Raw genomic sequence first — 57671 nt, 5'->3', positions numbered from 1 at the left:
TTCCACCAGAACGAAGTGGAGCAGTCCACTTACAACTTCGAACACGCCAACGTCGACAAACTGTTCGAACTGTTCGACTTCTATGAAAGCGAAGCCAAGCGCCTGATCGAACTCGACCAGCCGCTGCCGTTGCCGAGCTACGAAATGGTGCTGAAGGCGTCGCACACCTTCAACCTGCTGGATGCGCGCCGGGCGATCTCGGTGACCGCGCGTCAGCAATACATTCTGCGCGTACGCACCCTGGCGCGTTCCGTTGCGCAAGCCTACCTGCTGGCGCGCGCCAAGCTGGGCTTCCCGATGGCGACCCCGGACCTGCGTGACGAAGTACTGGCCAAGCTGGAGGCTGCACAATGAGTGCGCAAGATTTTCTGGTTGAACTGGGCACCGAAGAACTGCCACCGAAAGCCCTGAACACCCTGGCTGAAGCGTTCCTCGCCGGTATCGACAAAGGCCTGCAAGCCGCTGGCCTGAGCTACGAGACTAAAACCGTCTACGCCGCACCGCGTCGTTTGGCCGTGCTGATCACTGCACTGGCCACTCAACAGCCGGATCGCAGCATCAACCTCGACGGCCCACCACGTCAGGCGGCGTTCGACGCTGACGGCAATCCAACGCAAGCAGCACTGGGCTTCGCCAAGAAGTGCGGCGTCGATCTGAGCGAAATCGACCAGAGCGGCCCGAAACTGCGTTACAGCCAGAGCATCGCCGGCAAGCCGACCGCGAGCCTGCTGCCGACCATCGTCGAAGATTCGCTGAACGATTTGCCAATCCCGAAACGCATGCGTTGGGGTGCGCGCAAGGAAGAGTTCGTGCGTCCGACCCAATGGCTGGTGATGCTGCTCGGTGACCAGGTCATCGACTGCACCATCCTCGCGCAGAAGGCTGGCCGTGATTCCCGTGGTCACCGCTTCCATCACCCGCAAAGCGTGCGCATCGGTTCGCCGTCGAGCTACCTCGCCGACCTGCGTGCCGCTTATGTATTGGCCGATGCCAATGAGCGTCGCGAGATCATCAGCAAGCGCACCGAAGAGCTGGCCACCCGTCAGGAAGGAACGGCAATCGTTCCGCCGGCGCTGCTCGACGAAGTGACCGCGCTGGTTGAATGGCCGGTGCCGCTGGTGTGCTCGTTCGAGGAACGTTTCCTCGACGTGCCGCAAGAAGCGCTGATCACCACCATGCAGGACAACCAGAAGTACTTCTGCCTGCTGGATGCCGACGGCAAGTTGCTGCCACGTTTCATTACTGTGGCCAACATCGAAAGCAAAGACCCGCAACAGATCATCGCCGGTAACGAGAAAGTGGTTCGTCCACGCCTGACCGACGCCGAGTTCTTCTTCAAGCAAGACAAGAAGCAGAAACTCGAAGCCTTCAATGATCGCCTGAAGAACGTGGTGTTCCAGGAAAAACTCGGCAGCGTCTACGACAAGGCCGAGCGCGTTTCCAAACTGGCTGCGTACATCGCCGCACGCATCGGTGGCAACGCCTCGTGGGCTGCCCGTGCAGGCCTGCTGTCGAAGTGCGACCTGGCGACTGAAATGGTCGGCGAGTTCCCGGAGATGCAAGGTGTCGCCGGTTACTACTACGCACTGAATGACGGCGAGCCGGAAGACGTCGCGCTGGCGCTCAACGAGCAGTACATGCCACGCGGTGCCGGTGCGGAACTGCCAGCCACCCTGACCGGTGCAGCCGTCGCGATCGCTGACAAGCTCGACACCCTGGTCGGTATCTTCGGTATTGGCATGCTGCCAACCGGCAGCAAAGACCCGTATGCCCTGCGCCGTGCGGCCCTCGGTGTGCTGCGCATCCTGATCGAGAAAAAACTCGATCTGGACCTGAACGACGCCGTGGCTTTCGCCGTGACTGCGTTCGGCGCCAAGGTCAAGGCTGCCGGCCTCAACGAAGCCGTGCTGGAGTTCATCTTCGATCGTCTGCGTGCACGTTACGAAGACGAAGGCGTCGATGTTGCCACTTACCTGTCGGTGCGTGCCCTGAAGCCGGGTTCGGCGCTGGACTTCGACCAGCGTGTGCAAGCAGTGCAAGCCTTCCGCAAACTGCCGGAAGCAGCAGCGCTGGCGGCGGTGAACAAGCGTGTGTCGAACCTGTTGAGCAAACTCGAAGGCGCGGTACCGACCGAGGTGCAAGCCAAGTACTTCGACAACGCCAACGAGTTCTCGCTGTACTCGGCGATCCAGCAAGCGGATCAAGCGGTGCAGCCAATGGCGGCAGCGCGTCAGTACAACGAATCGCTGGCACGCTTGGCGGCATTGCGTGAGCCCGTCGATGCGTTCTTCGACGCGGTGATGGTCAATGCCGACGACGCCAATGTGCGGGCCAACCGTTACGCGCTGCTGGCGCGTCTGCGTGGTCTGTTCCTCGGTGTTGCCGACATTTCGCTGCTGGGTTGAGGGATTGCTGTTGAAACTGCTGATTCTCGATCGGGACGGAGTGATCAATTACGACTCCGACGCTTACATCAAGTCGGTAGAGGAGTGGATTCCGCTGCCCGGCTCGATCGAAGCGATTGCGCAGTTGAGCAAGGCCGGCTGGACGGTGGCGGTCGCCACCAACCAGTCGGGCATTGCTCGCGGCTACTACGACCTCGCCACCCTCGATGCCATGCACGCGCGACTGCGTACGCTCGTGGCGGAGCAGGGCGGTGAAGTCGGGCTGATCGTGTATTGCCCGCATGGGCCGGACGAAGGCTGCGATTGCCGCAAGCCGAAACCGGGGATGTTGAAAACCATCGCCGCGCATTACGACGTCGAACTGAACAATGTCTGGTTCGTCGGCGACAGCCTTGGTGACCTGGAGGCCGCCAAAGCCGTCGATTCACAGCCAGTTTTGGTAAAGACCGGAAAAGGCGCAAAGACTCAGGGCAAAACCCTGCCGGTTGGCACTCTGATTTTTGACGATCTGGCGGCGATTGCCGCAGAACTTATCCACAACTAGAGTACTTCTGAAGTTCCTGACCAGGGATTGATCGGGAGTGCGCTTGAACATTCGGGCATTGCCCCGTAACGGTAAACGTCACTATGTCGATACTGCGGGCCATCAGGATTTTTCTCTTTTACCTGCTGCTGGGCACCACCTCCCTGCTGTGGTGCAGCTTGAGTTTCTTTATCGCGCCATTTTTGCCGTTCAAGGCGCGCTATCGTTTTATCAACGTGTACTGGTGCCGCTGTGCCTTGTGGTTGACCAAGGTGTTCCTCGGTATCCGTTACGAAATCAAAGGCGCGGAAAACGTACCTGATCGGCCCTGCGTGATTCAGTCGAACCACCAGAGCACTTGGGAGACGTTCTTTCTCTCCGCTTATTTTTCGCCGTTGAGCCAGGTGCTCAAGCGCGAACTGCTTTATGTACCGTTCTTTGGCTGGGCCATGGCCATGCTGCGGCCGATCGCGATTGACCGCGACAACCCGAAAGCCGCGCTGAAACAAGTCGCAGCGAAGGGTGATGAACTGCTCAAGGACAACGTTTGGGTGCTGATCTTCCCTGAAGGTACACGCGTTCCTTACGGCACTGTCGGCAAGTTCTCCCGCAGTGGCAGCGCTTTGGCGGTGAATGCGGCGCTTCCGGTACTGCCGATTGCACACAATGCCGGCAAGTTCTGGCCGAAAATCGGCTGGGGCAAGAAGTCTGGGGTGATCACCGTGGTCATCGGTGAGCCGATGTATGCCGAAGGCACAGGGCCTCGCGCCATTGCTCATCTGAACGACCGCGTACAAGCGTGGAACGAGAAGACTCAACGGGAAATGGGCTCACTGCCACCTGCTCCGCAGGCACCGGCTGCAAATGATCAGATCGCTGTCTGAGATTTTGTGGATAACCTGTGTACGGTTTTGTTGAAAAAGCCTGAATATTGAAATTAAGTTATTGATTTACTTATATATTTCTCAAGCTCATAAAACACCGTAAAAGGTGCATAAGTTTTTTTCGGAAGTAAAAAAACCGGCTGATATAGCCGGTTTTTTTTGTGCCTGATCATTCGGGGATCAGCGGTAACTCAAGCAGGAAGGTGGTGCCTTGATCAACCACGCTGCGGCATTCAATTTTGCCGCCGTGATGATCGACTACCGCTTTGACCATCGATAAGCCGAGGCCCACGCCGTCGATGCCCTGTGCGGAAGAAAAACGTCGGTATTGACTGAACAGGTCGGGCAATTCATCAGCGGCGATGCCCTTGCCTTGATCGATCAATTCACAGTGCAACCATTCCTCACGGCAACTGACGCGCAGGGTGATAGTGGTATCTGCCGGGCTGTACTTGATCGCGTTCTCCAGGAGGTTGAACAGCGCGCGGGTCAGCAAGCCCTGATCAGCATTGATCAGACGTTCCTGCGACTCTTCATCCATGTCATGCAGCAGCTCGATACGTTTCTGCTGGGCGATGGGCAACGCTTGATCCAGCACGTCCAGCACCAGCATCGCGAACAGCGTCGGTTGAAACTGATAAGCCTCGGATTCGGCCCTCGCCAACAGAACAAATCCATCGGTCAGGTCCAGAGCGCGACGTACCTGGCGTTCGATTTGCTCGAACAACGGTGAATCCGCCCCGGCCTGATGGCGGTGAACGTCCAGCAGCGCAAGAATCGCCGAATGGGGTGCGCGCAGGTCGTGGGACAGAAACCGCAGTAACACGCTGCGTTGCTCCTCGGCGGCACGTTCGGCGCTAAGGTCCGTGAGGCTGAGCAGCCAACCGATCGGCGTGTCTCCATCCACCGGCAGTAAAGCCGCACGCTCCAGCCGCAAGCTGCGTTCCTTGTAATCGCGAAACTCCAGCAGCGGCATGGCCGACAGTGGCGGCCGTTGCTCTGTGGACAACTCCGGATAACCGAGTCGAGCCAGTTGATCGAGAACGTCGTCACCTACCAGATTGTTATCGAAGAGCTGACGAGCTTTGCGATTACCCAGCAGGATCTGCCCTTTGGGATCGCTGATCAGCGTGGCGACGGGCAGGTATTCCAGGCCATCGGCGATGAACCGCCGCGTATCGCGGGTACGGCTCATGGCCTGTTCAAGCGCCATGATCTGGCCCTGCAAGCGATCGGCGCCAGTAAATTGCGAACGACGGCGCTCGGGGAACACCTTCGGTTCACTGTCCAGCCGCGCCAGTTCCCAACCGAAATAGGTCAGCACCACACTCAGGCGCCGCCAGTTCCAGATCAGATAACCGAACAACATGCCCAGCACTGCCGGCGTCGGCGACCACCAATGGCGCATTTCTGCCAGACCCGTACTGGCCAGCAGTGCGCACGCCATGCCGATCAACGTGACCCAAAGCGCCCAGCGCGGGCGCCATAACAGCAGCCCTAGACTGCCTGCCACCCAAACGACCGACAATAATGCGCCCATCGCCGGATGCGCATCGTGCAGGTTGATCTGCGCGCGATAAGACAGCAGCGCAGTCAGCGGCAACAGCACTAGACTTATCCACGACCATTCACGCACCAACTGTCGAAACAGTCGCTGCACCTGACTTGGCTCACGGCTTTCGCGCCGGCGCTGATTATTCATGGGGAAAAAGGGCAGGGCAGGATGAATGCTTTCATAGGTCACAGGTCTGAGACGTAGACTCGAAGAATCATAGCGGACGTCGACCAACGGCGGGCCGCTTACTTTCAAGGTGATGACCAAGCGACTATGGTTGACGCCCAACTGCCCAAGCAACAAGGAACCACCGCGTATGCGCGTTGCGATATTGGACGACGAACCCGCCGAACTGCGCCGGGTCGAGCAAACCCTGCAGCAAATGGCCGATGCCGGCGAACAGCCGTGGTCACTGCACAGCTTCGAGCGTGGCGAAGACCTGTTGCGACAGCTACGCCGGGAAACCTTCGACCTGCTGATCCTCGACTGGCAACTGCCCGACCTCACCGGCCTGGCCCTGCTGCGCTGGACCCGCGAACACATGGAAGCGCCACCGGCGGCGATCATGCTGACCAGCCGCGATGGCGAAAGCGATATCGTCCAGGCGTTGAATGCCGGGGCTGATGATTACGTGAGCAAGCCATTCCGGCCGAATGAACTGAAAGCGCGTGTGGCTGCGGTGTTGCGTCGGCATAGCCAGCAACGTGCGGCGGCGACGGAAGTGCTGAGCTTCAACGACCTGACCTTCGATGACGCCGAACTGACTGTTACCCGGGAGGGAAAGCCGATCGTCATGACCGAGCGTGAATATCGGCTGGCGCGGTGTCTGTTCAGCAATCTGGGCCGGCCGTTGTCGCGGGATTATCTCTATGAGCGGTTTTGGCCGCATGAGGAGATGGCATCATCGCGACCGTTGGATACTCATATCTACCGGTTGCGGAACAAGCTCGGGCTGACGGCGGATCGAGGGTGGCAGTTGCTGACGATTTATGGGTATGGGTATCGGTTGGAGAGTGTGTCTGCAGCATCCGAGTAAAAAGAGCAAAAGATCGCAGCCTACGGCAGCTCCTACACCTATCTCTGTAGGAGCTGCCGCAGGCTGCGATCTTTTGATCTGCCAATAAAAAGGCCAACGCAATGCGTTGGCCTTTTGTTTGACGCAAACCGGGATCAGAAATCCAGGTTCGAAACCGCCAGCGCATTGCTCTCGATGAAGTCACGGCGAGGTTCGACCGCATCACCCATCAGGGTGTTGAAGATCTGGTCTGCACCAATGGCGTCTTCGATGGTGACTTTCAGCATGCGGCGCACGCTTGGGTCCATGGTGGTTTCCCACAGCTGATCCGGGTTCATTTCGCCCAGACCTTTGTATCGCTGAATGGTGTGGCGCTTGGTGCTTTCCGCCATCAGCCAGTCCAGGGCTTCCTTGAACTCGGTGACTGCCTTCTTGCGCTCGCCACGCTGGATGTACGCGCCGTCGTCGAGCAGGGTGCTCAGTTGAGCGCCAAGGGTGACGACGGTTTTGTAGTCGTTGCTGCCGAAAAAGTCGCGGTTGAAGGTGACGTAGTTCGACAGGCCGTGGGAGATCAGTTCGACCTCCGGCAGCCACACACCACGTTCACGGTCTTCACGCAGGCTGGCCTTATAGACCAGACCGGACTTCTCGACGGTGCGCAGACGGACTTCGTACTGGGCCAGCCAGTCCTGCATCTTGGCGTGGTCGCCAAGCATTTCCAGGCTCACGGCCGGCAGGTAAATGAAGTGCTCGGTCAGTTCCTGCGGGTACAGGCGCGACAGACGCTTGAGGGTCTTCATCACCATGCGGAAGTCGTTTACCAGACGCTCGAGTGCTTCACCGGAAATGCCCGGGGCTTCTTCGTTCAGGTGCAGGCTCGCATCTTCCAGAGCCGACTGCGTCATGTACTCTTCCATGGCGTCGTCGTCTTTGATGTATTGCTCTTGCTTGCCTTTCTTGACCTTGTACAGCGGCGGCTGGGCGATGTAGATGTAGCCGCGCTCGATCAGCTCCGGCAACTGACGGAAGAAGAAGGTCAGCAGCAGGGTACGGATGTGCGAACCGTCGACGTCAGCATCGGTCATGATGATGATGTTGTGATAACGCAGCTTGTCGATGTTGTATTCGTCGCGACCGATGCCGCAGCCCAGTGCGGTGATCAAGGTGCCCACTTCCTGGGAAGAGATCATCTTGTCGAAACGCGCTTTCTCGACGTTGAGGATCTTGCCCTTCAACGGCAGGATCGCCTGGGTCTTGCGGTTACGTCCCTGCTTGGCAGAGCCGCCCGCGGAGTCACCTTCCACGAGATACAGTTCGGACAGCGCCGGGTCTTTTTCCTGGCAATCAGCGAGCTTGCCCGGCAAGCCGGCGATGTCCAGCGCGCCTTTGCGGCGGGTCATCTCACGGGCCTTGCGCGCCGCTTCGCGGGCACGGGCGGCGTCGATCATCTTGCCGACGACCAGCTTGGCTTCGTTCGGGTTTTCCAGGAGGAAGTCGGAGAAGTACTTGCCCATCTCCTGCTCGACCGCAGTCTTCACTTCGGAAGACACCAGTTTGTCTTTGGTCTGCGAGCTGAACTTCGGATCCGGCACTTTTACCGAGATGATCGCGGTCAGGCCTTCACGGGCATCGTCGCCGGTGGTGGCGACTTTGTGCTTCTTCGCCAGACCTTCCTGCTCGATGTAGTTGTTCAGGTTACGCGTCAGAGCGGAACGGAAGCCCACCAGGTGGGTACCGCCGTCGCGCTGCGGAATGTTGTTGGTGAAGCACAACAGGTTCTCATTGAAGCTGTCGTTCCACTGCAGGGCGATTTCCACGCCGATACCGTCTTCACGCTGGATGTTGAAGTGGAACACCTGGTTGACCGCAGTCTTGTTGGTGTTCAGGTATTCAACGAACGCACGCAGGCCGCCTTCGTACTTGAACAGCTCTTCCTTGCCGCTGCGCTCATCCTTGAGGACGATGCCGACACCGGAGTTGAGGAAGGACAGTTCACGAATGCGCTTGGCCAGGATGTCCCAGCTGAAGTGAATGTTCTTGAAGGTTTCGCTGGAAGCCTTGAAGTGGATCTGGGTACCGGTGGTTTCGCTGTCGCCAACGATGGCCATCGGAGCCTGAGGTACGCCGTGGACGTAGGTCTGTTCCCAGATCTTGCCGCTGCGGCGAACAGTCAGTACCAGCTCCTCGGACAGTGCGTTCACTACCGACACACCTACACCGTGCAGACCGCCGGATACTTTGTAGGAGTTGTCGTCGAACTTACCGCCAGCGTGGAGGACGGTCATGATGACCTCGGCGGCGGAAACACCTTCCTCTTTGTGCACGTCTACCGGGATGCCACGGCCGTTGTCTTTAACGGTGATGGACTCATCCGGGTGGATAATGATGCTGATGTCATCGCAGTGGCCGGCGAGGGCTTCGTCGATCGAGTTGTCGACCACCTCGAACACCATGTGGTGCAGACCGCTGCCATCGTCGGTGTCACCAATGTACATACCGGGACGTTTGCGTACGGCATCCAGGCCTTTCAGCACTTTAATGCTCGTTGAGTCGTACGTATTTTCTTCGCTCAATGCCTTCACTCCCGATGGTCGTGGGTCTGGGTGATACGGCCCTGTTCCACGTGGAACAGAGCGACTGGCGTTTCCGTCTGCCAGCCTTCCCTCAATAATTCGTGATCTACACAGGTGATAAATACCTGGCAGCGTAAGTCTTCCAGCAAGCGGCACAGCGCGCGACGGTGGCCCTCGTCCAGCTCGGACGGCAAGTCATCCACCAGATAAATACACTGACCACGACGGGCCTGGCTGACCAAATGCCCTTGGGCAATCCGTAGTGCACAGACCACTAACTTCTGCTGACCCCGGGACAAGATGTCCGCGGCGTTGTGAGCGCCCAATCTAAGACGCAAATCAGCCCGTTGCGGTCCGGCCTGGGTATGACCCATTTGCTGATCCCGTTGCACGGATCCAGCCAGTACGGCGCTCAATTCCCGGTCTTTGTCCCAGCCTCGGTAATAGCTGAGCGTCAAACCTTCAAGCTCAACCAGTTCGCTCAAGGTTTGTTCAAAGACTGGTTTCAAGGCTTTGATGTAGGCGCGGCGGTATTCATCGATTTCAGCGCTGGCCTGGCACAGTTCCCTGTCCCAAACCGCTTGCGAAACGGCGTCAAGTGTACCATGTCGCAGCCAAGAGTTTCTCTGGCGCAGGGCCTTCTGCAACCGCTGCCAGGTGGCCATAAAGCGCGGCTCGACGTGGAACACGCCCCAGTCGAGAAACTGTCGACGAATCTTCGGCGCACCTTCAAGCAAGCGGAAGCTGTCGGGGTTGATCAACTGCAGCGGCAGGATCTCCGCCAGTTGCGCAGCACTGCGGGCGTTCTGGCCGTCGATGCGGATCTGGAACTCGCCCTGACGATCGCGCGAGATCCCCAACGCACTGTGCCCACCCTCAGCCAATTCGACCTGACCGAACACGGTGCAGGCGAGTTGCTCGTACTGAATGACCGGTAACAGCCGCGTGCTACGAAACGAACGGGCAAGCCCCAGCAGATGAATGGCTTCCAGAACACTGGTTTTGCCGCTGCCGTTGGCGCCGTAAAGAATGTTGATGCGGGGGGAGGGGGAGAAGGTCACCGGGTGCAGATTGCGCACCGCGGTGACCGAAACACGACTTAAGGACATCCAGGGTCAGCTGATTACAGACGCATCGGCATGACAACGTAAGCCGAATCGTCGTTGTCGGACTCTTGCACCAGTGCACTGCTGTTGGAGTCGGACAGGATCAGACGAACCTGCTCGGTGGTCATCACGCCCAGCACGTCGAGCAAATAGCTCACGTTGAAGCCGATTTCCAGGGAGCCGCCGTTGTATTCAACGCCCACTTCTTCTTCCGCTTCTTCCTGCTCCGGGTTGTTGGCCTGGATCTTCAACTGACCGCTGGCCAGTTGCAGACGGATACCACGGTACTTCTCGTTGGACAGAATCGCGGTACGGCTGAACGCTTCACGCAAGGCCTGGCGATCGCCCAACACCAGCTTGTCGCCGCCCTTTGGCAGAACGCGCTCATAGTCCGGGAACTTGCCGTCAACCAGTTTCGAGGTGAAGGTGAATTCGCCGGTGGTGGCGCGGATGTGATGTTGACCCAGCACGATGCTGACATTGCCGTCCGGCTCGGTGAGCAGACGCGCCAGTTCCAGAATACCTTTGCGCGGCACGATCACCTGATGGCGATCCGGCTGGCCGATATCGGCCTTCATCGAGCACATGGCCAGACGGTGACCGTCGGTGGCCACAGCGCGGATGATGCCTTCGGACACTTCCAGCAGCATGCCGTTGAGGTAATAACGCACGTCCTGCTGGGCCATGGCGAAGCTGGTGCGTTCGATCAGGCGACGCAGTTTGCTTTGTTCAAGACTGCAAGTCAGCGAGCCCGGACCTTCTTCAACGGTCGGGAAATCGTTGGCCGGCAGAGTCGACAGGGTGAAGCGGCTGCGGCCTGCCTTCACCACCAGCTTCTGCTCGTCGACCTTGATGTCGATCAGCGCGTCGTTGGGCAGGCTTTTGCAGATATCCATCAGCTTGCGCGCAGGCACGGTGATGGAACCTGTCTCAGCCGGCTCTTCAAGTTGCACACGACCGACCAGCTCGACCTCGAGGTCGGTACCGGTCAACGACAGTTGCTGGCCTTCGACAACCAGCAGCACGTTGGAGAGTACCGGCAAGGTCTGTCGGCGCTCGACGACGCCTGCGACCAGTTGCAGGGGTTTCAACAGGGCTTCGCGTTGAATGGTGAAATGCATGGTCTAGTCCCTTGCCTTAATAAGCTGCGCTGGTGTTCATCAAGTGGTCAGTGTACGCAGCAGGTTCTTGTAGTCCTCGCGGATGTCCGCGTCGGATTCCTTAAGTTCGTTGATCTTGCGGCAGGCGTGCAACACCGTGGTGTGGTCGCGGCCGCCGAACACATCGCCGATTTCCGGCAGGCTGTGGTTGGTCAGTTCCTTGGACAAGGCCATGGCGACCTGACGCGGACGAGCCACCGAGCGCGAACGGCGCTTGGACAGCAGATCCGAGATCTTGATCTTGTAGTACTCGGCGACGGTGCGCTGAATGTTATCCACAGAGACCAGTTTGTCCTGCAACGCCAACAAGTCTTTCAGGGATTCGCGAATCAGCTCGATGGTGATGTCGCGGCCCATGAAGTGCGAGTGGGCGATCACGCGTTTCAGCGCACCTTCCAGCTCACGGACGTTGGAGCGAATGCGCTGGGCAATGAAGAACGCGGCGTCATGCGGTAACTCGACTTTGGCCTGGTCGGCCTTCTTCATCAAGATCGCCACGCGGGTTTCCAGTTCCGGCGGCTCGACGGCAACCGTCAGGCCCCAGCCGAAGCGGGATTTGAGGCGTTCTTCAAGGCCTTCGATTTCTTTCGGGTAGCGGTCACTGGTGAGAATGACTTGCTGGCCACCTTCAAGCAGGGCGTTGAAGGTGTGGAAAAACTCTTCCTGCGAGCGCTCTTTGCGGGCGAAGAACTGAATGTCGTCGATCAGCAAAGCATCCACCGAACGGTAGAAACGCTTGAACTCGTTGATCGCGTTCAGTTGCAGCGCCTTGACCATATCGGCCACGAAGCGCTCGGAATGCAGGTACACAACCTTGGCATTCGGGTTCTTCTTTAATAGGTGGTTACCCACCGCGTGCATCAAGTGGGTTTTACCCAGGCCGACGCCACCATAAAGGAACAGCGGGTTGTAACCGTGCTTGGGGTTGTCCGCCACTTGCCAGGCCGCCGCGCGGGCGAGCTGGTTGGATTTACCTTCGACGAAGTTTTCGAAGGTGAAGGTGCGGTTCAGGTAGCTGGTGTGCTTGAGCGCACCTTCGACCTGCACGGTGCGCTGTTCGGCGCGAACCGGGGCTTGCTGCGAAGCGGCACCGGACATCGGATCGAAACTGTCGCGAGACGGTTCATCGCTGACTTCAGGGCTTTTCTGCGTCGAGCGCTTGGCCGTCGGTGCGGGCGTCTGCGTCGGTGCCTGCGTACTCACAGGCGTGGCATTTGCCTGGGCCTGCTGGGAAACCTGCGCGGCTGCAAGCGGCGCATTCGGTGCGGCACGCGGAGCGGAACTGCGTTTGCTGCCTATTAATAAGGAAAGCGCCGGCGCCATGCCGTTGCCATGCTCATCCAGCAGTTCAAGGACGCGGCCCAGGTACTTTTCGTTGACCCAGTCCAGCACAAAACGGTTCGGTGCGTAGACGCGCAACTCGTCGCCTTCGGCTTCGACCTGTAGTGGACGGATCCAGGTGTTGAATTGTTGGGCAGGCAGCTCCTCGCGCAAAAGCTCCACGCACTGCTGCCAAAGTTCCACTGACACGGATATCCCCTAAGTTGAAAGCCGGTGAGGCAAAAACAAGCGGCCATTGTAGCGGCGAGCCGTCCACTTATCCACATGCAGGTTGCCCGGTGACCATGATTTATCAATGCGTTAAATCGGAAAAAGGCGACCAACGGTGTGTGAATAAGCTCTGTGGATAACCGCCTCTAAGGGCACTGGACAACTGGGGGTTGAACTCGGTGGATAACTTGCCTGTGGATAACAGGCCATTCCACACACAGGTTATCCGACAGCTCAGCACAGGCTGAACACGGTTTTCCACTGTAGTTGTCATTCTCTGTACATCACGTCAGACAAGGCCTAATGCTACTTATCCACAGAAGAAGGTGTGCCTAGCTTTTACAAGCTTTACAGAAAAGCTTTAAATAATTCCCTTCTTTATTTTTATGTATGGCAAGCAGGTGATCAGGCAAAGAACACCTAGAGATCTATTTATAAGGAAACGCTGGTTGGAAATTGACCTGAAGGCTTGCTTTCTCTAGAATCCCCGGTCTCTTAAAACGGGGGCCATTCCGGCCCGTTGTGGACGAACCAGGTAACACGACATGAAACGTACTTTCCAACCAAGCACTATCAAACGCGCCCGTACCCACGGTTTCCGTGCTCGCATGGCTACCAAGAACGGCCGTGCTGTCCTGTCGCGTCGCCGCGCCAAAGGTCGTGCGCGTCTGGCAGTTTGATAATCCGGTACTGGAGGTGAGTCAGGACTTCAGTCGGGAAAAGCGTCTGCTTACTCCCCGGCATTTCAAGGCAGTCTTTGACTCCCCTACCGGCAAGGTTCCGGGGAAAAATCTCCTGCTCCTTGCACGCAACAACGATCTTGATCACCCCCGTCTCGGGCTGGTTATCGGGAAAAAGAGCGTAAAGCTCTCCGTTGAGCGCAATCGCCTCAAACGTTTGATGCGCGAATCATTTCGTCTGCACCAGGATTCACTGGTCGGCTGGGATATCGTTATCGTCGCGCGCAAAGGTCTGGGCGATGTAGAAAACCCCGAATTGATTCAGCATTTCGGCAAGCTCTGGAAGCGTCTGGCACGCAGCAAGCCAGTTCCAGAAGTCAAAACCGAAACTGTAGGGGTAGACAGTACCGATGCGTAAACTGGCCCTCGTTCCGATCCAGTTTTATCGCTATGCCATTAGTCCTTTGATGGCCAGCCACTGTCGTTTCTACCCCAGTTGTTCCTGCTACGCGTATGAAGCCATCGAAAATCATGGCCTTCTGCGCGGTGGCTGGCTGACCTTTCGTCGTTTAGGTCGCTGTCATCCGTGGAATCCCGGTGGTTATGACCCGGTTCCACCTATCCCTACCTCCCGTTCTTCTTCGATGGCCGAGTAATCATGGATATCAAACGCACGATCCTGATCGTCGCCCTGGCAATCGTGTCCTACGTTATGGTTCTTAAATGGAACCAGGACTATGGCCAGGCTGCCCTGCCGACTCAGAATGTTGCTTCCAGTACGACTACATCCGGTTTGCCGGACACCGCCACTGGCAATAATGCTGCCGCCAGTGACGATATTCCGCGCGCCGCTAGCGATACCAGTGCACCTGCCGAAACTCCGGTAGCCGCCAGCAAGGATCTGATCCAGATCAAAACCGACGTGCTCGATCTCGCGATCGATCCACAAGGTGGTGATGTTGCTCAACTGACCTTGCCTTTGTATCCACGTCGTCAGGATCGTCCTGATGTACCGTTCCAGCTGTTCGATAACGGCGGCGAACGTGTTTATCTGGCCCAAAGCGGTCTGATCGGCACCAATGGCCCGGATGCAAATCCGGCCGGTCGTCCGGTCTACTCTTCGGAGAAGAAGACTTATCAACTGGCTGACGGTCAGGACCAACTGGTCGTCGACCTGAAGTTCAGCAAGGACGGCGTCAATTACATCAAGCGTTTCACCCTGAAACGCGGCCTGTATGACGTAGCCGTTTCCTACATTGTGGATAACCAGAGCGCTCAGCCCTGGAACGGCGCAATGTTTGCTCAGTTGAAACGCGACAACAGCGCTGATCCTTCGTCCACTACTGCTACTGGCACCGCGACTTACCTGGGCGCCGCCCTGTGGACAAGTTCGGAGCCGTACAAGAAAGTGTCCATGAAAGACATGGACAAGGCGCAGTTGAAAGAAACCGTCACCGGTGGCTGGGTAGCCTGGCTGCAACACTACTTCGTGACCGCGTGGATTCCGGCCAAGGGCGAAAACAACATCGTCCAGACCCGTAAAGACAGCAAAGGCAACTACATCATCGGTTACACCGGTCCTACATTGACCGCTGCACCGGGTGCCAAAGTTGAAACCAGCGCTGTGCTGTACGCCGGTCCGAAAAGCCAGGCTGTATTGAAAGAGTTGTCCCCAGGTCTGGAACTGACCGTCGACTACGGCATTCTGTGGTTCATTGCCCAGCCAATCTTCTGGCTGCTGCAACATATCCACGCCATTGTCGGTAACTGGGGCTGGTCGATCATCTTCCTGACCATGCTGATCAAGGGTATTTTCTTCCCTCTGTCGGCTGCCAGCTACAAATCGATGGCGCGTATGCGTGCCGTTGCACCGAAACTGGCTGCTCTGAAAGAGCAACATGGCGATGACCGGCAGAAAATGTCGCAAGCCATGATGGAACTGTACAAGAAAGAGAAGATCAACCCGCTGGGCGGCTGCTTGCCGATCCTCGTACAGATGCCGGTTTTCCTTTCGCTGTACTGGGTGCTGCTGGAAAGCGTGGAAATGCGCCAGGCGCCGTTCATGCTGTGGATCACTGACCTGTCGATCAAGGATCCGTTCTTCATTCTGCCGATCATCATGGGCGCAACCATGTTCATCCAGCAGCAGCTGAACCCGACTCCGCCGGATCCGATGCAGGCGAAGGTCATGAAAATGATGCCAATCATCTTCACCTTCTTCTTCCTGTGGTTCCCAGCTGGTCTGGTGCTGTACTGGGTTGTGAACAACTGCCTGTCGATTGCACAACAGTGGTACATCACGCGTAAGATCGAAGCGGCGACGAAAAAAGCCGAGGCGTAACTTGCACTGTGGATAACACCACTCAAAACGCCCCCTAGTGGGGCGTTTTGCTATCTGCCACTTTTGTCTGGATTCCGGTTTATGAGCACACCTCGTGAAACCATCGCCGCCGTCGCCACCGCTCAGGGTCGCGGCGGTGTGGGCATTGTTCGTATTTCCGGGCCGCTGGCCAGCGTTGCAGCCAAAGCTATAAGCGGCCGCGAACTGAAACCGCGTTACGCCCATTACGGGCCATTTTTCAGTGATGACCAGCAAGTGCTCGATGAAGGTCTGGCGCTATATTTCCCGGGGCCAAACTCGTTCACCGGCGAAGACGTTCTGGAATTGCAGGGCCACGGTGGGCCGATCGTTCTGGACATGCTGCTCAAACGCTGCCTGGAACTGGGCTGCCGTCTGGCGCGTCCGGGGGAGTTCAGCGAACGCGCGTTCCTCAATGACAAACTCGACCTGGCCCAAGCCGAGGCGATTGCCGATTTGATCGAGGCGAGTTCTGCACAGGCGGCGCGCAATGCCCTGCGTTCTTTGCAAGGCGCGTTTTCCCAGCGTGTGCATAACTTGACCGAACAACTGATAGGTCTGCGCATCTACGTCGAAGCCGCCATCGACTTCCCGGAAGAGGAAATCGACTTTCTTGCCGATGGCCACGTGCTGAGCATGCTGGACAAGGTCCGTGATGAATTATCCACAGTACTGCGTGAAGCCGGACAGGGCGCGTTGTTGCGCGATGGCATGACCGTGGTGATTGCCGGTCGTCCGAATGCCGGCAAGTCCAGCCTGTTGAATGCGTTAGCCGGTCGGGAAGCGGCGATCGTCACCGAGATTGCCGGCACCACCCGCGATATTTTGCGTGAACATATCCACATCGACGGTATGCCGTTGCACGTTGTGGATACCGCAGGTTTGCGTGATACCGAAGACCAGGTGGAAAAGATTGGCGTTGAACGCGCACTGAAAGCCATCGGCGAAGCGGATCGCGTCCTGCTGGTGGTCGATGCAACCGCTCCGGAAGCACTGGATCCGTTTGCCTTGTGGCCTGAATTCCTCGAAACCCGCCCGGATCCGGCCAAGGTTACGTTGATTCGTAACAAAGCAGACCTGACTGGTGAATCCATTTCCCTGGAAGTCAGTGAAGATAGCCACGTGACGATCAGCCTGAGCGCCAAATCTGCAGGTGATGGTCTGGAACTCCTGCGTGATCACCTCAAGGCCTGTATGGGCTACGAGCAGACTTCGGAAAGCAGCTTCAGTGCTCGTCGTCGCCATCTGGAAGCGTTGCGCCATGCCAGTGCAGCCCTTGAACACGGTCGTGCACAACTGACTCTGGCGGGTGCGGGCGAGTTGCTGGCCGAAGACCTGCGTCAGGCTCAGCACTCTCTAGGGGAAATCACCGGGGCATTCAGCTCTGATGATCTGCTGGGACGGATCTTTTCCAGCTTCTGTATCGGTAAATAACCCCTCCGCTTTCCACAGACAGGTCCATTCGCGACCTGTCTGCGCCTCCTCTTTCTCAAACCTTTCTCCAGTGCCGGGCAGATTTCGTCTCCCTGAGCGGACTTCTCGCGCCTGTTATTTCTTCATTCACCGTATTTCTGTGGATTAAGCCCTGTGAATAACTGCCACTAAGGGCAGTTGATAACAGGGCCTGAAAACTGGATATAACCCCCTCTGTGGATAACCACGCCTTTAATCCACAGGCTTAAACCGGTTATCCAAGGCCCTCATTGGCACATGGTCACAGGGTTTTGAATCTCTGTACACATTGAATATAAAGGCCTGTATAAATCTATCCACAGAAAGTAGCCTCAGTAGAAATAAACATAAAAACAAAGGTTTTATAAATTTCTCTCTTTTTTATTCTTTTAACCTCGAGTTCTCCACAGCTGGTTAAATTTTGTGCAAAGGGTTCTTTAGGAAGGGCGAAGTCCCTATACTTGTCGACCAGGTTCAGAAACCTGATCTCAAACTATTCCTGAATTACCTACTTAAGCAGGCACGAGGTGCGTGGTGGATTTCCCTTCCCGTTTTGAAGTGATCGTCATCGGCGGCGGTCATGCCGGTACCGAGGCAGCACTGGCCTCAGCACGTATGGGGGCAAAAACCCTGTTGCTGACGCATAACGTGGAAACCCTCGGTGCCATGAGTTGCAACCCGGCCATCGGTGGCATTGGCAAAAGCCATCTGGTCAAGGAAATCGATGCCCTCGGCGGCGCGATGGCCACCGCTACCGATTTCGGTGGCATCCAGTTTCGCGTGTTGAACAGCCGCAAAGGCCCCGCCGTTCGGGCGACCCGTGCGCAAGCTGACCGGATTCTGTACAAAGCCGCTGTCCGCGAAATTCTGGAAAACCAGCCGAACCTGTGGATATTTCAACAAGCTGCTGACGACCTGATCGTCGAGCAGGAACAAGTCCGTGGTGTTGTCACGCAAATGGGTCTGCGTTTTCTCGCCGATTCAGTGGTGTTGACCACCGGTACGTTCCTCGGCGGACTTATCCACATCGGTTTGCAGAATTTTTCCGGCGGTCGCGCCGGTGATCCGCCGTCCATCGCACTGGCTCACCGTCTGCGTGAACTACCGCTGCGTGTCGGTCGCCTGAAAACCGGCACACCGCCGCGTATCGACGGTAAGTCTGTGGATTTCTCGGTAATGACCGAGCAACCAGGCGATACGCCGATCCCGGTGATGTCGTTCATGGGCAACAAAGAACAGCATCCACGTCAGGTCAGCTGCTGGATTACTCACACGAACGCCCGCACCCACGAAATCATTGCCGCGAACCTCGATCGTTCGCCGATGTATTCCGCTGCCGGTGAGATCGAAGGCATTGGCCCGCGCTACTGCCCGTCGATCGAAGACAAGATCCACCGCTTTGCCGACAAGGAAAGCCATCAGGTGTTTATCGAACCGGAAGGTTTGACCACCCATGAGCTGTACCCGAACGGAATATCCACAAGCCTGCCGTTCGACGTGCAATTGCAGATCGTGCAATCGATTCGCGGCATGGAAAACGCGCACATCGTGCGTCCGGGTTATGCGATCGAGTACGACTACTTCGATCCGCGTGACCTGAAGTACAGCCTCGAGACCAAAGTCATCGGCGGTCTGTTCTTCGCCGGGCAAATCAACGGCACCACAGGTTACGAAGAAGCTGGCGCCCAAGGTTTGCTGGCCGGGGCCAACGCCGCACTGCGCGCCAAGGGCAAAGAAGCCTGGTGTCCGCGTCGCGATGAAGCGTACATCGGTGTGTTGGTCGACGACCTGATCACCCTCGGTACCCAAGAGCCGTACCGCATGTTCACTTCCCGTGCCGAATACCGGCTGATCCTGCGCGAGGACAACGCCGACCTGCGTTTGACCGAAAAAGGTCGCGAGCTCGGTTTGGTCGATGACGCACGTTGGGCAGCCTTCTGCAAGAAACGCGAAAGCATCGAACTCGAAGAACAGCGCCTGAAAAGCACTTGGGTTCGCCCGAATACGCATCAGGGCGATGCGATCGCGGAAAAATTCGGCACGCCGCTGACCCACGAATACAACTTGCTCAACCTCTTGAGCCGTCCGGAAATCGACTACGCTGGTCTGGTCGAAGTGACCGGCAACGGCGCCGAAGATCCTCAGGTCGCCGAGCAGGTTGAAATCAAAACCAAGTACGCCGGTTACATCGACCGTCAACAGGACGAAATCGCCCGTCTGCGCGCCAGTGAAGACACGAAATTGCCTGTGGATATCGATTACACCAACATTTCCGGTCTCTCCAAGGAGATCCAGAGCAAGCTCGGTGCCACGCGTCCAGAGACGCTGGGTCAGGCTTCGCGGATCCCGGGTGTGACCCCGGCAGCGATTTCGCTGTTGATGATTCATTTGAAAAAACGCGGCGCGGGCCGTCAGTTGGAGCAAAGCGCTTGAGTTCTAAGGTCACTTCGCAACACGCCGAAGAGTTATCCACAGGAGCCCGCGAGCTCGGTGTCCATCTCACTGAAACCCAGCTCGAATTGCTGCTGGGTTATCTGGCCCTGTTGATCAAATGGAACCAGGCCTACAACCTGACTGCGGTGCGCGATCCGGACGAAATGGTTTCGCGACACTTGCTCGATAGTCTGAGCGTGATGTCGTTCATCGAAAACGGTCGCTGGCTCGACGTCGGCAGTGGCGGCGGCATGCCGGGGATCCCGTTGGCGATCCTGTATCCGGACTCGCAAGTGACCTGTCTGGACAGCAACGGCAAGAAAACCCGCTTTCTGACTCAGGTCAAACTCGAACTCAAACTGGATAACCTGCAAGTTATCCACAGTCGTGTCGAAGCCTTCCATCCTGCTCAACCGTTCAATGGGATCATTTCCCGGGCGTTCAGCAGCATGGAAAACTTCACCAACTGGACTCGCCACTTAGGCGACGCCGATACACGTTGGCTGGCAATGAAGGGCGTTCATCCGGCCGATGAGCTGGTAGCATTGCCGGCAGACTTCAAACTCGATAGCGAACACGCCCTGGCCGTACCCGGTTGCCAAGGCCAACGCCATCTGCTGATACTGCGCCGCACGGCATGATTGGGAACACAAGCAAGAATGGCTAAGGTATTCGCGATAGCGAACCAAAAGGGTGGTGTGGGCAAGACCACCACCTGCATCAACCTCGCAGCATCGCTGGTCGCGACCAAGCGCCGGGTGCTGTTGATCGATCTCGATCCACAGGGCAACGCCACCATGGGTAGCGGTGTGGATAAACACGGCCTGGAAAATTCGGTCTACGACCTGCTGATCGGCGAATGCGATCTGGCCCAGGCCATGCACTATTCCGAACATGGCGGTTACCAACTGCTGCCGGCCAACCGCGACCTGACCGCGGCCGAAGTGGTGCTGCTGGAAATGCAGATGAAGGAAAGCCGTCTGCGCAGCGCGCTGGCGCCGATCCGCGAAAACTACGATTACATTCTGATCGACTGCCCGCCGTCGCTGTCGATGCTTACGCTGAACGCACTGGTCGCCGCTGATGGGGTCATTATCCCCATGCAGTGTGAGTACTTTGCGCTCGAAGGCTTGAGCGACCTTGTGGATAACATCAAGCGCATCGCCGAACTGCTGAATCCGAACCTGAAAGTCGAAGGGTTACTGCGGACCATGTATGACCCGCGCCTGAGCCTGATGAATGACGTTTCGGCGCAGCTCAAGGAACACTTCGGCGAGCAGCTCTACGACACGGTGATCCCGCGCAACATCCGTCTGGCCGAAGCGCCGAGCTACGGCATGCCGGCGCTGGCCTACGACAAACAATCGCGTGGCGCCCTGGCTTATCTGGCCCTGGCCGGCGAGATGGTTCGCCGTCAGCGCAAAAATTCACGCATCGCCGCCGCTCAGGCAACTTAAGGAATCCCCATGGCCGTCAAGAAACGAGGTCTCGGACGTGGACTGGATGCACTGCTGAGTGGTCCGACCGTCAGCGCGCTGGAAGAACAAGCCGCGCAGGCTGACACCCGTGAGTTGCAACATCTGCCGCTGGATCTGCTGCAGCGCGGTAAATACCAGCCGCGCCGCGACATGGATCCGCAGGCGCTGGAAGAACTGGCAGCGTCGATCAAGGCGCAAGGCGTGATGCAGCCGATCGTGGTGCGCCCGATTGGCGGTGGCCGCTTCGAGATCATCGCTGGTGAACGTCGCTGGCGCGCGAGTCAGCAAGCCGGGCAGGAAACCATCCCGGCGATGGTCCGCGATGTGCCGGATGAAACCGCAATCGCTATTGCGCTGATCGAGAACATCCAGCGCGAAGACCTCAATCCGATCGAAGAAGCGGTGGCCCTGCAGCGTTTGCAGCAGGAGTTCCAGCTCACTCAGCAACAGGTCGCCGAAGCTGTGGGTAAGTCCCGCGTCACTGTGGCTAACCTGTTGCGGCTTATTGCGCTGCCGGAAGTCATCAAGACCATGCTGTCCCATGGCGACCTGGAAATGGGTCATGCCCGTGCATTGCTCGGTCTGCCGGACAATCAACAGGTGGAAGGGGCGCGACATGTTGTCGCACGCGGTCTCACTGTGCGCCAAACTGAGGCACTGGTTCGCCAGTGGTTGAGTGGCAAACCGGAGCCTGTGGAAGCGACCAAACCCGACCCGGATATCGCCCGCCTCGAACAGCGTCTGGCCGAGCGCCTAGGCTCTGCGGTGCAGATTCGCCATGGGAAGAAGGGAAAGGGCCAGTTGGTGATCGGTTACAACTCCCTCGATGAGCTTCAAGGTGTGCTCGCACACATCCGCTGAAACATTTCCTCATGTAGCGCGCAGTCGGAAATCACTACCTGACAGTTGAATAGGGGCAGAACCGCCCCTATACTCTGCGCGCATTTTGTCGGCACAAATTATGCCAAGTTATTGAATTCTGGCAGCCGACCATTGGAGAGCAAACGTGATGGAAACCCGCAAGCCAAACCGCCTGCCGTTCCATCGCCTGGCGGTTTTTCCGGTGTTAATGGCTCAATTTGTCATTTTGCTCATTGCCGCTTTGGCGCTCTGGCAATGGCACGGAGTCGTTGCCGGATACTCGGGACTTTGCGGAGGCCTGATAGCCTTGCTGCCCAATGTTTATTTCGCTCACAAGGCATTTCGGTTTTCCGGCGCCCGAGCAGCCCAGTCCATCGTCCGGTCATTTTATGCCGGCGAGGCAGGCAAACTGATTTTGACGGCAGTGCTCTTTGCACTGGTGTTTGCAGGTGTGAAGCCACTGGCGCCGATAGCTGTATTCGGCGCGTTCGTGCTGACTCAGTCGGTCAGCTGGTTCGCTCCCCTGCTGATGAGAACAAGACTTTCGAGACCTTAGGGCGTTTGAGGCAACCATGGCAGAAACAACCGCTTCGGGCTATATCCAGCACCACTTGCAGAACCTGACCTTCGGTCAGCTACCTAACGGCGGCTGGGGCTTTGCCCATACCGCAGCAGAAGCCAAAGAAATGGGCTTCTGGGCTTTCCACGTCGATACCCTCGGCTGGTCGGTCGCGTTGGGTCTGATCTTCGTACTTCTTTTCCGCATGGCGGCAAAGAAAGCGACTTCGGGTCAGCCGGGTGCTTTGCAGAACTTCGTTGAAGTATTGGTCGAATTCGTCGATGGCAGCGTGAAAGACAGCTTCCATGGCCGTAGCCCGGTGATTGCTCCGCTGGCACTGACCATCTTCGTCTGGGTGTTCCTGATGAACGCCGTCGACCTGGTACCGGTCGACTGGATTCCTCAGCTGGCCATCCTGATCTCCGGTGACCACCACATCCCGTTCCGCGCCGTGTCGACCACCGACCCGAACGCGACCCTGGGCATGGCGTTCTCGGTTTTCGCACTGATCATTTTCTATAGCATCAAGGTCAAGGGCTTCGGCGGCTTCATCGGCGAACTGACCCTGCACCCGTTCGGCAGCAAGAACATCTTCGTTCAAGCCCTGCTGATCCCGGTGAACTTCCTGCTGGAATTCGTGACTCTGATCGCCAAGCCGATCTCTCTGGCTCTGCGTCTGTTCGGCAACATGTATGCCGGCGAGCTGGTGTTCATTCTGATCGCTGTGATGTTCGGCAGCGGCCTGCTCTGGCTGAGCGGCCTGGGCGTTGTTCTGCAGTGGGCGTGGGCTGTGTTCCACATCCTGATCATCACGCTGCAGGCGTTCATCTTCATGATGCTGACCATCGTCTACCTGTCGATGGCGCACGAAGAAAACCATTAAGGCCAGTCTCGACTAGTCTGATGTCCTTCCCGGTCAAACGGGAAGGGGCTCTTCACAGGGCACCTGAAACGATTTGTTTTACCGCTTTAATCTAAAAAACCTAAACCATACGACGTAAAAGTCGGGAGGAAAGATGGAAACTGTAGTTGGTCTAACCGCTATCGCTGTTGCACTGTTGATCGGCCTGGGCGCACTGGGTACCGCAATTGGTTTCGGCCTGCTGGGCGGCAAGTTCCTGGAAGGCGCAGCGCGTCAGCCAGAAATGGTTCCAATGCTGCAAGTTAAAATGTTCATCGTTGCCGGTCTGCTCGACGCCGTAACCATGATCGGTGTTGGTATCGCTCTGTTCTTCACCTTTGCGAACCCGTTCGTTGGTCAGATCGCTGGCTAATTACCCGGATTCTTCCGAGTAATTTGATGTGATGGACAACGTAACTGCGAGGTGTTGGCGTGAACATTAATGCGACCCTGATTGGCCAGTCCGTTGCGTTCCTGATTTTTGTACTGTTCTGCATGAAGTATGTATGGCCTCCGGTCATCGCTGCTCTGCACGAACGTCAAAAGAAGATCGCTGATGGTCTGGACGCTGCCAGCCGTGCAGCTCGCGACCTGGAGTTGGCCCAAGAAAAAGCGGGTCAGCAACTGCGCGAAGCGAAAGCTCAGGCAGCTGAAATCATCGAGCAAGCCAAGAAACGCGGTAACCAGATTGTCGAAGAGGCCGTTGAAAAGGCCCGTGTCGACGCTGACCGTGTGAAGGTTCAGGCTCAAGCCGAGATCGAACAGGAACTGAACAGTGTCAAAGACAAGCTGCGTGCCCAAGTGGGCTTGCTGGCTGTCGGCGGCGCCGAGAAGATCCTGGGTGCCACAATCGATCAAAACGCGCACGCAGAGCTGGTTAACCAACTGGCTGCTGAAATCTAAGCGAGGGCGATCATGGCAGAACTGACCACGTTGGCCCGACCTTACGCTAAGGCGGCCTTCGAGCACGCTCAGGCCCACCAGCAACTGGCCAATTGGTCAGCCATGCTCGGCCTGGCTGCAGCGGTGTCGCAAGACGACACCATGCAGCGCGTGCTCAAGGCCCCGCGACTGACGAGCGCAGAAAAGGCCGCCACGTTTATTGACGTGTGCGGCGACAAGTTTGATGCCAAGGCACAGAACTTCATCAATGTCGTTGCCGAAAACGACCGTCTCCCGCTTCTGCCGGAGATTGCCGCTCTTTTCGACCTGTACAAGGCCGAACAAGAGAAGTCGGTAGACGTTGAAGTGACCAGTGCTTTTGCATTGAACCAAGAACAGCAAGACAAACTCGCCAAGGTTCTCAGTGCACGACTCAACCGGGAAGTGCGCCTGCAAGTTGCGGAGGATGCTGCCCTAATAGGTGGTGTCGTTATCCGCGCCGGCGACCTGGTTATCGATGGCTCGATTCGCGGCAAAATCGCGAAACTTGCCGAAGCATTGAAATCTTGAGTTTGAAGGGGCAGCAGAGCAATGCAGCAACTCAATCCTTCCGAAATAAGTGAAATTATCAAGGGCCGCATCGACAAGCTCGATGTGACCTCCCAAGCCCGTAACGAAGGCACTGTCGTCAGCGTATCTGACGGCATCGTGCGGATTCACGGTCTGGCCGACGTTATGTACGGCGAGATGATCGAGTTTCCGGGCGGCGTCTACGGTATGGCCCTCAACCTGGAGCAAGACTCCGTAGGTGCCGTTGTACTGGGCGCTTACCAGTCTCTGGCTGAAGGCATGAGCGCCAAGTGCACTGGCCGCATCCTCGAAGTTCCGGTTGGTAAGGAACTGCTGGGTCGCGTAGTCGACGCACTGGGTAACCCTGTTGACGGCAAAGGTCCACTGGGCAACACCGAGACCGACGCGGTCGAGAAAGTTGCACCGGGCGTGATCTGGCGTAAGTCGGTAGACCAGCCTGTACAGACTGGCTACAAGGCTGTCGATGCCATGATCCCTGTCGGCCGTGGCCAGCGTGAGCTGATCATCGGTGACCGTCAGATCGGTAAAACCGCTCTGGCGATCGACGCGATCATCAACCAGAAAGACAGCGGCATTTTCTGCGTCTACGTAGCTATCGGTCAGAAGCAATCGACCATCGCCAACGTGGTTCGCAAGCTGGAAGAAAACGGCGCCCTGGCCAACACGATCATCGTGGCTGCCAGTGCTTCGGAATCTCCTGCGCTGCAATTCCTGGCACCGTACTCCGGTTGCACCATGGGTGAATTCTTCCGCGACCGCGGTGAAGACGCGCTGATCGTTTATGACGATCTGTCCAAGCAAGCAGTGGCTTACCGCCAGATTTCCCTGCTGCTGCGCCGTCCACCAGGCCGTGAAGCTTACCCAGGCGACGTGTTCTATCTCCACTCCCGTCTGCTGGAGCGCGCATCCCGCGTTTCGGAAGAATACGTAGAGAAGTTCACCAACGGCGCAGTGACCGGCAAAACCGGTTCCCTGACCGCACTGCCGATCATCGAAACCCAGGCTGGCGACGTTTCCGCGTTCGTTCCGACCAACGTGATTTCCATCACCGACGGTCAGATCTTCCTGGAATCGGCCATGTTCAACTCGGGCATCCGTCCTGCAGTGAACGCCGGTGTTTCGGTATCCCGTGTGGGTGGTGCCGCTCAGACCAAGATCATCAAGAAGCTGTCCGGTGGTATCCGTACCGCTCTGGCTCAGTACCGTGAACTGGCGGCATTCGCCCAGTTCGCTTCTGACCTGGACGAAGCGACCCGTAAGCAACTTGAGCATGGTCAGCGCGTTACCGAGCTGATGAAGCAGAAGCAATACGCACCAATGTCGATCGCTGACATGGCGCTGTCGCTGTATGCCGCTGAGCGTGGGTTCCTGACTGACATTGAAATCGCCAAGATCGGCAGCTTCGAACAAGCGCTGATTGCTTTCTTCAACCGCGATCACGCCGATTTGATGGCCAAGATCAACGTTAAAGGTGACTTCAATGACGAAATCGACGCTGGCATGAAAGCCGGTATCGAGAAGTTCAAGGCCACCCAAACCTGGTAAGCCGCAGCGGGAGCCGCGAGGCTCCCGCTTGCTAACCTGATAGGTGTTACATGGCAGGCGCAAAAGAGATTCGCAGTAAGATTGCGAGCATCAAAAGCACGCAAAAGATTACCAGCGCCATGGAAAAAGTGGCGGTCAGCAAAATGCGCAAGGCACAAATGCGCATGGCTGCTAGCCGTCCTTATGCGGAGCGTATCCGCCAGGTTATTGGGCATCTGGCCAACGCCAACCCGGAATACCGCCACCCGTTCATGATCGACCGCGAAATCAAGCGCGTTGGTTATGTTGTGGTGAGCAGTGACCGTGGTCTGTGCGGCGGCTTGAACACCAACCTGTTCAAGGCCCTGGTCAAGGACATGGCGGTAAACCGCGAAAACGGCGTCGAGATTGATCTGTGTGTCGTTGGTAGCAAGGGTGCGGCCTTTTTCCGCAACTTCGGCGGTAACGTCGTTGCAGCTATCAGCCACCTGGGTGAAGAGCCGTCGATCAATGATCTGATCGGCAGCGTCAAGGTGATGCTGGATGCCTACCTGGACGGCCGTATTGACCGCCTGTCCGTGGTGTCCAACAAGTTCATCAACACCATGACGCAACAGCCTACCGTGGAGCAGTTGATTCCACTGGTGGCAACCCCGGATCAGGATCTCAAGCACCACTGGGACTATCTCTACGAACCGGATGCCAAAGAGCTGCTTGACGGCTTGATGGTCCGCTACGTTGAGTCGCAGGTCTACCAGGCGGTGGTCGAGAACAACGCGGCTGAACAAGCTGCGCGGATGATCGCGATGAAGAACGCTACCGACAACGCCGGTGATTTGATCAGCGATTTGCAGCTGATCTACAACAAGGCGCGTCAGGCTGCGATCACCCAAGAGATCTCGGAAATCGTCGGCGGCGCTGCCGCGGTTTAACGGTTCAAATATTCAGAGGATCCAGCTATGAGTAGCGGACGTATCGTTCAAATCATCGGCGCCGTTATCGACGTGGAATTTCCACGCGACAGCGTACCGAGCATCTACAACGCGCTGAAAGTAGTGAGCGCGGCTGAAACCACTCTGGAAGTTCAGCAACAGCTGGGCGACGGCGTGGTTCGCACCATTGCGATGGGTTCCACCGAGGGCTTGAAGCGCGGTCTGGAAGTTACCGACTCTGGCGCAGCCATCTCCGTACCGGTCGGTAAAGCGACCCTGGGCCGGATCATGGACGTCCTCGGTAACCCGATCGACGAAGCTGGCCCGATCGACACCGAAGAGCGTTGGGGCATTCACCGTCCAGCGCCTTCGTTCGCTGAGCAAGCAGGCGGCAACGACCTGCTGGAAACCGGCATCAAGGTTATCGACCTGGTTTGCCCGTTTGCCAAAGGCGGTAAAGTCGGTCTGTTCGGTGGTGCCGGTGTAGGCAAAACCGTAAACATGATGGAACTGATCCGTAACATCGCCATCGAGCACAGCGGTTATTCCGTGTTCGCCGGTGTGGGTGAGCGTACTCGTGAGGGTAACGACTTCTACCACGAGATGAAGGATTCCAACGTTCTGGACAAAGTGGCACTGGTTTACGGTCAGATGAACGAGCCGCCGGGTAACCGTCTGCGCGTAGCACTGACCGGCCTGACCATGGCCGAGAAGTTCCGTGACGAAGGTAACGACGTTCTGCTGTTCGTCGACAACATCTATCGTTACACCCTGGCCGGTACTGAAGTATCCGCACTGCTGGGCCGTATGCCTTCGGCAGTAGGTTACCAGCCGACCCTGGCTGAAGAGATGGGCGTTCTGCAAGAACGTATCACTTCGACCAAGGAAGGTTCGATCACTTCGATCCAAGCGGTATACGTACCTGCGGATGACTTGACCGACCCGTCGCCAGCGACCACCTTCGCCCACTTGGACGCCACCGTCGTTCTGTCCCGTGACATCGCTTCCCTGGGTATCTACCCAGCGGTAGATCCACTGGATTCGACTTCGCGCCAGCTGGACCCGAACGTAATCGGCCAGGACCACTACGACACCGCTCGCGGCGTTCAGTACGTTCTGCAACGTTACAAAGAGCTGAAGGACATCATCGCGATCCTGGGTATGGACGAGCTGTCGGAAGCCGACAAGCAGTTGGTAAACCGTGCTCGTAAGATCCAGCGCTTCTTGTCGCAGCCGTTCTTCGTGGCTGAAGTCTTCACCGGTGCTTCGGGTAAATACGTTTCCCTGAAAGACACTATTGCTGGCTTCAAAGGCATCCTCAACGGTGACTACGACCACCTGCCAGAACAAGCGTTCTACATGGTTGGCGGCATCGAAGAAGCGATCGAGAAAGCCAAGAAACTGTAATCCCGGCGCCCGGCAACGGGCGCTAATTTAGGTTGAGGCAATCAGATGGCTATGACAGTCCATTGCGATATCGTCAGCGCGGAAGGGGAAATCTTTTCCGGCCTGGTCGAGATGGTGATTGCGCACGGTGCACTGGGTGATCTTGGTATCGCTCTGGGTCACGCGCCGCTGATCACTAATCTGAAGCCAGGTCCGATCCGCCTGATCAAGCAAGGCGGGGAAGCCGAGGTGTTCTACATCTCCGGTGGTTTCCTCGAGGTTCAGCCGAACATGGTCAAGGTGCTTGCCGATACCGTGCAACGCGCCGCCGACCTGGATGAAGCTCAAGCCCAGGCAGCTCTCAAGGCTGCCGAAGCTGCTCTGCACGAGAAGAGCGCAGATTTCGACTACGGAGCTGCGTCCGCACGTCTGGCCGAGGCTGCAGCTCAGCTGCGCACCGTCCAGCAGATCCGCAAGAAGTTTGGCGGTTAATCCGTCAGCCGCTTGTTGTGCGATTGATAAAAAAGGGTAGCCTCGGCTACCCTTTTTTCTTTTCCGAATTCCCGAAACCCGGTCGCAGTTGCTGACCACCCAGGATTGGTAGCCAGTCATGTCTCTTGAAATCGTTATCCTCGCGGCCGGTCAAGGCACTCGTATGCGTTCGGCACTGCCGAAAGTGCTGCATCCGATTGCCGGCAACTCCATGCTGGGTCATGTTATCCACAGCGCCCGGCAACTTGATCCGCAACGCATTCATGTGGTGATCGGTCACGGCGCCGACGTGGTGCGCGAGCGACTGGCTGCCGACGATCTGAATTTCGTCCTGCAGGACAAGCAACTCGGCACCGGCCACGCCACCGCTCAAGCGGTGCCGTTCATTACTGCCGACACCGTGCTGATCCTCTACGGGGACGTGCCGCTGATCGAAGTCGAAACCCTGCAGCGTCTGCTCAAGCACGTCGTGCCTGGACAGATGGGCTTGCTCACCGTCGAGCTGGATGACCCGACCGGTTACGGCCGCATCGTGCGCGATATCGACGGTAAGGTGGCCGCAATCGTTGAGCACAAAGATGCCAGCGAAGCGCAACGCGCAATTACTGAAGGCAACACCGGCATTCTTGCTGTCCCGGCCAATCGTCTGGCTGACTGGATGAGCCGTCTGTCGAACAACAATGCGCAGGGCGAGTACTACCTGACCGACGTGATCGAGATGGCTGTCAGTGATGGTCTGGTGGTCGCCACCGAGCAACCGCACGACCCAATGGAAGTGCAGGGCGCCAACGATCGCAAGCAACTGTCTGAGCTGGAGCGTCATTACCAGTTGCGCGCTGGTCGTCGGTTGATGACGCAAGGCGTCACCCTGCGTGACCCGGCGCGCTTTGACGTGCGTGGTGAAGTGACCGTCGGTCGCGATGTGCTGATTGACATCAACGTGATCCTCGAAGGCAACGTTGTCATCGAAGATGACGTGGTGATCGGCCCGAACTGCGTGATCAAGGACAGCACCCTGCGCAAAGGCGTGGTCATCAAAGCCAACAGTCATATCGAAGGTGCCGTACTGGGCGAGGGCAGTGATGCCGGCCCGTTCGCGCGTCTGCGTCCAGGCACCGTGCTTGAAGCGGGCGCACATGTGGGTAACTTCGTTGAGCTGAAAAATGCCCGCATGGGCGAAGGCGCCAAGGCGGGACACCTGACTTATCTGGGCGATGCCGAGATCGGTGCCCGTACCAACATCGGCGCCGGCACCATCACCTGCAACTACGATGGCGCCAACAAGTGGAAAACCGTGCTGGGTGCAGATGTGTTCATCGGTTCCAATAATTCGCTGGTCGCGCCTGTGGATATCTCCGACGGTGCATCCACGGCGGCCGGCTCGACGATTACGCAGAATGTGGATAACGCGCAGTTGGCCGTGGGCCGAGCGCGGCAGAGAAATATCGACGGCTGGAAGCGGCCGGAGAAGATCAAGAAGAGCTGAGTTATCCACAGCGGTTTTTTGAAGATCAAGAGATCGCAGCCTTCGGCAGCTCCTACGGGAATGTTGAAGGCTGCGATTTTTTTTGGGTGACAGCTTGACGATTTAGAGCCGATAGGTTTTGATTGCTTCCGTTATCTTTCGAAACGAAACTTAAGTCGCCATGTCGAAACGCAACACGCCGCAACGCCGCCACAACATCCTCGCCTTGCTCAACGAGCAGGGCGAAGTCAGTGTGGATGAACTGGCCAAGCGCTTCGAAACCTCGGAAGTTACGATTCGCAAGGATCTCGCCGCGCTGGAAAGCCACGGTCTGTTGCTGCGCCGCTACGGCGGGGCGATCACCATGCCGCAGGAACTGGTCGCGGAAACCGCGCAGAGCGTTTCCAAGTACAAACAGGCCATCGCCCGCGCGGCGGTGAAACGCATCCGCGAGCACGCGCGCATCATCATCGACAGCGGTAGCACCACTGCCGCGATGATCCCCGAACTTGGCCAGCAGCCGGGTTTGGTGGTGATGACCAATTCCCTGCACGTCGCCAATGCCTTGAGCGAACTCGAACACGAGCCTGTGCTGTTGATGACTGGCGGCACCTGGGATCCGCATTCGGAATCCTTTCAGGGCCAGGTCGCCGAGCAGGTACTACGCTCTTACGACTTCGACCAGTTGTTCATTGGCGCCGACGGTATCGATCTGGTGCGCGGCACGACGACTTTCAATGAATTGCTGGGACTGAGCCGGGTCATGGCCGAGGTGGCGCGAGAAGTCATCGTCATGGTCGAGGCCGACAAGATCGGTCGCAAGATTCCCAATCTGGAACTGCCGTGGAGCAGCGTCCATACCCTCATTACCGATGATCGCCTGCCTATCGAAGCGCGCGATCAGATACAGGCCCGCGGTATCACCGTGATTTGCGCGGCTGTCAGTCAGGAGAAATAAGCATGTGTGGAATTGTCGGCGCAGTTGCTGAACGTAATATCACCGCCATCCTGCTCGAAGGCCTCAAGCGCCTTGAATACCGCGGCTACGACAGCGCCGGTGTCGCGGTCTTCACCAACGACGAAACCCTCGAGCGCATGCGTCGCCCGGGTAAAGTCAGCGAGCTCGAAGCGGCGCTGGCCGAACACCCACTGGTGGGCCGTCTCGGCATTGCTCACACCCGTTGGGCCACCCACGGCGCTCCTTGCGAGCGTAACGCACACCCGCATTTCTCCGGCGACATCGCGGTGGTGCACAACGGCATCATCGAAAACCACGAAGCCCTGCGCGAACAACTGAAAGCGCTGGGTTACGTGTTTACTTCGGATACCGACACCGAAGTTATCGCCCATCTGCTCAACCACAAGCTCAAGGACCAGCCAGACCTGAGCGTTGCGCTAAAAGCGACGGTGAAGGAATTGCACGGTGCTTACGGTCTGGCGGTGATCAATGCCAAACAGCCTGATCGTCTGGTCGCCGCGCGCAGTGGCAGCCCATTGGTGATCGGTCTGGGTCTGGGCGAGAATTTCCTCGCCTCTGACCAATTGGCCCTGCGTCAGGTCACCGACCGGTTCATGTATCTGGAAGAAGGCGATATCGCCGAAATTCGCCGCGATAACGTGCAGATCTGGGACATCAACGGCAATGCCGTCGAGCGCCAGACCGTGCAGTACAGCGATGGTGCTGAAGCTGCCGACAAAGGTGAATACCGCCACTACATGCTCAAGGAAATCCACGAGCAACCGGCCGTTGTACAACGAACCCTCGAAGGTCGCCTGAGCAACGATCAGGTGCTGGTGCAAGCGTTCGGCCCACAAGCGGCCGAACTGTTCGCCAAAGTCCGCAACGTGCAGATCGTCGCGTGCGGCACCAGTTATCACGCGGGTCTGGTCGCGCGGTACTGGCTCGAAGAATTGGCCGGCATTCCGTGCCAAGTCGAAGTCGCCAGCGAATTCCGCTACCGCAAAGTGGTGGTGCAGCCGGACACCTTATTCGTGACCATCTCGCAGTCCGGCGAAACCGCCGACACCCTGGCGGCGCTGCGCAATGCCAAGGAACTGGGCTTCCTCGCCAGCCTGGCCATCTGCAACGTTGGCATCAGCTCGCTGGTGCGCGAATCCGACCTGACCCTGCTGACCCAGGCCGGCCGCGAAATCGGCGTCGCCTCGACTAAAGCCTTCACCACGCAACTGGTCGGCCTGTTGCTGCTGACTCTGTCGCTGGGTCAAGTACGCGGGACGTTAGCCGAGGGCGTTGAAGCGCGTCTGGTCGAGGAACTGCGTCGTCTGCCAACCCGTCTCGGTGAAGCATTGGCCATGGACAGCACCGTGGAAAAAATCGCCGAGCTGTTCGCCGAGAAGAACCACACGCTATTTCTCGGTCGTGGTGCGCAATTCCCGGTAGCAATGGAAGGCGCCTTGAAACTCAAGGAAATCTCCTACATCCACGCCGAAGCCTACCCGGCCGGCGAACTGAAACACGGCCCGCTGGCGCTTGTGGATAACGATATGCCGGTGGTTACCGTCGCGCCGAACAACGAACTGCTGGAAAAGCTCAAATCCAACCTGCAGGAAGTCCGTGCCCGTGGCGGTGAACTGATCGTATTCGCCGATGAGAAAGCCGGGATGACCAACGGCGAAGGCACCCACGTGGTGCAGATGCCGCACATCCACGACATCCTCTCGCCGATCCTCTACACGATTCCGCTGCAGTTGCTGTCGTACTACGTGGCGGTACTCAAGGGCACGGACGTCGATCAGCCGCGTAACCTGGCGAAGTCGGTGACGGTGGAATAAGTTATCCACAGCTGACCTACGCACAAAAAATCGCAGCTTCGGCTGCGATTTTTGTATCTGACTCGAGAGGCACCATGGACCGCTTCCAGGAAATGCACATCTTCACCACCGTCGCCCAAGAGCAAGGCTTCTCCTCTGCCGCGCGGCGTCTGGGTTTGTCAGCGGCCAGCGTCACGCGTGCGGTGGCGGCGCTGGAGTTGCGCATCGGCACGCAGTTGCTGATTCGTACTACGCGCAGTGTGCATTTGAGCGAAGCCGGGCAGCGTTATCTGGAGGATTGTCGGAGGATTCTCGCTGAGGTGCAGGAAGCCGAGGATTCGGCAGCGGGCAGTCATGCCGAGCCGCGTGGGCAACTGACGGTCACAGCGCCGGTGTTGTTCGGTGATTTGTTTGTGACGCCGCTGATGGCGCGTTATCTGGCGCAGTATCCGGATGTCACGATCAATGCGGTACTGGTTGATCGGATCGTCAACATGGTCGAGGAGGGCATCGATGTGGCGGTGCGCATCGGTGATCTGCCGGACAGCAGTCAGCATGCTGTTCGCGTGGGTGAGGTGCGTAGGGTCATTTGCGGCTCGCCGGACTACTTTGCCAAATATGGCCGACCGGCTCATCCCCACGCGTTGGCGGGCGCGCCAGTGGTGGCGACTTCAGCGATTGGCCAGCAACGCAGTTGGCCGTTTCTCGACGCGGGTGAACCGCTTAGCGTGCGTCCTGAGCCGCGTCTGATCGTGACCGCCAATCAGGCAGCGATTACCGCAGCCTGCATGGGGCTGGGCTTGACTCGGGTGCTGTCTTATCAAGTTGCCAGCAAAATCGCGACCGGTGAGCTGGAAATCGTCCTCGCTGAATTTGAACTGCCGACATTGCCGATCCATGTGGTGTATCAGGGAGGGCGCAAGGCGCCTGCGCGGATCCGCAGTTTTGTCGATTTCACCGCCAACGCTTTGCGCGAACATCCTGCTTTGAAAGGCGCTGCGTTATTGCACCCGATGAAATAATCGATTGCAGTTGCTGGTGATTCTGTTGTTTTCGCGATCAGCGCAAGATGGCCTCCATCGGCGCTCTCATCCTCGCAGCGGCGCCACTGTTCAGCGGAGTCGACCATGCAAGCGATCAAACTCTACAACTTTCCACGTTCCGGCCACGCCCACCGTGTCGAGCTGATGTTGTCCCTGTTGCAACTGCCGACCGAGCTGATCTTCGTCGATCTGGCCAAAGGAGAGCACAAGCAGCCGGCGTATCTGGCGATCAACAGTTTCGGCCAGGTGCCGGCCATCGATGACGACGGTGTGGTGCTGGCCGACTCCAACGCGATTCTGGTGTATCTGGCGCAGAAATACGGCCATGGCCGTTGGCTGCCAACCGACCCGGTCGGCGCCGCACGGGTGCAGCGCTGGTTGTCGGCCTCAGCCGGACCGATCGCTTTCGGGCCCGCTGCAGCGCGACTGGTCACGGTGTTTGGCGCACAACTGAATGCGGACGAGGCAATCACCCGGGCGCACAACCTGCTCAAAGTGATGGACATCGAGTTGGGCAAAACCGCGTACCTGGCCGGCGACGAACCGACCATTGCCGACGTTTCTGCCTACAGTTACATCGCCCACGCACCGGAAGGCAACGTGTCACTGGACGACTACGCTAACGTCCGCGCCTGGCTGGCGCGGGTTGAAGCCTTGCCTGGTTTCGTCGGCATGCCGCGTACGGTTGCCGGTCTGCAAACCACTGCCTGATTTTCGCAATCGACACTGCGCCGACGGTGCAGGGGAGAGGTCGTGATGGAACGTTCACCGTGGCACGCTGGCGAACAGCAATTGCAGGCCCATGTCGGCGTTGCCGATCGTATGGAAGCCTTCGGGCGTAAGGTGATTCGCACCTGGATGCCGGATCAGCACCGAGAGTTCTATCAGCAACTGCCTTTCATGCTGTACGGCGCAGTCGATGCGCAGGGGATGCCGTGGGCCAGTGTGCTCGAAGGTGCGCCGGGGTTTGCCCGTTCGCCGGATCCCGAGCATTTGCATTTCGCCAGCCAGCCTGCTGCCGATGACCCGGCGCAACTGCGCAATGGCGAGCCGATCGGTTTACTCGGCATCGAATTGCATACCCGCCGGCGCAATCGCCTCAACGGCCATGTCGGCAATCTGAGCGCTGATGGTTTTGAAGTAAGCGTGGATCAGGCCTTCGGCAACTGCCCGCAATACATTCAACTGCGCCAGTTTCAGCGGGTGCCGCTGACGGATCCGCGGACACGCCCGGCTGAGCATCTGCACGGCCTCGATGACGCGGCCGTTGCGCTGATCACTGGCGCCGATACGTTTTTCGTCGCCAGTTATGTGGATGTCGAGGGCCAGCGTGCGGTGGATGTTTCCCACCGGGGTGGCCAGGCCGGTTTCGTCCGTGTGAAAGGCAATCGTCTTACCATCCCTGACTTTGCCGGCAATCTGCATTTCAACACCCTCGGCAATCTGCTGCTCAATCCCAAGGCCGGCTTGCTGTTCATCGACTTTTCCACAGGTGATCTGCTGCAACTCAGCGGGCGTACCGAGATCCTTCTCGATGACCCGCAGATCGAAGCCTTTCAAGGTGCGGAACGGCTGTGGACATTTGAGGTGGAAAAACTGGTGCGGCGCCCCGCAGCCCTGGCATTGCGCTGGCGCTTCGACGGCATGTCGCCGACCAGTCTTTTGACCGGTAACTGGGCCGAAGCCGATGCGCGTTTGCAGGCGCAGGCGCTGGGCAATCAATGGCGGCCGTTGCGCGTGGCGAAGATTGAGGCGGAAAGCCGCAGCATCCGTTCAATCTATCTGGAGCCAACCGATGGCGCCGGTTTGCCGGTGTTTCTCGCGGGCCAGCATTTGCCACTGCGTTTCACCCTGGACGGTGAGGTGCATATCCGTACCTATAGTCTTTCGAGTGCGCCATCGGATGGTTTCTACCGGATCAGCGTGAAGCGCGAAGGGCTGATTTCCTCGCACCTGCATGAGCAGATTCGCGTTGGTGATGTGCTCGAGGCGCGGGCGCCGCAGGGGCATTTCACCGTGGCGCCGCTGGAACAGCGACCGTTGGTGCTGCTGGCTGCCGGGGTCGGCATCACGCCGTTGCTGTCGATGTTGCGCGAGGTTGTGTACCAGGGCTTGCGCACGCGGGGGATTCGTCCGACGTTGTTGCTGCAGAGTTCGCGCAGTCTGGCGGATCAGCCATTTCGAAAGGAGCTGGATCGTTTGCTCGAAACCGCAGGCGATTCTGTACGAGTGCTGCGTTTGCTCAGCCAGCCGGAAGCCGATCTGCAAGAGGGCGAGGATTTCGATGTGCATGGGCGCATCGACGGCGCGGTGCTGAGGAACCTGCTGGAGGCCGAGGATTTCGATCAGCTCGACTTTGTGCTCTGTGGCCCTGGTGGTTTTACCCAAGGGTTGTACGACACCCTGCGCGAACTGGATGTGCGCGACGCGCAGATTCACGCGGAAACCTTTGGCCCGTCGACGCTGAAACGTCAGGCCGATCCGGACGCGATTGTCATCGAACAACCGCCTGCGGCGACCACTTCGGTGCCGGTGGTGTTCGAGCGTTCGGCAAAAGAGGCGCGCTGGCAGCCCGATGGCGGGAGTTTGCTGGAGTTGGCGGAAAGCCGCGGATTGCGTCCGGAGTTCAGTTGCCGCGGTGGTTCGTGCGGTACCTGCAAGACCCGGCTGGTCAGTGGTGCGGTGAATTATCCACAGGTGCCGGCGGATATTCCGGAAGCGGGGCACGTGCTGATTTGTTGTGCAGTTCCGGCACAAAGCAATCAGCCGCTGGTACTGGATCTGTAGCTACTTTCCTGCGACGAATTTTTGCGGATTTCGAATCAGTCGTTTTCACCACTGACAGGCATCTGGAATCTGTCGCAGCAGTGGCATCAATTGCCGATAGCCTTGCAGGCAGCTTCCGCCAGCGTTGAATCCCGGCATCAGTCGGGGAGCGACGCTTTCGCCGACGGCTTCGCTGCGAGAGGAGTTGAGCAGTTCGTCTCCGTAATGGCCTATGCCCGTGCTCGGCGTCTTGTTGGCTTCGCACGAGCTCCCACGATATTTCGCACGCTGCGTTCGACCAGTTGCAGGCTGGCCTCACGCCAATTGATCCACTGCCAGTCGGCAATATTGCGGGCGGCGGGGAACTTCCCGCTGCGTTGGAAGCCATTGATCAGGTCGGCAAGGCTTTGCGGATCCTGCAAGTCGAAATACGCCATGAACTCGCCGGCAATTTCGCGGAACACTGCAATATCGCTGCCCATCGCCGGCAGGCCGCGTTGCATGGCTTCCACCAGCGGCAAACCAAAGCCTTCAACGAACGAGGGGAACACCAACGCGCTGGCGTGGGCGTAGGCATGTTCGAGGCTGGTGTCGCTGAGGTCGTTGAACATGAACAGGCGCCGGTTAAGCTCTGGATGATTGCTCACACGGGCAAGCAGGGCATCGCACTTCCAGCCGACCTGCCCGGCGATACACAACCGTGCCGTGGAACCGGCGGCCCAGGCGCGTTCTAAGGCGTCGAGCAGATACGCATGGTTCTTGCGCGGCTCAATGGTGCTCACCATCAGGAACACCGGATCGGTTGTCATAAACAACTTCTTCAGGCGCGGCTCGACGGTTCCTTCGGTGTTTCGCAGATCAAGTTCGGAGCCAAGGTGAAAAAAATCGAACCAACATTTGTCGGTCCGTTCGGTACCGATTCGGTACTTCAACTCCTCACGCAGTTGATCGCGTACCGTTGCGGAAATCGCCATGTAGCCATCGGCCGTGCGGGTGATCCAGTCGAACCACTCGCTGAAAACCCCAACCAGCCGGGATTCGTAAAACTGTGGATGAGTCAGCGGAATGAGGTCGTAGATCACCGCAATCACGCCGACGCCGTCGCGTTTGATTCGCTCGACCTGGGCGAAAAAGTCCGAGTGCCAGGACGAGTCCAGCAACAGCAGTTGATCCCCCGGCTGGTGTTGGAGCGGGGTGCAACGTTTAAGCAATTGCGAGCGATTGATCCGTCGAATCAGGCGCAGTTGCAGGCCGAACGCGCCGAAGCTGGTCAGCCGGTAGCCGACATACAAAATCCGTCGCGTCAGTTTCGAGGTGCATTGTGCATCGCGCCGCTCATGCCATTGGCAGAGGCGATGGGCCAGGCGCTCCAGGCGTTCTCCGAAGTTTTCAAGTTTATTGAAGAATGGCGTATTGAGCGGTGCGAGTTGCAGCACGCGATAGAGTTGGCCATTGAGCAACACCACCGGCATGCATTCGATGCCTTCGGTGCTGGCGGGCAATTGATTAATGACGTTTCGCACTACACGCTGAATACCCGAGTTGACCATCGGGTGTTTAAACACATGGGTGCATTCCACTAGCAAGCGGTTCATGGTGTGCGCTCGAGCAGGCTGACTTCGGTATGCCGGTTGATCGTGGTCTGAGCATTGAGCCACGAGCAACCAACGAAATCTTCGCGTCGATTGTTGATGACATGAAACACCAGACCAAGATCCCGCCATTCGTAATTGCGGTCCAGGTGCGAGTCGAGCCGCGACAGGCTAAGGGCCACGGAGTAGTTGCCTTTGCCCAGCCCCATGACAAACGCGAAGCGATAGGTGATGCGCTCGCCGGCCCGCACGTTTTCCAGTGCCTGGTTCTGGCGATGGGTGTTGATGCCGTACATGGGCTGGCCGAGGCGATCCTTGATCATGAACCCCAGGACCAGACGTTCGAGGTCCTGACGCACTTCGACATCCACAGCCAGTACTACGGGTTGGCCGACTTCGGCGACTTCGATGGAACGGTCGGATTCATCCAGCAGGCGCACGCGCAGAATGCCGGCCTCACCGGTGCCCGACACAGTTTGTACCTGGCCGCCGCTGAGTATTTCCTGGCGAACGGTCTGGCCCTCACGTTCAGCGAGCAAGGCGTTGTAGTAATCCATCACTGCTTCGGGCGTGTCGTGCATGGCCATGCGGCCACCATCGAGCAGAATCGCCGAATCGCAGATCGATTGAATCGCCGAGCGGTCGTGGGACACGATCAGCAGGGTGGTGCCGGCCGCGCGGAAGCCGCGGATGCGTTCAAAACTCTTATGCTGGAAGTAGGTATCGCCCACGGACAACGCTTCGTCGACGATCAGAATATCGGGTCGGCGTGCGGTGGCGACGCTGAACGCCAGCCGCATCTGCATGCCACTGGAGTAGGTGCGCACTGGATGATCAATCGCCTCGCCGATTTCAGCGAAGCTCTCGATCTGTGGCATCAATGCGTTGATTTCCTCGAGATGCAAGCCGAGCAACTGCCCAGCCATCACAGCGTTTTGCCGGCCAGTAAAGTCTGGGTGAAATCCCATGCCCAGCTCAAGTAGTGCAGCCACCCGACCCGAAAGCTCAATGGTGCCGCAAGTCTGGCGATTGGTGCCGGTGATCATCTTCAGCAGCGTACTCTTGCCAGCGCCATTAACCCCGACGATGCCCACGGCTTGGCCGGCAGGAATCTCGAACGTGAGGTCCTTGAGTACCCAATGCTGGCGGTGATGAAGCGTTGAAAAAGGAGTCATCCATTCGGCCAGACGGCTCCAGCGACTGGGGTATTGCTTGAAGGCTTTACCTAGCCCGGTCACACGAATATGTCCCATCAGAGCTCATCCTCCATTGCACCGACCTGACGGCGAAACAGACACAGACCGATTGCGCAGAACGCGGCGCCAATCACGAAGGTCGGAAGCAGCGAACTCCAGATTGGCCATTGGCCGTACACGAACACATTCTGGTAGCTAGCCATCAGGCTGGTCAGAGGGTTGAATTGCAGCAGGCTCTGCAGCCGCTCCGGCAATATGGTGATGGGGTAAATGATCGGGGTCAGCCAGAACCAGAACTGGAGACAGATACCGAACAGTTGGCCGACATCGCGGAAGAATACGTTGAGTACGCCCAACATCATGCCGAGTCCTGCGCAGAGCATCATTTGCAGGGCAACCAGTGGTACCAGCGCCAGCAATGCCATACCCGGCCAGCGTCCGGTAATGAGCAGAAAACCCAGAAACAAGCCGATGATGATGGCGAAATTTATCGCCGCATTGAGTAGCACGATCACCGGCAAACAGACCTTCGGAAAACTGATCTTCTTCAGCAGATTCGCGTTGTCCAGAAACATGTTCTGGCTGCGCAGCGTGATTTCGGCAAACAGCCCCCACGCCAGTAGACCTGCGCATAGATAAATGCTGTAGGCCATGCTGTCGTCCACGCCCGGTAAGCGGGTGTGCATGATGTGGGAAAAGATCACGGTGTAGATGACGATCATCGACAGCGGATTGAAGATCGGCCACAGGGCGCCGAACAGTGAATTGCGATAACGCGCCTGGAACTCTCTCTGCACGCTGCCGAGGATGAAACCTCGGTAGTCATGCAGTGATCGATAAACGGAAAGCAGCATTTAAGTCGTCCTGCTGTATGGTTTTTTGAAGCGGACGACGTTGTCCTCTCCCCGGTATTCGCCGCCTCGTATTCCTATGCTCGATACACCGATCACATGGGAGTTTTCCTGGCGATGCTTGTGGCCGGCGGCGATGAAGGTCGATTTGGAATTGGCCAGATATGAGCCGTTCTGGACGCAGGCGTCAGCGGAACTGGCAGGCAGGAATGTGCCGGCACGGCCGCGCGTTTTGGGGCGCTGCAACAGGGTGAGCGTACCGAGCAGATTGATCTCGGGCGTACGTGCCGGATCGCGGAAGGCTTCGGAGGCGAGGGGCTGCCCGGCCAATTGAATGACTGCGTCAGGCAGTGGCGACCACAGATTGGTGTGGCTAAGCGAATGGATAAGTTCGCAGGTCGACGCGGCAGGCAGCAAATCCCACGACCAACCCGACGATGCCAGACGCGACCGGATATGTTGTCCAACGCATCCACTCGGATCCGTGACGAACAGACGCTTTTTCAAACAGCGACCCCTTGGTCTTGAACTTGCGCCTCCTTCCCACAGGCCTTGAGGAAAAGTCTGTCAGACCGAAAGAAAAACCGGGTGAAAGGCAGGCGAAGTCAGTTGTTGTAGTTGTTTGTGACCAATCTGTGCCAATTGCGCAGCAATTTCAACAGGGCAAACCGTGACCGGTCAGTTCTCGTCAGCGTAGTCGATTAATTCTCGCCGGGCGGTTCACGAACCCTTCGCGGATGTGTTTAGAATGCGCCTTGTCACGATTGGCCGGGCTCGTCGGCATCGTCGTGAAAAAAGGTGAAACTGACCACTAAAACAAGAACAAGACGGGACCGAAGACGGAGGACGGATATTGATCCGATCCAACGCTTTGCCGTCATAGTGTGAGGCTGCCGGGATGGCAGTTTCATTGTGGAATGCCATGAATTTCATTCTTTATTCGGACATCAACGACAGTTCAATCAGCCAGAATCTTGGGCATCCCGATGCCAGTCACTACTTTGTGCTGAAGGCCTATGTGCCGTTGCTCGAAACGCTCGGGCGAGTGCACGTGGTCAGTGCTGTGACAGAGGTAGATCCGCTCTACCGACAGTTGCTCGCCGCTGGCCAGGAGAGTGTTTTCCTCTCGTTCACCCGGCCGCAGAAAACCCTGACCGATCTCCAATGCCCGACCGTTTGTGTTGTGACGTGGGAGTACGACTCCATCCCCAACGAGCAGTGGGGCAACGATCCACGCCAGGACTGGACGCGCATGCTGGCCAAACATGGCCGCGTGATCACACTGTCCAGCTACACCGCCCGAGCGATCCAGCGCACCATGGGCGAAGACTTTCCGGTGTTGGTCTTGCCAGCCCCGCTGTGGGAGCACTTTGCAGCGATTCGTGAGCAACACGTTAGCGCGCCGGTCAATGCGGGTACGACATTGACGGTCAAAGGTTGCATCTTTGATTCTCGCCAAATGAACCTGCATCCGGATAATCTGCTGCCCGAGCCGCTGACCCCCGAAGAGCTGGCCGAAATCGAGGCACAGCTGGAGGCCTTGCGTCCACCACCGCTGACCTTGAAGCGGCGCTTTATCATTGCCCGACATTTCCTGCGGTTGTGGTTGCTGAATCTGGGCCACGAGCAGGAGCCGCCAGTGCCACGCGTGAGGTTTCTGCAGAACTGGTACTGGGAAGGGATTCGCGATCTGGTTCCAGAGACTTTGCATGACTGGCTCGGCAAACGTCTGCCAAACATCGCAGGCCCACAGCCTTTACCGGTAGCCGTCCAACCGCCACCCCGAGATATGCCGGACAGTTCATTAACGGTGCAAGCCCGTGTGGACGGTGTGGTCTACGTGACGGTGTTCCGCCCCGATGACGGGCGCAAGAACTGGCTACAGATCCTGACGGCCTTTTGCGCAGCGTTTCGTGACACCCCCGACGCCACACTGGTGATGAAATTTACCCAGAGTGATCTGGCGGCGGTGTACGCACACTTGATGACACCGCTGGCGCAACTGGCACCATTCTCCTGCCGGGTCGTGATGATTCACGGCTATCTGGACGATGCCGAATACGCACGGCTTTACCAGTCCGCAAATTTTTACGTCAACGCTTCGCATTGCGAAGGCCTGTGCCTGCCGCTGATGGAGTTCATGGCGAGCGGCAAACCGGTGATCGCTCCCGATCACACGGCGATGCAGGATTATATCGATGAGTCTGTGGCGTTCGTGGTCGGCTCCAGCGTAGAGGCTTGCACCTGGCCCCATGACCCGCGAATGCTGTTTCGCGCACAACGGCATCGACCGGACTGGGGGTCATTGAAGAAGGCCTACGAAAACAGCTATCGGATGGCCAAGACACAACCCCAGGAGTATCAGCGCATGTCGCTGGCGGCGATCGAACGCATGCACGATTACTGCGCGCAACCGGCGTTGCAAAAGCGTGTCGCCGATTTTTTCGGGCTGGCATCACCGGTCGACAACGTTGCCCCGATTACGGATAACGCCTCATGCTGATCATCATCCATTCGGAAACCAACCAGCACACCATCAGCCGTAACCTCGGGCGTTCGGAGTACAGCTATTACTTCGTTCTCAAGGAGTATCGGCCGGTCCTGGAGCGACTCGGGCGGGTGATCGAGGTCATGGACCCGAACACTGAAGTCGATGCGTTGTACGCCGACTGCCAGTCCCGTGACGAGCCGTGTGTATTTCTCTCGTTCTCGCCACCGCACCGCACTCCGGTGCATCTGGCCTGCCCGACGTTGCCTGTCTTTGCCTGGGAATTCAGCACCATCCCCAACGAGCCATTTGCCGGCGATCCGTTGAACGACTGGCGCACTGCACTCAAGGCCTGCGGTGCCGCGATCACCCATTCCAGTTACACGGTCGAGGCGGTGCGCGAAGCGATGAGCGCCGATTACCCGATAGTCGCCGTACCCGCCCCCGTCTGGGATCGATTCGCCGCGCGTGGCGTTCAGTTGCAGGGGCAACCGGTGGTTGACTCGGTACGACTGACGATCAAAGGGCTGGTGGTCGACAGTCGCGAGATTGATCTGGATACTTTCGGCCCGGTTCATCTGCGCAGTGGCCCGGGTATCGACTTCCTCGCACCGGTCACCGAGCAGACGTTGTTGCTCGAAGGCGTGGTCTACACCTCGGTGTTCAATCCGCGCGACGGCCGCAAGAACTGGGAGGACATGATCAGTGCCTTCTGTGCGACTTTTCGCGAGAACGATGACGCAACGCTGGTGCTCAAACTCACTCACCACGATGCCGAAGAGGCGCTCACCGACATCCTTCATCACCTCTACAAAAACCAGCCTTATCGCTGCCGTATCGTGCTGGTCTATGGCTATCTGGCGGACGCGGATTACGAACGGCTGGTGCAGGCGACCCGTTACGTCGTCAATACGTCCTACGGCGAAGGCCAGTGCCTGCCGCTGATGGAGTTCATGTCTTGCGGCAAACCGGCCGTGGCGCCGTGCACGACGGCGATGATCGACTATCTCAATATCGATAACGCGTTTCTGATCGAGGCGACCGAGGAGTTTACGGCCTGGCCGCACGATCCGCGCTCGGCCTACCGGACCCTGCGCTACGCGGCCAATTGGGCGTCGATTTGCGCGGCCTACCGAGCCAGCTACGCGGTGGCCAAAAACGATCCGCAGCGTTACGCGCACCTTTCGGCGCAAGCCGTGGAGAGTCTGCGAGGGTTTTGCAGTCAGGCTGTGGCTGAACAGCGCTTGCAGGCATTTTTTGCGCAACTGTTCGAGCGCCGCGCTGAACTTGCCATGGAGGCTGCCGGAGCATGATACGTCGATTGTTCCAGCGATTTTTAGCCGAGCCGCAAGCGCCGCAAGCCGTTGAACCCGTCGACGAACCCGTGATTGATCCGACACCTGAATCCGAACCGGAGCCCTTGTTCACCTGGTCGCCGCGCGACGTCGGTTTGCGTGATGCGGTTCTGGACGGCTGGTTTCTCAATGACAGCGGCGAATTGCTCAAGGGCTTCGCCATAACGCCTGAAGACACCTTGCTTGATGTTGGTTGTGGCGAGGGTGCCGCGACGTTGTTTGCGGTACGTCAGGGCGCATCGGTGATCTTCACCGACAGTGAGCACGACAAAGTGAGCGAGCTGGCGCGTCAGGTTGAAGCTAAGAGTTCCAGGCCGAGTCTGGGGCTGGTCAGCAACAGCTTGCCCTTGCCTCTGGCGGACGGTTGCGCGAGCCGAGTGGTGTGTATGGAGGTGTTGGAGCACGTCGACGAGCCTGAGTCGTTCATGGCCGAACTGGCGCGTATGGGGCGGCCCGGTGCGTTGTATCTGCTCAGCGTGCCGGCACCGGTTGGCGAGCATTTGCAGAAAGGCATCGCCCCTGCGAGTTATTACCAGTCTCCCAATCATGTACAGATTTTCACCCCGGAGCGCTTCGAGGCGATGGTCGAGGATGCCGGGTTGGTCATCGAACATCGGCAAGCCACCGGGTTCTTCTGGGTGATGGGGATGATTTTCTTCTGGGCCAGCGAAAAGGCTGCCGGCAAGGATCCGGGCGGTGCGGTGCGCGATCGCATTCAGGCACCGTTCCCGCATTTGATGGGCGGGTGGGCGAGAACCTGGGAAGAGATGCTCGACCGGCCCGACGGGCTTGCGATCAAACAGATCCTCGACCAGTTCATGCCCAAGAGCCAGGTGATCATTGCCCGTAAACCACTGGATGCGGGGAGACCGGATGATCAGTAAACGCATCATGGATATCGAGGTGCTGCGCGCCATTGCAGTGCTCGGGGTGCTGTTTCATCACCTGTCCGGCAATCTGTTTCAGGATCCTGTGCCGCTGCTCGAATCCATTCACGCCTGGGCGCAGCCGTGGTGGGGGGTCGATCTTTTTTTCGCGATTTCCGGATTTGTCATCGCCCGTAGTCTGATTCCTGCGCTGCGCGGTTGCAGCAACCGTCAGGAGTGCTGGGAGCAAACGCGTAACTTCTGGTTGCGTCGAGTCTTTCGCCTGTTGCCATCGGCCTGGTTATGGCTGGCACTGGTGTTATTGCTGTGCATGTTTTTCAACCGCTCCGGGGCATTCGGAACGGTACAGGCCAACCTGCAGGCCACGCTCGCGGGGGTATTGCAGTACGCCAATTTCCGCTTTGCCGACGCCTTCTTTCGTTATGAGTACGGCAGCAGTTTCGTCTACTGGAGTCTGGCGCTGGAGGAACAGTTCTACCTGCTGTTTCCGCTGCTGATTCTGCTCTGTCGCAAACACCTGGTGTGGGTATTGCTGGCGCTGGTGGCCGTGCAACTGTTGCTGGTGCGTACGCCGTTGCTGATGGTCGTGCGAACCGACGCGCTTGCCCTTGGCGTGTTATTGGCAATGTGGAGTGTTCAACCGAGCTATCAACGCTTTCAACCGACTTTTCTGCGGCGTCCCTGGGTCGGGACTTCAGCACTGATCGTCATCGGATTACTGATGAGTTACCTGGCCACCGACCCTTTTTCTGCCAGTCACTATCGCATCGGCGCTATCGCGATACTCAGTGCCTTGTTGGTGTGGATCGCCTCCTACAACCGGGATTATCTGTTGCCGGCCGGACGCTTGCAGCGGTTGATGGCGTGGGTGGGCAGTCGTTCCTACGGCATCTACCTGATCCACATTCCGGCGTACTTCCTGGTGCGCGAAGTGATTTTCCGTTTGCAGGGAGCAGGACTGCCGAGCCCGGCGGGACACCCGATCGTTACCTTGCTGTTGGCATTCGGTCTGATCGTATTGCTCAGCGAACTGAATTATCGCTTCATCGAAATGCCGATGCGCGACCGTGGCACCGCACTGGTGAAACGCCTCGCAACGTCCCGAGCGAAGGTAGCGCCTTCTGAAGTGACCTCTTGATCGACGTGTGGGAGCGAGCCTCCTCGCGAAGAGGGCGGGTCAGTCACACAGCTTTCGGCTAATACACCGCCTTCGCGATCAGGCTCGCCCCCACGCGGATTTGTGTAACCTTGCAGCCTTGTGGTGTCAGGGATCTGGAAGGTATGCGGTTTATCGTCGGTCTGTTTGCTTTGATCGTGCTGTCTGCTTGCAAGCAGCAGGACGCGCCATCCCTCGACCAACAGCTCTATATCTGGCAACGTCAGTGGACTCCGGCCCACACGGCAGCGCTACATGACAGCCGCGATGACTTCTCGACGCTGCGGGTGCTGGCGCTGCAGGCCTTTCCGAACGCGGGATGGAGTCGGGCGCGGATCGATGCGCACTTATTGAAAGCCGATGGTCGTCCGTTGATTGCGGTGATTCGTCTCGACGGCCAACTCAAGTCGCTGGATCAGGATCAGGTCACCGCGCAGATTCTGCAGGTGCTCGCCGATTGGCAAACACAAGGCCTGACATTGAACGGCGTCGAAATCGATCACGACGCGGGCAATGCGCGGTTGCCGGCGTATGCTGAATTTCTCAGACATCTGCGCTCGGCCTTACCGACGAATCTGCCCTTGAGCATCACGGCACTACCGGCCTGGCTCGGCAGTGTGCAATTGCCCGAACTTCTGCAAACCGTCGACAGCAGCGTGCTGCAAGTGCATGCCGTCAGCGATCCACGCCGGGGTTTGTTCGATCCTGATCAGGCGTTGAAATGGGCCAAGGCCTGGGCGCGCATCACCGAAAAACCGTTCTATCTCGCGCTGCCGGCTTACGGCGTGGCGCTGCTGCCGGATGACGGCGGGGCGCCGGTGGTGGAGAGCGAGGTGCAACTTGAACGGGATGGTGAGCGCCGCGAGTTGCTGGCTGATCCGCTGCAATTGAGCCAACTCGGCAAGGCCTTGCGCGAAGACCCGCCGGCGCATCTGGCCGGATTGATCTGGTTTCGCCTGCCGCTGGCTAATGACCGCCGCGCATGGAGCCTGACCACCCTGCGCGCGGTGGCCCGGGGTGATCAACTCGTCAGCCAGCTCGGCGTGACGTTCAGCGAACACGACGGTCTCTACGACATCAAACTCGAAAACCCCGGTAACCTCGACAGTGCCTGGCCTGCGCAAATCACCTTGAAGGCGCAAAGCTGTGAAGGCGCCGATGCGCTCGCCGGTTACTCGTTGCAACAAGGCCCGGATCTGCTTACCTTCACCCGCCTGCGCGACGGCCGTTTGCCGGCGGGTGGGCAACGCGCCATCGGTTGGGCGCGTTGCGCCAATATTGATCAAGGAGGTTCGCATGTTGACCCGTAACTGGCCCCGCCATCTGCTCTGCCTGAGCCTCTGCCTGCCGCTGGGTTCGGCGCTGGCCTGCGGACCGGATTTCCCCATGCGCCTGCTCGACAATCGCGGGCAAACCCTCGCGGATCTGCCTGAGGGCAACTTCAACTTCGAACTCAGTCGTCTCGGCAAAGCCATCGCCGGGCTGAAGAATGTCACCGCGGCAACGCACAATCCGAACGATATGTACGGCGAGGAAAACGCGGCCGCCGAGGCACGGGAGAAGGCCGAGCAGGCCGGACTGAGCGCCGAGCAGCAAGCGTTGGTCAAACAACTGCGTGGCCTGACCGATGCGCGTCAGGTCGAGGTGCTGGGCGCCAGTCTGCCGACGGAAATCCGTTTGTACGTGGCCGGTGCAGTGGCGTTTGCCACAGGCGATCATCAACTCGCCGTCGAGTATTTCAACAAGCTGCTGGCGCTGCCGGCAGATCAGCGTCCGTTGCGCAGCACGTGGGCGGCGTATTCGATGGGCCGTACCTGGTTTGCGATGAGCAGCGAAGGAGGGGATGCGGTCGAGGCGCTGGAACAATCGCGTGATGCGTTCCGCCAGGCCCGGCAACTGAGCATCGACGGTTTCAGCGATCCGCTGGAGTTGGGTGTTGCCAGCCTCGGTGAAGAGGCGCGGGTGTTGCGCTCGGCAGGCGACTGGAGCGGCGCCATCGAATTGTATGAAGCACAGAATCTGCACGGTTCGGCCGTGGGTTACACCTCGCTCAAGCAATTGATGAATGAACTGGCGGAGTTGCCCGAGGCCGAACTGGCCGAGCTGCTGCAACACAAAACCGTGCAGCAACTGGTCACGGCATCGCTGGTCAGCCGCCAAGGCTGGTCGTTTGGCGATGAGCCGCCGAACGAGAAGAAACTGGTCAAGCTGCTGCAAAACAGCACCCGTGGCAGCCTCGACAACGCTGATCGTCTGGCGGCAATGAGTTATCAACAGGGTGATTACGCTGGGGCCAAGGCTTTTCTCGAGAACGCCGGCGACGACGGATTGGCGTGGTGGCTACGGGCGAAACTGGCGGTGCGTGACGGCGATAAAAATGCCGCGGCCGCCGCCTATTCGAAAGCCGCGCAGGCCTTCCCGCAGAGCGAAGACTGGGGTTACCGGCGCACCCCGGACTGGGCGTATGAAGCCGTTCAGCCGAAGTGCCGGGTCGAGGGCGAAAGCGCGATTCTCGCCTTGCAGCGCGGCGAATACCTGCAAGCCTTCGTGCAGTTGTATCGCAGCAACAGCACCTATTGGTTCGACGCTGCGACCGTGGCCGAACGCGTGCTGACGGTCGAAGAACTGAAAAAATACGTCGACGACAACGTCCCGGCGCCGCCGGCGTTGACCCAGCAGGAGCGTGACAACTACGTGCCGCTGCCGGTCGCCGCCAGCCTGCGCAATCTGCTTGGTCGACGCTTGTTGCGCGAAGGGCATTACGCCGACGCGGTGGCTTATTTCGACAATCCCGACCTGCAAAACAAGGCCCGACTCTACGGCGAACAACGGCTGAAGGCCGATGCCGCGTGGTGGCCGACCAAACGCGCCAGTGCGCTGTACAACGCCGCGTGGACGGCGCGTGAGTGGGGCATGGATATTCTCGGTTACGAGATGGCGCCGGACTACGCCACGTTCGGTGGCAACTACAGTCTGGAAAGTACCGAGCTGAAAGTCGGTCCGCTGGTGAGCGAAGCCGAAGTGCAACGTCAGGTCGCCAGCGAAGCGAAACCGGATCAGCGCTATCACTACCGTTTCGTCGCCACCGCGCTCGCCGGGCGCGCCGCTGACAACCTGCCGCACACCAGTCAGGCGTTTGCCGCAGTGCTGTGCAACGCCGCTGGCTGGAACAGTAGCCTGGAAGATCAGAGCGCGCTGTATCAGCGTTACATCAAGGAAGGTCCGTTTGTGCCGTGGGCGGTGGATTTCGGCAATCAGTGCCCGTACCCGGATTTCGAAAACGCCAACAAGCGTTACGTCACCCAGGTCACCGATGCTGTGCGCTCGTCGCTGCGGCCGTATAAGTGGCCGGTGCAGATCGGCGCGGTCGCGTTGGTCGCAGCCGCCGCGTTGCTGTTGATCAGCCGTCGCCAGCGCAAGGTCCGTAAAGGCTAAGCTTGCTGGACGAAGGTCAGGCGCACGGCGAAACCGATCAGCAAGCTGCCGAACAACCATTGTTGTACGCGTTGGGCCGTTGGACTGTGTTGCAGCCAACGACCCAGCGCGGCGCCGGTGAGGGCGTAGGCGCTGTCGAACAGCAGGCCGACACCGACCAGCAGCATGCCCAGCACGGCGAACTGGCTTAGCACCGCCACGCCGTCATTGACGATGAACTGCGGCAGCAACACCGAACAGAACAGCAGCGCTTTGGGATTGAGCAGGTTGGTCAGCAAACCGCGTCGGACGGCTTCGCGCCATTGCCCGTGTGCGTCGTCAGCTTCACCGGTATTCAGGTTCGGCAGCAGGGTGCTGCGCAGGCATTGAATGCCGATCCACAGCAGATACGCCGCCCCCGCCAATCGCACCACCTCGAATGTCCATGGCGCCGCTTTGAACAGCGCCGCCAGCCCCAACGCCGCCAGGGCCACGTGACAACCACGGGCGATGCCCAGACCGACAGCGGTGGCCAGCGCCGCGCCGCGTCCCTGCCGAGCGCCGGTTTGCAGCAGCAGGATCATGTCCGGGCCGGGCAACAGATAGACCACCGCCAATGCCAGGAAAAACAGCCAGAGACTCGCCACGCTACACCCCTTTCGTTGTCGATTCGGTGAGCCAAGTCTAGGGCCGAAAGGTGGGGCAGGTGCTTGCGTAGTCCGCTTCAAAAGCTTGCTGCTTTGGCATAACCTGCTGGTTTTCACCGTAACGACTATCAGGATCTGCCAAACATGAAACTCGACGCCTTTGATCGCAAGATTCTCACGGCCCTGCAACGCAATGGACGCCTGAGCAATGTCGAGCTGGCGGACGAAATCGGCTTGTCGGCCTCACCGTGTCTGCGCCGGGTGCGGATGCTCGAGGAGGCCGGGGTGATTCGCGGTTATCAGGCCAGTCTCGATCGCGATGAAGTCGGGCTGGGACTGACGGTGTTTGTCGGGGTCAAGGTCGAGCGCCACAACGATGAACAGGCCGAAGCGTTTTACACCGCAGTGACGGCATTGCCGGAGGTGATTTCAGCATTTCTGGTGTCTGGGGAATCGGACTTTTTGCTGCAAGTGGTGGTGCCGGATTTGCGTGCGTATGACCGTTTTCTCAGCGGCTGCCTGTTGAAACTGCCGGGGGTGAGTGACATCCGCAGCAACTTTGCGATTCACACGGTGAAGACGCCGGGGGCGTTGCCGCTGGGGCATCTTCCTGCCTGAGACCAAGTTGTCCCCAATCGCGAGCAGGCTCACTCCTACATTGATCGCGGTGCTTCTGAACAAACGCGATCAACTGTAGGAGTGAGCCTGCTCGCGATAGCAGACGCCCAGTCACCGGATAATTTTTTGCTTACATCTGCGTCGCCATCCCCTCGACATTCATCGCCGCCTGGCGCAACGCTTCCGATCGCGTTGGATGTGGATGGCAAGTCAGTGCGATGTCCTCAGCCGAAGCACTGAACTCCATCGCCACGCAAAACTCGCCAATCATTTCACTCACGCTCGGACCGACCAGGTGTACGCCGAGTACTTCATCAGTGCGCTCGTCGGCGATGACTTTGGCAAACCCCTCGGTCTCATGGTTGATCTTCGCCCGGCTGTTGGCGGTGAACGGGAATTTGCCGACCTTGTAGGCGCGTCCTTCAGCCTTGAGCTGTTCTTCGGTTTTGCCGACGCTGGCCAGTTCCGGTTTGGTGTAGATCACGTTGGGGATCAGGTCGTAATTGACCTCGCCGGCCTTGCCATGGATCTGCTCGACGCAGACCATCGCTTCGTCTTCAGCCTTGTGTGCGAGCATCGGCCCGGAGGTCACATCGCCGATCACCCAGACTCCGGCGGCTTCGGTGCGGTGCTGTTTGTTGGCGAGCATGCCGCGTTTGTCGGTGCTCAGGCCGACGTTCTCCAGACCGAGGCCCTGGGTGTACGGGCGACGACCGATGGCCACCAGCACGTAATCGGCTTCCAGCAACTCGGCAGTGCCGCCAGCGGCCGGCTCGACGCTGAGTTGCACACCGTTGGCGGAAGCGGTGGCGCTGGTGACTTTCGAACTCAACTTGAACGCGATGCCCTGTTTGCTCAGCGAGCGTTGCAGGGTTTTGCCGGCCTCGCCATCGACGCCCGGGCAGATGCGGTCGAGGTATTCGACCACGGTGACCTGCGCGCCGAGCCGCCGCCATACCGAGCCCAACTCCAGACCGATCACACCGGCACCGATCACCACCAGGTGTTTGGGCACTTCACTCAGGGAAAGCGCACCGGTCGAATCAAGGATACGTTTGTTGTCGATCTCGACACCGGGCAGGGGAGTGGGCTCGGAACCGGTGGCGATGATGATGTCCTTGGCGGTCAGTTCGACTTTGCCGCCATGATCGTCGGTCACCGTGACCTTGCCGGGGCCGTCGATGTGGCCCCAGCCCTTGATCCAGTCGACCTTGTTCTTGCGAAACAGAAATTCGATGCCTTTGGTCAGGCCAGCCACGCTTTCGTCTTTCTGTTTCATCATTTGTACAAGATTTAGCGTCGGTTTGACCTCGATGCCGAGGTTGGCGAATTCCGCACCCATCGCCGCATCGTAAAGCTCTGATGCATGCAGCAAGGCTTTGGACGGCATGCAACCAACGTTCAGGCAGGTGCCGCCGAGGGTTGCCCGGCCTTCGACGCAAGCGGCCTTGAGGCCCAACTGGCCGGCGCGGATCGCCGCGTTATAACCACCGGGGCCGCCGCCCAGAATCACTACGTCATAGTTGCTCATGTGCTTGCTCCTGATGGATGGATGCAGATCGCTAACGGTAGTTTCGGATAAAAATTACGAGCGTAATATGTGCGTTTGCGGACATTTCGGTCAAGGCTTCAGCCAAGCGACAGGTTAGGCATCTTTGAATAAGCGTAATTGTGTACGAATATTTCACGCTTTTCGTTATATCGTAACGATATGCAGTGTTGGCTAATGAATTGGGGTGATATGCAAGTCGATCTGGAAGTGGATGGCACGCAAGTGACCGGACTGCCGCGCTTTCAACAGGCGGCCGTGCAGAGCCGGCGTCTGCGCCGCTGGGCGATCGGTTTCGGCGGATTGGCCGGGGCAGGCTGGGTGCTGGCGTTCTTTGTCGGGCTGTTTGCCGCGCAATCATTGTGGCTGCCGCTGCTGGTCAATCAGAGCGCCGCGCTGCTGGTGCTGGTTGCCGGGCTGCAATCGGCGTGGTGGGTGACACAGTGGCGCGCGCGGGTGATCAATCCTGTGGTGCTGGCGACGCTTGCTGGGGAGGAACAATCCCCGCCGCTAGGGTGGTATGAGCGGCTGCTGGACCGGTTGAGTGAGCGCAGTCTGCATCTGCTTGGCCAGATCGGTGCGGCGACGCTGTGGTTGGGTGGCTGGGCGCTGCTGGCGGTGCTGAGCATCGAGCAGGTTTGGAATCTGACGTTGCCGCCCGCTGCGGTGGGTTTATCGGCAACGGTGGGCGCAGCGTTGGCATTGTTGCTGGCGTTCGGTCTGCTGGTGCTGGAGCGGCAACTGGCCCAGGAAAACCCGGCGCAATGGCCCGAAGCGGTTTCACTCGCGCAACTGACGCGTGTGGCGATCATCAGCCTGGTGCTGGGCGCACTGTGTTTGTTGTTCGCTGGCGAGAATGCGGTGTGGCCAATTCGCGTCGCTGTCCTGATCGGTATCTTGCCGGGATTGGTCGCGATCGAGTTGTTATTGCGCGCCGTTCTTTCAGTGTTCAGCCCTCGTCGCGAGCAGCTTGAGCCGCGCCTGCTGGCGCGCAGTTTTGTCGCCGAGATGCTGCGCTGGCCGCCACAACCTTTACTCGCGTTGCAGCATGAATTGCACAACCGTTTTGGCATCGATCTGCGCCAGATCTGGGCGTTCAGCTACATGCGCCGTGCTTTTCTACCAGTGCTGGTGCTAGTAGCCGCAGTGGGTTGGTTGCTCACCGGGATCCATGAAATTCCGCTACAGGGACGCGGTATTTATGAGCGCTTTGGCAAACCGGTGCAGGTATTCGGCCCAGGTTTGCACAGCGGCTTACCTTGGCCGCTGGGGCGGGTGCGGATCATCGAAAACGGCGTGGTGCATGAACTGGCCACCAGCGTCGGCGAAAACCCGGTCCCGCTGCAAGCCAACCCTGCTGAGGGGCCGGCACCGATGACCGCCAACCGTTTGTGGGACGCCAGCCACGTCAACGACAAATCGCAAGTGATCGCCAGCAGCCGTGGCGATCAGCAGAGCTTTCAGATCGTCAACATGGATGTGCGCTTCGTCTATCGCATAGGCCTCAGCGATCAGGCCGCACTGGCGGCGACGTATAACATTGCGGATGTGCCAACGCTGATTCGCAGCACCGCCAGCCAGATTCTGGTGCACGACTTTGCCTCGCGCACGCTGGACGGCTTACTTGGTCAAGACAGGGTAGGGCTGGGCGATGAGATTGGTCGCGCGGTGCAGCATGATCTACAAACACTCAACAGTGGCGTGGAGATTCTCGCCACGGTCGTCGAAGCCATTCACCCGCCGGCCGGTGCCGCCAATGCCTATCACAGCGTGCAAGCCGCGCAGATCGGCGCGCAGGCATTGATCTCCCGCGAGCGTGGCGCGGCAACTGAAGCGAGTAATCAGGCGCAATTGCAGGCCAGCCTGGCTCGCGATCAGGCCAGCGCCAATGCGCGGGAAATCAATGCTACGGCGCAGGCGGCGGATCTGAAATTCAGCGCCGAGCAAAAAGCTTACGCCAGTGCCGGCCAAGCTTTCGTGCTGGAGCAATATCTCGGTCAGCTCAGCCAAGGGCTGAGCAAGGCCAAGTTGCTGGTACTCGACCATCGTCTCGGGGGCAGCAGCAATGCGCCGACCATCGACTTGCGGACCTTCACGCTGCCGGCTGACCCGACGCCCGCGCGTACCACCGCTCAACCAGGAGTCGCCCATTGAGCCAGTCGCATACTCACGAACCGCATGATCACAGCGGCCACGATCATGGCAACGGCGGACATCACCATCATCATGGGCATCATCACCATCACCACGGTGCGCCGGAAGAGGCAGGGCCTTTCCCGTGGCGACGCATGAGTTGGGCCCTATTGCTGGTGGCGTTCGCCATCGCGGCGGCAAGCCTGGTGCAAGTGCGCTCGGGCGAGGCCACGGTCATCACGCGTTTTGGTAACCCTGCGCGGGTGTTGCTTGATCCGGGTTTGAGCTGGCGTTGGCCAGCGCCGTTCGAGGCGGCGATTCCGGTCGACTTGCGTTTGCGCACGACGTCCAGTGGCTTGCAGGATGTCGGCACCCGTGACGGCTTGCGCATCATTGTGCAGGCCTACGTGGCGTGGCAGGTGCAGGGCGATGCGGACAATGTGCAGCGTTTCATGCGTGCGGTGCAGAATCAGCCGGACGAAGCGGCGCGGCAGATTCGTACCTTTGTCGGCTCGGCGCTGGAAACCACCGCGAGCAGTTTTGATCTGGCGAATCTGGTGAACACCGATGCCAGTCAGGTGCGTATCGCCGATTTCGAAGCGCAGTTGCGCCAGCAGATCGATCAGCAATTGCTCGCGACGTATGGCGTGCGGGTTGTGCAAGTCGGCATCGAGCGTTTGACCTTGCCGTCGGTGACACTCACTGCCACGGTCGATCGCATGCGCGCCGAGCGTGAAACAATTGCCACTGAACGCACGGCGATCGGCAAACGTGAGGCCGCGCAAATCCGTTCCGCAGCTGAGCGCGATGCGCGAATTGTGCAGGCTGACGCGACGGTAAAAGCGGCAGAGATCGAAGCGCAGTCTCGTGTCGAAGCGGCGCAGATTTATGGCCGTGCTTACGCCAGTTCACCGCAGCTTTACAACTTGCTGCGCTCGCTCGACACCCTCGGCACCATCGTTACGCCGGACACCAAACTGATTCTGCGTACCGACGCCGCGCCATTTCGAGTATTGGTCGACGGCCCGCCGACACTCGACAGCAAATCCGGATCGCAGCCATGAATGATGAAGTTCCACGTGGAACATCTTCGCTGAACAGTCCATGGATTCAGGCGGGGCGTTTGGCATTTTTTGCCTTGTACGCGGTGACGATCCTGGCTGCATTGGTCTGGGTGTTTTCCAATGTGCGGCAAATTGATCCGCAAAATCGTGCCGTGGTTTTGCATTTCGGCGCGCTGGATCGCATTCAGAATGCCGGTCTGCTATTGGCTTGGCCGCAGCCATTCGAACAGGTGATTTTGCTGCCGGCAGCCGATCGGGTGATCGAGCGTCGTGTCGAGAATCTGTTGCGCAGTGATGAGGCGCTGAAGGCCGATCGGGTCGCTTCCTTTGCCACCCCCCTGAGTGATGCGCTGGCCGGATCCGGTTATTTATTGACCGGTGATGCCGGCGTGGTGCAACTGGATGTGCGGGTGTTCTACAAAGTCACTGACCCTTACGACTTCGTGTTGCAGGGCGAGCATGTCTTGCCGGCGCTGGATCGTCTGGTGACACGCAGCGCGGTGGCGCTGACGGCCACACGCGATCTGGACACCATCCTGGTCGCCCGACCGGAGTTGATCGGTGCCGACAATCAAGCCGCAGAACGTCGTGAAAAACTACGTGGCGATCTGGTGCAAGGCATCAACAAACGCTTGGCCAATTTGAAGGCAAGCGGGCAGGGCATCGGTATCGAAGTGGCGCGGGTCGATGTGCAATCGAGTCTGCCCGATCCGGCGGTCAGTGCTTTCAACGCGGTATTGACCGCTAGTCAGCAAGCCGACAAAGCTGTGGCCAATGCACGCACCGACGCCGAGAAACTCACCCAGACCGCCAATGAACAGGCCGACCGCACGCTACAAGTCGCTCACGCGCAGGCTGGCGAGCGCTTGGCCAAAGCCTCTGCCGATACGGCCACGGTGTCGAGTCTGGCCAAAACTACCGACCCGCAAATGCTCCTGCGCCTGTACCGCGAGCGCATACCGAAGATTCTCGGTCAGGCCGGATCGGTGACCACGGTCGACCCGAAAGACGATTCCCGCCTGATCATTCAGGGAGCCAGTAAATGACTGCGACGACCGCCGCACCGAGCCTGTTGTCTTCGGCCGAACAACGCCGTGCTGCACGGCAACTGACCTTGGCCATGCTTGCGCTGGGCCTGCTTGGTCTGGGTCTGATCTGGCGCTGGCAGATGCCTGAGCAAACCGGTGTCAGTCAGTTGCTGCTTGGGTTTGCATCTTTATTGGTTGGCGTGCCGGTAATGCGCTCGGCGTGGTACAGCCTGCGCTATCCGAGCTTGCACGGCATCACCGATCAACTGATTGCCCTGGCTATGCTCGGTGCATGGGCGACTGGTGACTTGCTGACAGCGGCGTTGCTGCCGATCATCATGATCT

General features: G+C 58.6%; 51 protein-coding genes and 1 pseudogene (2 of these 52 running past the window's edge). 40 read left to right on the top strand and 12 right to left on the bottom strand.

What is annotated here, in order from left to right; translation table 11 throughout:
• The 4 genes from glyQ to J0G10_RS01000 all read left to right on the top strand — a co-directional run.
• Positions 1-354 carry the 3' end of a glycine--tRNA ligase subunit alpha gene (glyQ, locus tag J0G10_RS01015; RefSeq protein WP_003187265.1) on the top strand. Its footprint begins 600 nt before the window's first position, so the window shows 354 of its 954 coding nt (coding positions 601-954); its start codon lies beyond the left edge, outside the window; the stop codon is at positions 352-354.
• On the top strand, positions 351-2405 hold the full coding sequence (gene glyS, locus J0G10_RS01010; protein ID WP_095049576.1) for a glycine--tRNA ligase subunit beta: 2055 nt from the start codon (positions 351-353) through the stop codon (positions 2403-2405). The genes glyQ and glyS overlap by 4 nt, the downstream gene beginning before the upstream one ends.
• A 4-nt stretch (positions 2406-2409) precedes the next feature.
• Positions 2410-2949 carry a D-glycero-beta-D-manno-heptose 1,7-bisphosphate 7-phosphatase gene (gene gmhB, locus J0G10_RS01005; protein ID WP_176471260.1) on the top strand — a complete coding sequence of 180 codons (540 nt, stop codon included), beginning with the start codon at positions 2410-2412 and terminating at the stop codon, positions 2947-2949.
• Between the two features lie 83 nt (positions 2950-3032).
• Entirely contained in the window at positions 3033-3812 is a 780-nt protein-coding gene (locus J0G10_RS01000; RefSeq protein WP_095049578.1) for a lysophospholipid acyltransferase family protein, read from the top strand.
• A 169-nt stretch (positions 3813-3981) separates the two neighbouring features.
• Here the strand turns inward: J0G10_RS01000 and J0G10_RS00995 are convergent, their stop codons facing one another.
• Positions 3982-5514 (bottom strand): sensor histidine kinase, encoded by a 1533-nt coding sequence (locus tag J0G10_RS00995; protein ID WP_220557225.1) that lies wholly within the window; start codon positions 5512-5514, stop codon positions 3982-3984.
• Between the two features lie 169 nt (positions 5515-5683).
• Between J0G10_RS00995 and J0G10_RS00990 the strand changes: the two genes are divergently transcribed.
• On the top strand, positions 5684-6403 hold the full coding sequence (locus J0G10_RS00990; protein ID WP_034152192.1) for a response regulator transcription factor: 720 nt from the start codon (positions 5684-5686) through the stop codon (positions 6401-6403).
• 134 nt (positions 6404-6537) lie between these two features.
• Here J0G10_RS00990 and gyrB read toward each other — a convergent pair whose 3' ends face one another.
• The 4 genes from gyrB to dnaA are packed head-to-tail and all read right to left on the bottom strand — an operon-like array spanning position 6538 to position 12751.
• Positions 6538-8955, bottom strand: a complete 2418-nt coding sequence (gyrB, locus tag J0G10_RS00985; RefSeq protein ID WP_093429549.1) for a DNA topoisomerase (ATP-hydrolyzing) subunit B — start codon at positions 8953-8955, stop codon at positions 6538-6540.
• A gap of 5 nt (positions 8956-8960) precedes the next feature.
• Positions 8961-10064 (bottom strand): DNA replication/repair protein RecF, encoded by a 1104-nt coding sequence (gene recF, locus J0G10_RS00980; protein WP_038359568.1) that lies wholly within the window; start codon positions 10062-10064, stop codon positions 8961-8963.
• Positions 10065-10078: 14 nt separating this feature from the next.
• Positions 10079-11182 (bottom strand): DNA polymerase III subunit beta, encoded by a 1104-nt coding sequence (gene dnaN / locus J0G10_RS00975; protein ID WP_007911887.1) that lies wholly within the window; start codon positions 11180-11182, stop codon positions 10079-10081.
• Between the two features lie 39 nt (positions 11183-11221).
• Positions 11222-12751 carry a chromosomal replication initiator protein DnaA gene (gene dnaA, locus J0G10_RS00970; RefSeq protein WP_095049581.1) on the bottom strand — a complete coding sequence of 510 codons (1530 nt, stop codon included), beginning with the start codon at positions 12749-12751 and terminating at the stop codon, positions 11222-11224.
• Positions 12752-13317: 566 nt separating this feature from the next.
• Here dnaA and rpmH point away from each other — a divergent pair.
• The 24 genes from rpmH (at position 13318) to J0G10_RS00850 (ending at position 37369) form a co-directional block, all read left to right on the top strand.
• Positions 13318-13452 carry a 50S ribosomal protein L34 gene (rpmH, locus tag J0G10_RS00965; protein ID WP_003213577.1) on the top strand — a complete coding sequence of 45 codons (135 nt, stop codon included), beginning with the start codon at positions 13318-13320 and terminating at the stop codon, positions 13450-13452.
• 16 nt (positions 13453-13468) lie between these two features.
• Positions 13469-13870, top strand: coding sequence for a ribonuclease P protein component (gene rnpA / locus J0G10_RS00960; protein ID WP_016984072.1), 402 nt, complete (start codon positions 13469-13471; stop codon positions 13868-13870).
• Positions 13863-14108 (top strand): membrane protein insertion efficiency factor YidD, encoded by a 246-nt coding sequence (yidD, locus tag J0G10_RS00955; protein WP_010465488.1) that lies wholly within the window; start codon positions 13863-13865, stop codon positions 14106-14108. The genes rnpA and yidD overlap by 8 nt, the downstream gene beginning before the upstream one ends.
• A gap of 2 nt (positions 14109-14110) precedes the next feature.
• Positions 14111-15793: a membrane protein insertase YidC gene (yidC, locus tag J0G10_RS00950; protein WP_095049582.1), complete on the top strand. Its 1683-nt coding sequence runs from the start codon at positions 14111-14113 to the stop codon at positions 15791-15793.
• Positions 15794-15874: 81 nt separating this feature from the next.
• Positions 15875-17245 carry a tRNA uridine-5-carboxymethylaminomethyl(34) synthesis GTPase MnmE gene (mnmE, locus tag J0G10_RS00945; protein WP_093429551.1) on the top strand — a complete coding sequence of 457 codons (1371 nt, stop codon included), beginning with the start codon at positions 15875-15877 and terminating at the stop codon, positions 17243-17245.
• A 552-nt stretch (positions 17246-17797) separates the two neighbouring features.
• A complete protein-coding gene (gene mnmG, locus J0G10_RS00940) occupies positions 17798-19696 on the top strand; it encodes a tRNA uridine-5-carboxymethylaminomethyl(34) synthesis enzyme MnmG (RefSeq protein ID WP_220557224.1) in 1899 nt (632 codons plus the stop codon).
• Positions 19693-20337, top strand: a complete 645-nt coding sequence (gene rsmG / locus J0G10_RS00935; RefSeq protein ID WP_220557223.1) for a 16S rRNA (guanine(527)-N(7))-methyltransferase RsmG — start codon at positions 19693-19695, stop codon at positions 20335-20337. Before mnmG ends, rsmG begins: the two co-directional genes overlap by 4 nt.
• A gap of 18 nt (positions 20338-20355) precedes the next feature.
• Entirely contained in the window at positions 20356-21153 is a 798-nt protein-coding gene (locus J0G10_RS00930; RefSeq protein WP_007911909.1) for a ParA family protein, read from the top strand.
• 9 nt (positions 21154-21162) lie between these two features.
• Entirely contained in the window at positions 21163-22035 is an 873-nt protein-coding gene (locus J0G10_RS00925) for a ParB/RepB/Spo0J family partition protein (RefSeq protein ID WP_034152184.1), read from the top strand.
• Positions 22036-22183: 148 nt separating this feature from the next.
• Positions 22184-22591 (top strand): F0F1 ATP synthase subunit I, encoded by a 408-nt coding sequence (locus tag J0G10_RS00920; protein ID WP_003229783.1) that lies wholly within the window; start codon positions 22184-22186, stop codon positions 22589-22591.
• 16 nt (positions 22592-22607) lie between these two features.
• Complete coding sequence (gene atpB, locus J0G10_RS00915; protein ID WP_007911917.1) at positions 22608-23477, top strand: F0F1 ATP synthase subunit A; 870 nt, start codon at positions 22608-22610, stop codon at positions 23475-23477.
• Positions 23478-23610: 133 nt separating this feature from the next.
• Positions 23611-23868, top strand: a complete 258-nt coding sequence (gene atpE / locus J0G10_RS00910) for a F0F1 ATP synthase subunit C (protein WP_003097235.1) — start codon at positions 23611-23613, stop codon at positions 23866-23868.
• Between the two features lie 59 nt (positions 23869-23927).
• Positions 23928-24398 (top strand): F0F1 ATP synthase subunit B, encoded by a 471-nt coding sequence (locus J0G10_RS00905; RefSeq protein WP_003229781.1) that lies wholly within the window; start codon positions 23928-23930, stop codon positions 24396-24398.
• A 12-nt stretch (positions 24399-24410) separates the two neighbouring features.
• Positions 24411-24947: a F0F1 ATP synthase subunit delta gene (locus J0G10_RS00900; protein ID WP_007911956.1), complete on the top strand. Its 537-nt coding sequence runs from the start codon at positions 24411-24413 to the stop codon at positions 24945-24947.
• 21 nt (positions 24948-24968) lie between these two features.
• Positions 24969-26513, top strand: a complete 1545-nt coding sequence (gene atpA / locus J0G10_RS00895; protein WP_016984064.1) for a F0F1 ATP synthase subunit alpha — start codon at positions 24969-24971, stop codon at positions 26511-26513.
• Positions 26514-26563: 50 nt separating this feature from the next.
• Entirely contained in the window at positions 26564-27424 is an 861-nt protein-coding gene (atpG, locus tag J0G10_RS00890; protein ID WP_007911960.1) for a F0F1 ATP synthase subunit gamma, read from the top strand.
• A gap of 27 nt (positions 27425-27451) precedes the next feature.
• A complete protein-coding gene (atpD, locus tag J0G10_RS00885) occupies positions 27452-28831 on the top strand; it encodes a F0F1 ATP synthase subunit beta (protein ID WP_007911961.1) in 1380 nt (459 codons plus the stop codon).
• Positions 28832-28876: 45 nt separating this feature from the next.
• Entirely contained in the window at positions 28877-29302 is a 426-nt protein-coding gene (locus J0G10_RS00880; RefSeq protein WP_007954164.1) for a F0F1 ATP synthase subunit epsilon, read from the top strand.
• A gap of 118 nt (positions 29303-29420) precedes the next feature.
• Positions 29421-30788: a bifunctional UDP-N-acetylglucosamine diphosphorylase/glucosamine-1-phosphate N-acetyltransferase GlmU gene (gene glmU, locus J0G10_RS00875; RefSeq protein WP_095125081.1), complete on the top strand. Its 1368-nt coding sequence runs from the start codon at positions 29421-29423 to the stop codon at positions 30786-30788.
• 160 nt (positions 30789-30948) lie between these two features.
• Complete coding sequence (locus J0G10_RS00870) at positions 30949-31725, top strand: DeoR/GlpR family DNA-binding transcription regulator (protein WP_007911964.1); 777 nt, start codon at positions 30949-30951, stop codon at positions 31723-31725.
• 2 nt (positions 31726-31727) lie between these two features.
• Positions 31728-33560 carry a glutamine--fructose-6-phosphate transaminase (isomerizing) gene (gene glmS / locus J0G10_RS00865; RefSeq protein WP_220557222.1) on the top strand — a complete coding sequence of 611 codons (1833 nt, stop codon included), beginning with the start codon at positions 31728-31730 and terminating at the stop codon, positions 33558-33560.
• Positions 33561-33634: 74 nt separating this feature from the next.
• On the top strand, positions 33635-34561 hold the full coding sequence (locus J0G10_RS00860) for a LysR family transcriptional regulator (protein ID WP_093429557.1): 927 nt from the start codon (positions 33635-33637) through the stop codon (positions 34559-34561).
• Positions 34562-34666: 105 nt separating this feature from the next.
• On the top strand, positions 34667-35293 hold the full coding sequence (locus J0G10_RS00855) for a glutathione S-transferase family protein (RefSeq protein ID WP_220557221.1): 627 nt from the start codon (positions 34667-34669) through the stop codon (positions 35291-35293).
• 45 nt (positions 35294-35338) lie between these two features.
• Positions 35339-37369: a pyridoxamine 5'-phosphate oxidase family protein gene (locus J0G10_RS00850; RefSeq protein ID WP_220557220.1), complete on the top strand. Its 2031-nt coding sequence runs from the start codon at positions 35339-35341 to the stop codon at positions 37367-37369.
• Between the two features lie 209 nt (positions 37370-37578).
• On the opposite strand, the gene J0G10_RS00845 is transcribed toward J0G10_RS00850, so the two are convergent.
• The 5 genes and pseudogenes from J0G10_RS00845 to J0G10_RS30220 all read right to left on the bottom strand — a co-directional run.
• Complete coding sequence (locus J0G10_RS00845; RefSeq protein WP_095049588.1) at positions 37579-38943, bottom strand: glycosyltransferase family 4 protein; 1365 nt, start codon at positions 38941-38943, stop codon at positions 37579-37581.
• Positions 38940-40193, bottom strand: a complete 1254-nt coding sequence (locus J0G10_RS00840) for an ABC transporter ATP-binding protein (RefSeq protein WP_220557219.1) — start codon at positions 40191-40193, stop codon at positions 38940-38942. The genes J0G10_RS00845 and J0G10_RS00840 overlap by 4 nt, the downstream gene beginning before the upstream one ends.
• Complete coding sequence (locus tag J0G10_RS00835) at positions 40193-40990, bottom strand: ABC transporter permease (protein ID WP_095049590.1); 798 nt, start codon at positions 40988-40990, stop codon at positions 40193-40195. Before J0G10_RS00835 ends, J0G10_RS00840 begins: the two co-directional genes overlap by 1 nt.
• Entirely contained in the window at positions 40991-41149 is a 159-nt protein-coding gene (locus J0G10_RS30225; protein WP_371857735.1) for a cupin domain-containing protein, read from the bottom strand.
• 24 nt (positions 41150-41173) lie between these two features.
• Positions 41174-41494 (bottom strand): annotated as a pseudogene (locus J0G10_RS30220) (NAD-dependent epimerase/dehydratase family protein); the annotation flags it as partial.
• 415 nt (positions 41495-41909) lie between these two features.
• On the opposite strand from J0G10_RS30220, the gene J0G10_RS00825 reads away from it, so the two are divergent.
• From J0G10_RS00825 to J0G10_RS00800, 6 genes are all read left to right on the top strand, one after another.
• Positions 41910-43490 (top strand): glycosyltransferase family 4 protein, encoded by a 1581-nt coding sequence (locus J0G10_RS00825; RefSeq protein ID WP_245398011.1) that lies wholly within the window; start codon positions 41910-41912, stop codon positions 43488-43490.
• Complete coding sequence (locus tag J0G10_RS00820; RefSeq protein WP_220557217.1) at positions 43484-44788, top strand: glycosyltransferase; 1305 nt, start codon at positions 43484-43486, stop codon at positions 44786-44788. The genes J0G10_RS00825 and J0G10_RS00820 overlap by 7 nt, the downstream gene beginning before the upstream one ends.
• Positions 44785-45714 carry a class I SAM-dependent methyltransferase gene (locus J0G10_RS00815; RefSeq protein WP_220557216.1) on the top strand — a complete coding sequence of 310 codons (930 nt, stop codon included), beginning with the start codon at positions 44785-44787 and terminating at the stop codon, positions 45712-45714. Before J0G10_RS00820 ends, J0G10_RS00815 begins: the two co-directional genes overlap by 4 nt.
• Positions 45704-46855, top strand: coding sequence for an acyltransferase family protein (locus J0G10_RS00810; RefSeq protein WP_095125077.1), 1152 nt, complete (start codon positions 45704-45706; stop codon positions 46853-46855). Before J0G10_RS00815 ends, J0G10_RS00810 begins: the two co-directional genes overlap by 11 nt.
• A gap of 143 nt (positions 46856-46998) precedes the next feature.
• A complete protein-coding gene (locus J0G10_RS00805) occupies positions 46999-48183 on the top strand; it encodes a DUF3142 domain-containing protein (RefSeq protein WP_220557215.1) in 1185 nt (394 codons plus the stop codon).
• Entirely contained in the window at positions 48170-50308 is a 2139-nt protein-coding gene (locus J0G10_RS00800) for a hypothetical protein (protein ID WP_220557214.1), read from the top strand. The genes J0G10_RS00805 and J0G10_RS00800 overlap by 14 nt, the downstream gene beginning before the upstream one ends.
• On the opposite strand, the gene J0G10_RS00795 is transcribed toward J0G10_RS00800, so the two are convergent.
• Positions 50305-50934 (bottom strand): LysE family translocator, encoded by a 630-nt coding sequence (locus J0G10_RS00795; protein ID WP_220557213.1) that lies wholly within the window; start codon positions 50932-50934, stop codon positions 50305-50307. The two genes, J0G10_RS00800 and J0G10_RS00795, sit on opposite strands and share 4 nt — an antisense overlap.
• 144 nt (positions 50935-51078) lie before the next feature.
• On the opposite strand from J0G10_RS00795, the gene J0G10_RS00790 reads away from it, so the two are divergent.
• Positions 51079-51552, top strand: a complete 474-nt coding sequence (locus J0G10_RS00790; RefSeq protein WP_220557212.1) for an Lrp/AsnC family transcriptional regulator — start codon at positions 51079-51081, stop codon at positions 51550-51552.
• A 130-nt stretch (positions 51553-51682) separates the two neighbouring features.
• Here J0G10_RS00790 and lpdA read toward each other — a convergent pair whose 3' ends face one another.
• On the bottom strand, positions 51683-53083 hold the full coding sequence (lpdA, locus tag J0G10_RS00785; RefSeq protein ID WP_095049600.1) for a dihydrolipoyl dehydrogenase: 1401 nt from the start codon (positions 53081-53083) through the stop codon (positions 51683-51685).
• A gap of 210 nt (positions 53084-53293) precedes the next feature.
• Here lpdA and hflK (J0G10_RS00780) point away from each other — a divergent pair, with 210 nt between their 5' ends.
• The 4 genes in view from hflK (J0G10_RS00780) to J0G10_RS00765 are tightly spaced (each overlapping or abutting the next) and all read left to right on the top strand, a layout consistent with a single transcriptional unit that may run on beyond the window.
• Positions 53294-55255, top strand: coding sequence for a protease modulator HflK (gene hflK, locus J0G10_RS00780; protein ID WP_220558821.1), 1962 nt, complete (start codon positions 53294-53296; stop codon positions 55253-55255).
• The gene (hflC, locus tag J0G10_RS00775) at positions 55252-56298 is read left to right on the top strand and encodes a protease modulator HflC (protein WP_095049602.1); all 1047 of its coding nucleotides are present in this window, start codon (positions 55252-55254) and stop codon (positions 56296-56298) included. The genes hflK (J0G10_RS00780) and hflC overlap by 4 nt, the downstream gene beginning before the upstream one ends.
• Positions 56295-57344 (top strand): protease modulator HflK, encoded by a 1050-nt coding sequence (gene hflK, locus J0G10_RS00770; RefSeq protein WP_220557211.1) that lies wholly within the window; start codon positions 56295-56297, stop codon positions 57342-57344. Before hflC ends, hflK (J0G10_RS00770) begins: the two co-directional genes overlap by 4 nt.
• Positions 57341-57671: the 5' end (the start) of a heavy metal translocating P-type ATPase gene (locus J0G10_RS00765; RefSeq protein ID WP_095049604.1), read on the top strand. The gene runs 1577 nt beyond the window's last position; only the first 331 of its 1908 coding nucleotides appear in the window; the start codon lies at positions 57341-57343; its stop codon lies beyond the right edge, outside the window. The genes hflK (J0G10_RS00770) and J0G10_RS00765 overlap by 4 nt, the downstream gene beginning before the upstream one ends.

Origin of the sequence: Pseudomonas germanica (genome assembly GCF_019614655.1) — a bacterium.
Classification (GTDB): domain Bacteria; phylum Pseudomonadota; class Gammaproteobacteria; order Pseudomonadales; family Pseudomonadaceae; genus Aquipseudomonas; species Aquipseudomonas neuropathica.
This window is presented reverse-complemented; position numbering and strand designations above follow the sequence as displayed.

What these genes read in the sequence shown, in the direction of transcription:
- J0G10_RS00825 (WP_245398011.1), top strand. Translation starts at nt 41,910, where the DNA reads ATGAATTTCATTCTTTATTCGGACATCAACGACAGTTCAATCAGCCAG.
- atpG (WP_007911960.1), top strand. Translation starts at nt 26,564, where the DNA reads ATGGCAGGCGCAAAAGAGATTCGCAGTAAGATTGCGAGCATCAAAAGC.
- J0G10_RS00990 (WP_034152192.1), top strand. Translation starts at nt 5,684, where the DNA reads ATGCGCGTTGCGATATTGGACGACGAACCCGCCGAACTGCGCCGGGTC.
- lpdA (WP_095049600.1), bottom strand. Translation starts at nt 53,083, where the DNA reads ATGAGCAACTATGACGTAGTGATTCTGGGCGGCGGCCCCGGTGGTTAT.
- hflK (WP_220558821.1), top strand. Translation starts at nt 53,294, where the DNA reads ATGCAAGTCGATCTGGAAGTGGATGGCACGCAAGTGACCGGACTGCCG.
- atpE (WP_003097235.1), top strand. Translation starts at nt 23,611, where the DNA reads ATGGAAACTGTAGTTGGTCTAACCGCTATCGCTGTTGCACTGTTGATC.
- J0G10_RS00800 (WP_220557214.1), top strand. Translation starts at nt 48,170, where the DNA reads ATGTTGACCCGTAACTGGCCCCGCCATCTGCTCTGCCTGAGCCTCTGC.
- atpB (WP_007911917.1), top strand. Translation starts at nt 22,608, where the DNA reads ATGGCAGAAACAACCGCTTCGGGCTATATCCAGCACCACTTGCAGAAC.
- J0G10_RS00855 (WP_220557221.1), top strand. Translation starts at nt 34,667, where the DNA reads ATGCAAGCGATCAAACTCTACAACTTTCCACGTTCCGGCCACGCCCAC.
- yidC (WP_095049582.1), top strand. Translation starts at nt 14,111, where the DNA reads ATGGATATCAAACGCACGATCCTGATCGTCGCCCTGGCAATCGTGTCC.
- J0G10_RS00790 (WP_220557212.1), top strand. Translation starts at nt 51,079, where the DNA reads ATGAAACTCGACGCCTTTGATCGCAAGATTCTCACGGCCCTGCAACGC.
- J0G10_RS01000 (WP_095049578.1), top strand. Translation starts at nt 3,033, where the DNA reads ATGTCGATACTGCGGGCCATCAGGATTTTTCTCTTTTACCTGCTGCTG.
- glyS (WP_095049576.1), top strand. Translation starts at nt 351, where the DNA reads ATGAGTGCGCAAGATTTTCTGGTTGAACTGGGCACCGAAGAACTGCCA.
- J0G10_RS00845 (WP_095049588.1), bottom strand. Translation starts at nt 38,943, where the DNA reads ATGAACCGCTTGCTAGTGGAATGCACCCATGTGTTTAAACACCCGATG.
- atpA (WP_016984064.1), top strand. Translation starts at nt 24,969, where the DNA reads ATGCAGCAACTCAATCCTTCCGAAATAAGTGAAATTATCAAGGGCCGC.
- J0G10_RS00805 (WP_220557215.1), top strand. Translation starts at nt 46,999, where the DNA reads ATGCGGTTTATCGTCGGTCTGTTTGCTTTGATCGTGCTGTCTGCTTGC.
- J0G10_RS00995 (WP_220557225.1), bottom strand. Translation starts at nt 5,514, where the DNA reads ATGAATAATCAGCGCCGGCGCGAAAGCCGTGAGCCAAGTCAGGTGCAG.
- mnmE (WP_093429551.1), top strand. Translation starts at nt 15,875, where the DNA reads ATGAGCACACCTCGTGAAACCATCGCCGCCGTCGCCACCGCTCAGGGT.
- J0G10_RS00850 (WP_220557220.1), top strand. Translation starts at nt 35,339, where the DNA reads ATGGAACGTTCACCGTGGCACGCTGGCGAACAGCAATTGCAGGCCCAT.
- J0G10_RS00835 (WP_095049590.1), bottom strand. Translation starts at nt 40,990, where the DNA reads ATGCTGCTTTCCGTTTATCGATCACTGCATGACTACCGAGGTTTCATC.
- J0G10_RS00860 (WP_093429557.1), top strand. Translation starts at nt 33,635, where the DNA reads ATGGACCGCTTCCAGGAAATGCACATCTTCACCACCGTCGCCCAAGAG.
- yidD (WP_010465488.1), top strand. Translation starts at nt 13,863, where the DNA reads ATGCGTAAACTGGCCCTCGTTCCGATCCAGTTTTATCGCTATGCCATT.
- J0G10_RS00920 (WP_003229783.1), top strand. Translation starts at nt 22,184, where the DNA reads ATGGAAACCCGCAAGCCAAACCGCCTGCCGTTCCATCGCCTGGCGGTT.
- atpD (WP_007911961.1), top strand. Translation starts at nt 27,452, where the DNA reads ATGAGTAGCGGACGTATCGTTCAAATCATCGGCGCCGTTATCGACGTG.
- J0G10_RS00815 (WP_220557216.1), top strand. Translation starts at nt 44,785, where the DNA reads ATGATACGTCGATTGTTCCAGCGATTTTTAGCCGAGCCGCAAGCGCCG.
- J0G10_RS00925 (WP_034152184.1), top strand. Translation starts at nt 21,163, where the DNA reads ATGGCCGTCAAGAAACGAGGTCTCGGACGTGGACTGGATGCACTGCTG.
- J0G10_RS00810 (WP_095125077.1), top strand. Translation starts at nt 45,704, where the DNA reads ATGATCAGTAAACGCATCATGGATATCGAGGTGCTGCGCGCCATTGCA.
- hflK (WP_220557211.1), top strand. Translation starts at nt 56,295, where the DNA reads ATGAATGATGAAGTTCCACGTGGAACATCTTCGCTGAACAGTCCATGG.
- dnaN (WP_007911887.1), bottom strand. Translation starts at nt 11,182, where the DNA reads ATGCATTTCACCATTCAACGCGAAGCCCTGTTGAAACCCCTGCAACTG.
- recF (WP_038359568.1), bottom strand. Translation starts at nt 10,064, where the DNA reads ATGTCCTTAAGTCGTGTTTCGGTCACCGCGGTGCGCAATCTGCACCCG.
- J0G10_RS00880 (WP_007954164.1), top strand. Translation starts at nt 28,877, where the DNA reads ATGGCTATGACAGTCCATTGCGATATCGTCAGCGCGGAAGGGGAAATC.
- glmS (WP_220557222.1), top strand. Translation starts at nt 31,728, where the DNA reads ATGTGTGGAATTGTCGGCGCAGTTGCTGAACGTAATATCACCGCCATC.
- J0G10_RS00930 (WP_007911909.1), top strand. Translation starts at nt 20,356, where the DNA reads ATGGCTAAGGTATTCGCGATAGCGAACCAAAAGGGTGGTGTGGGCAAG.
- J0G10_RS00840 (WP_220557219.1), bottom strand. Translation starts at nt 40,193, where the DNA reads ATGGGACATATTCGTGTGACCGGGCTAGGTAAAGCCTTCAAGCAATAC.
- J0G10_RS00820 (WP_220557217.1), top strand. Translation starts at nt 43,484, where the DNA reads ATGCTGATCATCATCCATTCGGAAACCAACCAGCACACCATCAGCCGT.
- J0G10_RS00870 (WP_007911964.1), top strand. Translation starts at nt 30,949, where the DNA reads ATGTCGAAACGCAACACGCCGCAACGCCGCCACAACATCCTCGCCTTG.
- J0G10_RS00900 (WP_007911956.1), top strand. Translation starts at nt 24,411, where the DNA reads ATGGCAGAACTGACCACGTTGGCCCGACCTTACGCTAAGGCGGCCTTC.
- glmU (WP_095125081.1), top strand. Translation starts at nt 29,421, where the DNA reads ATGTCTCTTGAAATCGTTATCCTCGCGGCCGGTCAAGGCACTCGTATG.
- rpmH (WP_003213577.1), top strand. Translation starts at nt 13,318, where the DNA reads ATGAAACGTACTTTCCAACCAAGCACTATCAAACGCGCCCGTACCCAC.